Genomic DNA, 57,671 nt, shown 5'->3' with positions numbered 1-57,671 from the left:
GACGCCCCGGAGACGGTGCTGGCCATGGTGCGGTCCAGGCTCGAGGGGCTGGACGACGTGGCGCGCCGGCTGCTGCGCGCCGGGAGCGTGTTCGGGGACGTCTTCTGGCGAGGCGCGCTCGACGCGCTGCTGGGCGGCGCCGGCGGCGCGGGCGGCGCGGAGATCGACGGTCACCTCGCTCGCCTGGAGCGCCTGGAGTGGATCGTCACCCGGTCGGCGTCGAGGTTCCAGGGCGAGCGGGAGATCGCGTTCCGGCACGCGCTCGTGCGCGAGGCGGCCTACGGGATGCTGACCGAGGAGGATCGCGCGCTCGGGCATCGGCTGGCGGGGGCGTGGCTCGAGCGCGCCGCCGAGCCGTCGGCGGCGGTCATCGCCGAGCACCTCGATCGAGGCGGCGAGCGCGCGCGCGCCGCGGAGCTCTACCGGGAAGCGGCGGCGCAGGCGTTCGCCGCGAACGACTTCGGCGCGGTGGTCCGGTGGGCCGAGCGCGCCCTCTCGCTCGGGGCGAGCGGCGAGGCGCAGGGGGAGCTGCTCTTGCTGCGGGCCGAGGCGCGAAGGTGGCGCGGGGACCTCGCCGAGTTCGGTCGCTGTGCGCAGGTCGCGCTGCGGGTGCTGCCGAGGGGCGCCGCGGCCTGGTACGCCGCGCTGTCCGAGGCCGGACGCGCGGCGAGGCACCTCGGGCAGCCCGAGGATCTCCTCCAGCTCGACGCTGCGCTCGCCGACGCGTGGCCCGAGGGGCAGGCGTCCGCTCCGGCGGTGACGGCGGCGGCGTCGATCGCGCTGGACCTCTTGCTCGCGGGTCTCCACGATCGGGCCGAGGCGCTCCATCGGCGCATCGAGGCGGTCGCCGAGCGCTTCCGCGACGACCCGAGCGTGAGCGGGCCGATCTACCGGCAGCGGGGGATGCGCGAGCTCTTCGCCGGGCACCTCGACGAGAGCTGCGCGATGGCCGCGCAGGCCCTCGGTTGCTACGAGCAGGTCGGCGATCTGCGGCGGGCGTGCATCGAGCGCTGCAACCTCGGGTTCCGGGAGTCGCTGCTCGGCGCCTATGCGGAGGCGTTGGCGCGGCTGCGCGCCGCGGTCGCGGAGGCCGAGCGGATGGGGCTCGACTACGTGCTCGGCTTCACGCTGCATGATCTGGGTCGTGTCCTCTGGCGCACCGGCGCCCTCGAGGAGGCGCGCGTGGTGCAGGCGAGGGCCGCGGCCCTGTGCGCGGCGCAGGGCAGCCGGCGGGGGGAGGGCTGGTCTCGAACGTACCTCGCGGGGATCCTGCGAGGCGCGGGCCGGCTCGACGAGGCGGAGGTCGAGGCCCGCCGCGCGGCGGCGCTGCTGGAGACGGCGCAGCAGGCCCAGGTCGCGGCCCGGGCGACGCTGGCGTCCGTGCTGCTCGCGCGCGGCAGGCCGGCCGAGGCGCTCGCGGAGAGCCGCGAGGCCATGGCGCAGCTGGCCGCGGTGGAGAGGGTCGAGGAGGGGGAAGCGCTCACCCGCCTCGTGTACGCCGAGGCGCTCTTCGCGGCGGGGGATCGCGCCGGGGCGCGCGCCGCGATCGCCGAGGCGCGCGAGCGGCTCCTCGAGGTGGCGGTGCGGATCGCGGATCCCGGGATGCGCGAGAGGTTCCTCCGCGACGTCGAGGAGAACGCGCGGACGCTGGAGCTCGCGCGAGCGTGGGCCGACGGCGGTGCGGATGGGGGGGCAGCCGAGTGAAGTTGGCGGACGGCGAAGGCGCGGCGCGCTCGACGTCGCTTGCGTCATCGTCCATCCCTGTGCAGCGTCGGAGGCGCCGCACGGCAGCGCTGTTGGATCCCTGGCGCTCCTGGATGTACGGCCTCCATTGAAGCGCGCCATGGACCGCACCCGAGCAACCCAGCAGTCCGCCGAGCTGCACAGCCTGCTCGACACCGTCGTGCCCGACCTCGCCGAGAGCCGGCGGCGGCAGGTCAGTGCGCGCTGGCGGAGCTTCACGGCCTGGTGCGCGGCGCGCGGCTCGCTGGCCCTGCCCGCGCGCCCACGGGTCGTGCTGCTCCACCTGCTCGCGATGGAGCGCGAGCGCGCGGAGCCTGCGGCGATCGACACGGCGCTCGGCGCGATCCGGACGGCGCACGAGCTCATGCGCCGCGCCTCGCCGACCGACAGCGCGATCGTGCGGCGATGGCGCGACGGCCGCGAACGGACGAGCGCCATGGAAGGGGATCTGCTGGATCCCGCGCAGGTTCGGCGCATCCTTCACGCGATGGGAGGCGCACGCCTCGCGGACCTCCGCGACCGCGCCCTCGTGCTGCTCGGGTACGTGGCGCGGCTCCGGCCGGCCGAGCTCGCCGCCGTGGATGTGGACGACCTCGTCCTCGGGGAGGCCGGGCTGGAGCTGCGCCTGACCGGCGAGCCGGTGCCGATCCCGTTCGGGCCGAGCGAGCGGACGTGCCCCGTCCGGGCGCTGACGGCCTGGACGAGCACGGCGCGCCTCGTCACGGGGCCGCTGTTCGTGGCGATCGACGCGCAGGACGGCACCGGAGAGCGGCTCTCAGGGAAGGCGGTGGCCGCCGTCGTCAGGGACAGGGCCCGGCGGGCGGGGATCACCCTGGCGTGAGGGTGGCGCGCCTGTGGGGGTGATTGTGCCGCGTGGGATCGTGGTCAGTCGTCCCAGCATCCCTTGATGTGGAACGACGCTGACTCGAGACGCACTATGGCACCGTCGAACGGCCGGAAGAGCTCGCACGGACCGGCGGACACGTCGGCCTCGTAGGGATCCTTGCGCTGAACCTCGATGGCGATCGGGCACCCGCCCTGGTAGGCGGTCCCGGCGATCGCCGCCGTCACGTGAGGATGTCCCGGCTCGTCCCCTATATCAAGCGTCTCGAACTTCGCCGTATGGTGCTGTACCCACATGCCCAGGTATCCAGCCCCCAGCGTGCAGATCCCGGAAACGGTATCGTCTGTCCCAATCACCGGCCGCTTGCCGCCGTCACCGGTGTCGATGGTGAGCTCTTCTCCGTCGAGGGCTACCGTGACGATCCCTGCGACGCTCGGCGGGTCTGTGCTGCCGGCGACCAGGGTCGCCGTGCTGATCTGGTCCATCATGGCCACGCTCGCCACGTTCTCACTGGTATGCCATTGCCGTGTAGAGTGGTCCGGGGCGTACACTTCGGTCCGGACCTCCGCCCGCGCTCCCGCCGCCGCAACGTGGAGCCCGATGCCGAGACCGTCGTGCTCACGACCTGCCCGTCCGGGAGCGCGGCGCTTACCTCGTGCTGCCCGGGCGCCACGTAGATCCGCCCCGTCTTGTCCACCCGGCGGCCGCCCACGAGCACGGCCGTCGCCCCCGGCGGCGCGAGCACGGCGACCTCCGCGACGTGCTGCCGTGCCACGGCGAGATCCCCGTGCCTCGTCGCGTACAGGCGCTGCTCCGCGGGCGTCTCGGGAGGTGCCATCCGGGCGACGCAGCGCTCGAGCTCGTCCACGGCGTCCACCCACCGGGCCATGCGGCGATCGAGCTGCCCGAGCTGGCACATCGCCACGTTCGTGCGCTCGTGCGCGTAGATCAGCGCCCAGATCTGGCGAGCGAGCGCGATGTCGAGCCGGTCGAAGGCGGCCTCGGCCTCCTGGACGAGCTTCTGGATGTGCGGCGGCCGCCGTGGAACCTCCTCGGCGCCCGCAGGTGGCAACAAGACAAAGAACGCGACGACGGCGGATGCTGGAACGCGCAGGGCGCGCAGCGCGAAGCGGTTCACGGTTCACCTTGGCCCGAGCGAGGGGACCTGACGCCCTCATGCCCTCACGCGACGGGGCGTCATCTTCCCGGCTGATACGACCCAGCGCGGCGGTCCTGCCCGGGGAACCTAGCACAGGCCTGCGAGCCCGTGGAATCCCTCCAGGGCTCGGTTTCTGCGGGGACCGCATTGTGGATCACGCAGAAAAATTGCCATCGTCGAGAGAGCTTCTCTGCCCCGGCTACGGCGAGCTCGGCGCGGCGTGTCCCTCGAATCGGTCCCACCCCGCGGGCGGCTCGGGAACGCCGAGCGCTGCGAGCACGTCACGCGCATTTCTTTGGATTTCGGGTGGCACGGTGGTCGAGGGTGTCCAGGCCGCAAAGAGGGCGCGGAGCTTGAGGGCGTAGGGTTCCGCGTCGAGCGTGGCTCGATTGCCCTCCCCCTGGGGGGCTCGCTTCGTCTCGGCGACCACCTCGAGATAGGCATCGATACACCGGAGCATCTCCTCGCGGCTCGGGAGGCTCTTGGCCTTGGCGATGACCCGCGGGGCCGCGAAGGCCGCCATCGTGTTGGCGAACCCGGCCGTCGCCATGGCGTGGTTTCTCGTGCGGTCCATCATGGCCTCTGGCTGCGCGGGATCGGCGCGCGCGGGCGCCTCCTCGCCTCCTTCGCCGGCAGCCTTCCCGCCTTGGCGGCCCGTGGCCTCTCCCGCGCCGTTCGCGCCGCGAGATTCGGGCGGCGCCCCCGGGGCCGGCGAGCCGCCCGAAGGGGTTGTGCACCCCCCTGCGAGCGCAGAGAGGGCAGCGGAGAGCGCGGCGGCGCCGGCGATGGGCATGGAATACTTAGTCGGCATGGAGGGCTCCCGGCTCTGGCTCAACGCTTGGACTGCTTGGGCGGCCATTGCCCTTTCAGGATGGCCGGCACGCCCTCGGGCCAGAGAAGCGAGTCCTCGTACTTGATTCCCCGCGCCTCCGGGTCTTCGTACGCGTCCCACCCGCACGCGGGCGCCTTGATGCCTTCATTCTCGATGAGAGCCCTGGAAATATCCACGATCTCCTGGGGCAACTCAGGCTGTGTCCACTGCTCGAGGAGCTCACGCAGGCGCATCGCCAGTGGCAACCGGCGCTCGTAGTGCACGGGCTGAAACTGTGGCGTCGCGACGCGACCGCCCTTTTCCACGTAAGAGATGTAAATGTCCAGCAGACGCAGGACGTGGTCACGAGGCGGCACACGGCTGAACCTGCTGTAGACCCGCGGCGAGGCGAAGGCCCATAGCCAATAGGTAACGTTGATGACGTCGGTCGTGTTTTCGACGACTTCTCTGCCCTCGCCGCTCGTAAACGTCAGGGTGTTTCCGTCCTCGAAGGTGATCTTCATCGCTCTTTGCTCACCAGTAGGTACAATGCTTGTCGCCGGGGCCCCAATGCGAAACGAGGATGTACGCTCCAGCGACGAGGCTGCCGTGCTTGAGACAGCCATAAGCGCACCAGGACTTGAAAAGCATGTTCCCGAGCCCCCATGGGCACCACGGGCACTGAGCGTCACCACAATGTGTCACCATGCAAAACGCCTGCTCGCCGTTGTTCAACGGGCACTCGGTCGTCTGAGGGCACGCGTACGGCTCGTTGAAGCACGCGAAGTCTGGGTAGACCCCGTCATTCGCAGCCAGCGCGATGGCCTCCGGCGTTTCCATCCAGGCGTGCGCCGCATCCCAGCCGGCCGGTTCAACCTGCTCGATCAGCGACTCCACCGCGGCTTCGTCGATGGCCGCTGGATCGAGCACCTGGGCTTCGACGAGGCTCGCGACCATCACCGCCGCGTACGATGTCGCCATGGTCTTGAGGGCGAGCTCCTGGGGATCGATGTTCAGCAGCTCCTCGTACGCCTGCTCCTCCGGGGACAGCGGCTCGTCGCCGACCTCATCGGGCGCCGAGCCGCCTCCGGGCCCACTCTCCTCGTCAGGGCGCTCCGCCGGCTCGTTCTCCGCGGGCTCGTCTTCTATCTCGTCTCGGTCCGCCGGTCGGATGTGGATGGTGCATGCTGGAACCAGCACGGCAAGGATGCCCCCTGTCAACACCAACGCGAGCGCTCGACGCGTCCAAAGCAGCATGCTGCCCCCCTTGACGCGGCGCATTCTACGGACGCTCGTAGGGGGCATCCATGGACGCCCCTCCCGATCGATATATCAGGGATCTCCCGAACCGCGCTTCTTCGTCGCGGATCGGCGTGCGCTGTGCGAACCGCAACGGGCGCGCCCTCGCGCACATCGAGGCGGCCCCGGCGGTGCGCCGATGGCCCCCTTCGCCGTGCTCAGGGCACGTCCGGCGCGGCGGGGCTCGGCTTGACCTTCGCCTTCGTCTTGCGGTGCGCCAGCCCCAGTCGGACCAGGAAGTCGCGCCGCTTGATGAAGGCGCGCGCCGTCTCGGACCATTCGCGGTACCAGGCGTGGAGCGCGCGGAGCGCCTCGAGGTGCTCCTGGCTATCGATGACCGCCCTCTCGGGCTCGGCGCCGCCGTTCTCTTCCCCCTCTCCCTCCTCGGCCGCCGCCCCGCCACCCGACGCGATGTCGACGAGCTGCCGCAGGCGACTGCGCTCTTCCTTGGTGATCCCGCGCTTCGCGAGCGTCTCCAGCGCGGCGTGGTCCTCCTTGCGGGTCGCCTTGCGCTTCGGGCTCTTCTCGAGGGCGTCGAGCCGGTCGAGCAGCGTCTTCACGGAGACGACGGCGGCCGCGCCCACCTGCGCGGTGAGGTTGTTGAACACGAACTTCTCCTGCGCCGGGTGGCGCCGCAGGAGCGCCGCGCGGATGAACCGGAAGTACGGCTCGTCCCACGCGTCCAACTCGGCGACCGCCTTGCCGACCTCGGCGTCCTCGACCTCGTCGGGCTCGCCGGTGCCGAAGCCGGAGGCGCGGTGGAGCAGGTCCCAGCCCTCCCTGTGATCCTCGTCGGTGTAGCCGCGCTCCCGGAGGAGCGCGCGGATTTGCCGGTTCTTGCCCGCCGCCGACAGGAACCTGAGCGCGCGGCCCGGCACCTCGGCGAGGACTTGCCGGCTCGGGCCCTCGCCGTCGATTTCGATCTCTGAGCTCACATCCTCCTCCCGGACGAAAAAGAACCACGGGACGTGCTGGCTCGGCAAGGCGACGGCGCGGCGCGGCACGAATGCGACGCTCGCCGAGAACATGCCCGGCGCTTGACCGAAGGCATGTCGGCCGGCGCGGAGGGCATGCCGGGCGGTCCCGAAGGTCCGGGGGCGCGGTTTTGAAGGCATGTCGGGCGGGCCGGAGGGTCCCGCCGGCCGCTGGGAGGGCTGGACGGCTGAGATCCGAGCCGGATTTGGCGGTCCAGAGGGCATGTCGGCCGGACCGACATGCCTCCGGAGCGGCCGACATGCCCTCCGGGACGCGGGGGGTGGCCTTCCGGCTCGCCCGACAAGGCCTCCGGAACGTCCGACATGCCTTCGAGAACGGCCGACATGGCCTCCGGAACGCGGCGGGTGGCCTTCCGGACCGCGCGACAGGGCTTCTGGAGGGCGACGGCGACCCTGCTCGTCATGACGGGAGCGCCTCATCGGGCGCAGACGCCGGGAACCGCCTGCCGTGGCCGGGCGGGGGTCAATCGCAGGTACGCGTAACCGGATTGCAGTAGCACGTGATGCACTCGCTGTCCCTCGAACACGTCTCGCCGCCCAGAGAAGTGCCCGTGCACGAGGGGTCGGGCGGCGCCTCGGGGCAGAAGGATTCGCCGAGGCCAGCGGCGCCCGAGCAGTCGCCGCACGCCAAGTTGAGGCAGTCCGCCGTCGCGATCGAAGTGAACGAGGCGGCGCCGCAGTGCGCGGGGCTCGTGCAGGTCTCGACCGAGTTCCCCTGGTAGAGGCAGCCGACGAGGCAGGAGCAGTTCGTATCCTCGGAACAGGCTCGGTATTGATCGCAGCAAAAGACCTTGGCGCACCCGATGCAGCTATCGTCCGCCGTAGTCAGCTCGCAGGACGTAACACCCTGGGGTCTGTACCTGGGCGGCTTGAAGACCAAGGGTGCCCTCGTGTCACCGGTATTCTTGCACGTCGTACCGACGATGTTCTGGTCTTGCAGCTTCAATTAAAATATTGCATCCCTGTTCGCTTCAGCAATCGCGGATTGCATATCGGCGGCACACACATGGTTGACATAGGTCATGTGACACGCGGTCGCCCGGATTGTACATTCCCATCTAGTCTGGCCACCGACGCACTGTGGAACCATGTCGCACGCTGGTAGGATTGAGATCAGAGTGAGGCCCAGGCTCAGGGCCGACCTGCGTCCACCAGATCTGACGGTTTTAATCCCAGCCCGTTCTGTTGACACACGCAGACCCCTTCCCGTATTTTTTCGTTCCAGACGCATAAGACTCCATTGGGCGGCGGACAGCTCATCGAGAAACACTCCTCGTGGTAGTAGCACCTGGGATTGTCACGAGTTTTATACCAAAACCATTCCCGCTCCGCGTTGCACCCGACGAAGACCAACGCAAAAACGGCGAGGACGGTGCAGCTCTGACGGCACATTGTTGTCTCTTCTGGCCCTCGGGTCCCAAGTTGCGCACTGGTAGGTTCTAAAGTGTGATGGGAGTCCGGCTCAGGGCGGACCTGCATCCACCAGGTCCGACCGCTGCAAGCCGTATTGCTGACACACACAGACTCCGTTGTACTCCTCTTCGTGCCAGTGGCAGAAGACCCCGCGAGGAGGTGGACAGTTCATGAACAAGCACTGCTCGTGATAGAGGCACCTGGGGTTGTTCCGGTGTTGGTAGAAGAACGCCTCCCGCTCGGCCCGACACCTGATGGAAGGCAGCATGAGGGCCGCGAGGAAGGCGGCGCATGGCGGCGCCTTCAGCGCGGCGCCGAGCCATCCCTTGCGGAGCTGGCCCTCCGCGAGCCAGCCGAACGGACGAGAGAGCGCCCTCCGCAGGCCACGCCACGCGGCGACCCCCCTCCGCGTGCGACGACCGATCACGCGGAGGGAAGCGAGAATGAACGCCGGGAGGAGAACGGCGAGCGCAGCGATCACTCCCATGGCCACCCCTGGCCGCACGCTAGGCACGCGCCGCTTCGCCGGTCAACCGGCTTCTGCCGTGCCCGTACGCCCGGTTCTCGACGGCTTGCTGGCTTGCCGTCGTATAGGTCGTATAGAAGGAGAGGTCCTCGCGCGCCCCTCAGCGCGAAGCGACGTCCCGCCCGCGCTCCTGCGCGGGGAACGGGTTCGGCCACACCGGCAGGAGCGACTGGCGATACACGGTGAGCCGCAGCAGATCGATGCCCGCGATGGCGCCGAACGACATCGCATCGTCGGTCCCGTAGCTCCCCTGGAGCGACAGGCTGATCCCGAGCGGCGCCCCGAGCGTGAGCGCGCCGGCCACGCCGGTGGAGCCCGCCCCCCAGAAGCGCTGGTAGCCGCCCACGTCGAGGGCGAGGCCGAGCTGGCCGGCCTGGAAGCCGCGCGTCGCGACCCGGGCGAGCAGCGCGAGATCGATCCCGCTGTCGAGGAGCGGCGTCGCGCGCACGAGGCCGCCGACGATCACCGGCGCGTCCGGCGTGGTCCCGACGCCGATGTCGAGCGAGAGCGCGCCGTCGAGGACGAGATCGCTGTCCCCCTGCTTCCAGCCGACCGCGCCGGCGCCGACGAAGGTCCAGGCGGAGGCGTCCGCGCGCGAGGGCGAGGACCAGGCGAGCGGGGCGAGCAACGCCCCGAGGGCGAGGAGACAGGCGATCGGCGAACGCACGCGAGCGAGCTACCACGAAGCGCCGAGCGGCGATAGGTCAGGGCGCGCCGCCCCGCCGCTCGACGATCCGCCGCGCCACGAGCGCGGCCACCTCGGGGTCGAAGAGGAGCGTGTTGTGCCCGCGCGCCTCCATCACGCGCACCTCGAAGCCCGGCAGCGCGTGCGCGATGGGCGAGCGGACCAGCGTGTCGGCCCCCGCGACGATCGACAGGTGCGGGACGCTCGACCGCGCCGTCCCGAGGAGGACGCGCCGGAGGACCGGGCTCGAGGCGTCGAGATCGCGCGCGCCCCCGAAGCCGAGCAGCGCGGCGCGCGGGATGCCGCCGAACGGGCTCGCCATCGAGATGGTCTGCACGATCCGCGGGTCGCCGACCTCCTGCGCGAAGAAGCGGCACACGATGCCGCCCATGCTGTGGCCGACGAGGTGCAAGCGCGCCCCGCCCGGCAGCGCCGCGACGAGGGTCGCGAGGCGCGCCGACAGCTCCTCGACGCCAGGCCCCGGGGCGTACGACATCGTCGCGGTGTGCACCGACCCCGCCGGAGGCTCGGCCCGCGCCGGGGCCGGCCGGCCCTTCGCCCGCGACGCGGACGCGTGGCGCTCGATCGCCGTCCGCAACGGCCGGAGGACGCCGGCCGACGCGAAGAGGCCGTGCAGGATGATCACCACGTCGTCGCCGTCGCGCGTCCCGGCAGGGATCACCGGCGCGAGGGTGTCGTACGGCAAGAGGACCGCCTGCCGCGCAAACGAGGCCACCTCCCTGCCAGCGGTCGCCGCGAAGGCCGACGCACGGAACCACCTCACCACACGGTGGCTCTTACCATGGATCCGTCGCGCGACCCCTCCCGCGCCCTCCCGACGCGCTGCGTCCCCGGCCGATCACGGCCGCAGCAGCCAGACATGGAAGCTGCGGAAGGTCCCGAGGAGCGAGCGGATCCGGATCCGATCGCCCGGCGCCACGTCGCGCAGCGGCACGCGGATCTCGGACCAGCGGCCCGCCGGGCGCTCGGGCACCTCGACGCGCGCCTCTCCGCCCGCGTCGCGCAGGGCCGCGACGCCGAGCGCGATCGGACCGCCCCCGTCGGTGCGCAGCGCGAGCACGGCAGGCCCGCGGGCGAACGCGGCCGCGGCGCCGACCGTGAACGACTGCTCGCGCCCCTCGGGGATGAGCCTGCCAGCGTCGAACCGCGGCGCGCCGTCGCCGCCCGCGCCGTCGCCGCCGCCCGGCAGCACCGCGCCGACGACCCAGCCGGCGCGCGGCGACGGGAAGGCGTAGCCGTGGGCCCGCTCGTCCATCAGATCGGCGATGTCCACCTCGTCGATGACCCCGGCGCGGCGCTCCCCCGGCGGGGCGAGCGCCGACCAGTCCGCCTCGTAGATCACCTTCTCGTCCGCGGCGCACATGACGTTGTCCTCGATCTTCACCGCGTCGACGCGCCGGCCGAAGACGTCCGCGAGGCCGCCCCACCAGGAGGGGTACAGGGCGAAGACGTCCGGGCGCTCGGCCGGGTCGAGCCGCTCGATGAGCTCGACCACGGCGGGCACGCCGTGCACCGAGGCCCGCGCGAACGGCATCCCCCGGTACCCGCCGAGGCCGAGGCCGTCGATGGCGGGGATGCCCGACAGGTACGGGATCGCGCCCGCGTCGCCGAGGAGCACCCGCCGCGGTCGCGGCGCGCGCGCGGCGAGCCGTCGCGCGACCTCGACGTGCTGGCCGGCGATGTTCGCCGAGGCGCGGGCGAAGTGATCGATCTGCCGCGCGAACCCCGCGGACGGCGCGGCGAGCGCCGCGACGGCGAGCGCCGCCGCGACGCCCGCGGCGAGCCGGCCCCGCCGCGCGAGCGCGTGGACCCCGAGCGCCGCCGCGACGAGCAGCATCGCGAGCGACGGGGCGGCGTAGCGGAGGTTCTGGTAGCGCGCCGTCGCGTTGAGCGCGACGAGCAGCAGCGCGCCGTAGGCGCCGAGCAAGAGCGGCACGGCGACGCGCCGCGAGCGGCGATCGAGCGCCGCGACGGCGCCGAGCAGCGGCAGGACGAGGGAGAGCCACGGGCCGCCGAGGGCGCTCTCCAGCGCCTGCACCCGCAGCGCGGCGAGGTTCTTGATCACCTCCACCGCCTTCTCGAGCGGCGTGGGGTACGGGTTCGAGAGGAGGAGCTTGCGCACGGCCCCGGCGGCGCTCCACTCGCCCGTGAAGGCGCGGTTCGCGGCGGCGTGCGCGCCGAGGAGCAGCGCGGTGGGCAGCGACGCGCGCGCGAGCGACGCGGCCGCGCCGAGCGAGCCCGCGGCGTGGGCGACGGCGACGGCGAGCGGCGCCGAAAGCGCGATCGCCTCGGGCCGCGTCGCGACGAGCAGCGCGGCGAGGAGCCCCGCCCGGAGCTGCTCGGCCGGGCGCCGCGCCGGCGGGGCGAGCTCCGCGCGCCGCACCGCGACGAGCGCCCGGCCCAGCACGGCGCCGAGCAGCGCGACCTCCATGCCGGAGAACCAGCTCCAGTCGAGCAGCGGCACGGCCACGACGAAGAGCGGCGCGAGCCAGCCGACCCAGCCGACCCAGCGGGACGAGGCGGCGCCGGGCCCGCCGCGCGGCTCGAGGAGCCGCCGGAGCGAGCGGCACAGATCGAGCAGCGCGGCGCAGGCGAGGAGCGCGGCGAAGAGGCCGAGCCAGGCGCCGCGGAAGCCGAGCAGGTACCCGGGCGCGAGGGCGAGGGGGTACGTCAGGCTGGTCCCGCCCGAGGAGTAGCCGTTGCCGGGGATCCACGAGAACGGGTGGCCCAGGGCCGCGGCGCGGGCGAAGCCGAAGTGGATGTAGACGTCGTCGAGCGGCGCCGGCCAGGCGCCGCCCGCCCTCTCGAGCGCGGGCCCGTAGAACGCCGCGGCCGCGCCGAGGACCGGGATCGCGGCGCTCGCGTGCCACAGGAGCAGCCTGATCCGGGGCGCGCGCCTCACGGCCCGGCCGGTACCACGAAGGGGCCGGGACCGGGCGGCAATTCTGGCTAGACTGCGGGCCATGGTGCTCAGGGCTGTGGTGGATGAATCGGTGGACGCCGCCCACTGGGAGGCGGTCGATGAGGCGGCCGAGCTCCTGCAGGAGGAGCAGGTCCAGGAGGCGCTCGTCGCGCTGCGCGACGTGATCAAGGCCTCGCCGTCGAACCCGTACGCGTACAACCTGCTCGGGCACGCGCTCTACGAGCTCGGCCAGCTCGAGCCGGCGCGCGACGCCTACCGCGCCGCGGTGCGGCTCGCGCCGAGCTTCCTCGGGGCGCGGGTGGCCCTGTCGCACGCGCTCCGGCGCCTCGGCGACACCGACGGGGCGATCGCGCAGGCGAAGGAGGCGCTCCGCCGCTTCCCGAAGGACGGCGACGCGATGCACGCGATGGGGCTGGCCTACGCGGCGCGCGGGAACCGTGCGCTCGCTCGCAAGCACCTCCAGGGCTTCCTGGACGCGGGCCCGGAGGTCGAGGCCGCGATGGAGGTGCGCCAGATCCTCGAGATGCTCGGCGTCGGGGACGACGACGAGCCGCTCCAGTTCGAGTAGCCTCTCCCGGGGCGCGCGGCGCGCCTCGGAGGAACGCGATGGCGACCACCCCGCACTTCGATCTCATCATCATCGGAACGGGGCCGGGCGGCGAAGGCGCCGCCATGACGGCCGCGAAGCACGGCAAATCGGTCGCGGCGATCGAGCGCTACACGCGGGTGGGCGGGGGCTGCACCCACTGGGGGACGATCCCGAGCAAGGCGCTGCGCCGCGCGATCTACCACATGAACCTGGTCAACCAGAGCCCCATCTACAAGCGGATGGATGTGGTCCCGGAGTACCCGTTCGCCGAGCTCCTCGCGACCGCGAACCACGTGATCGACGAGCAGGTCGACCTGCGCGAGAGCTTCTACGATCGGAACCGCGTCCAGCTCATCCCGGGGCAAGCCCGCTTCGTCGATCCGCACACGGTCGAGGTCGAGGGCGACGGGGGCCAGCGCCGGCGCTTCACGGCCGACACCTTCGTCGTCGCGACCGGCTCGCGCCCGTACCGGCCGGACGACATCGACTTCAGCCACCCGCGCGTCTTCGACAGCGACACGCTGCTGCGCATGGATCAGACCCCCCGCAGCATCACGATCTTCGGGGCGGGCGTCATCGGCTGCGAGTACGCGTCGATGCTGCGCAACATGCAGATCGCCGTGAACCTCGTGAACACGCGCGCCCATCTCCTGGAGTTCCTCGACGACGAGATCACCGACGCGCTCGGGTACCACTTCTGCGACAAGGGGATCCGCGTCCTCAACGGCGAGGAGCACGAGAAGGTCGAGGCCACCAAGGAGGGCGTCGTGCTCTCCCTGAAGAGCGGGAAGAAGCTCCGGAGCGACGTCTTCCTGTGGGCGAACGGGAGGACGGGCAACACGGCCGATCTCGGCCTGGAGGACCTCGGCATCACGCCGAACAAGCGCGGCCAGCTCGAGGTCAACGAGACCTTCCAGACGAGCCAGCCGCACATCTACGCGGTCGGCGACGTCGTCGGCTTCCCGGCGCTCGCGAGCGCGAGCTACGACCAGGGCCGGTTCGCGGCCAGCCACATCTGCGGCGACGCCGACGAGAAGCTGGTCCGGGACATCCCCACGGGCATCTACACGACGCCGGAGATCTCGTCGCTCGGCAAGAGCGAGCGCGAGCTCACGGCGGCGAAGGTGCCCTACGAGGTGGGAAAATCGACGTTCAAGACGCTCGCCCGCGCGCAGATCACGGGCCAGCAGGTCGGGATGCTGAAGCTGATCTTCCACCGCGAGACGCTCGCGCTGCTCGGGATCCACTGCTTCGGCGAGAACGCCGCGGAGATCATCCACATCGGGCAGGCGATCATGTCGCAGCCGGCGCCGAACAACACGATCCGGTATTTCGTGAACACGACGTTCAACTACCCCACCATGGCCGAGGCCTACCGGGTGGCGGCGCTCGACGGGCTCGGGCGGGTGTTCTGAGGGGGCGCTCGGGGGCGGCGGTTGCAAGCGGGCGGCGCCGCGGGGATACTCCGCGGAGGAGCACGCTGTCATGGCCGCCGCTGCACCCCTCCTCGCCCCGCCTGCAGAACGCGCCGAAGCCGTCGCGGCAAGCGGCTCGGAAGACCAGCTCTTCGTCGTCCATGACGTCTCGTGGGAGGAGTACGAGTCCCTCCTCGCGGCCCTCGGCGACCGCGCGGGCGTGCGGGTGACGTACTGCGAGGGGGTGCTGGAGCTGATGAGCCCGGGAGGACCGCACGAATGGCGGAAGACGATCCTGGCCCGCCTCGTCGAGGCCTACGCGGAGGAGGCGGAGCTGCCCCTCAGCGGGTACGGCAGCATGACCGTCCGCGAGCGGCTCGTGAAGCGGGGGGTGGAGCCGGACGAGTGCTACGTGCTCGGGACGGTGGAGGACGGGGACATCCCGGAGCTCGCGATCGAGGTCATCGAGAAGAGCGGGACGATCGACAAGCTCTCCGTCTATGCGGGGCTCGGCGTGCCCGAGGTCTGGTTCCTGAAGAAGGGGAAGCTCTCGCTCCACCTCCTCGGCCCGGAGGGCTACGCCGAGGCGGAGCGGAGCCGGCTCTTGCCGGGGCTCGATATCACGGCGCTGACGGAGTTCATGGTGCGCCAGGGAGACCAGACGACCGTGGTGCGCGCGTGGCGAGCGATGCTCCGGGAGCGCGGCAGACGGTGAGCGCGGCCCGCTGAAAGGCGGGGCGCCGTTGCGAGAGCGGACTCGCGCTCTCGAGCATCGTCGAGGGGGTCGCACGCCGCAACGACCGCGCGCCGCGCTGAGCTGGCCGGCGGGATACGCCTCCGCTAGGCTTGGTGCATATGTCTGCCGTGGTCGCCAGGGTACAGCACGGTCGCATCCAGCTCGACGAGTCGACGGATCTCCCCGATGGCACGGTGGTCCACCTCTACATCGTCGATCAGGGCGACGAGCTCGACGATGAAGAGCGGCAGGCGCTGGATGACGCGCTTGAGGACGCCGCCCGGAGCGTCGCGCTCGGCGAGACGATCGCGGCGGAGGACGTGCTGCGCATGCTCGACGCCGACGGATGAGGGTGGCGGTCTACTTCTCGCCGCAGGCGCTCGCGCAGCTCCAGGCTGCTCACACGTGGTGGAAGAACCATCGGCCCAGCGCACCGCGGCTGCTCCGTGAGGAGCTCGCCGAGGCGCTCGCGCTGCTTCGGACGGCACCGATGGCCGGCGCGCCGTATCCCCATCGACAGCTGCGGGACGTGCGGCGCATCGTCCTCCAGAGGACCCGCTACTATCTATATTACGTCATCCGCTCCGACGGCGTGGCGATCCTTGCTGTCTCGAGCGCCCTGCGAGGGCGCGACCCCAGGCTCCGCTGAGCCTCGGAATCTAAGTCCGCGGACGCCGTATCTCGCTTCGAGAACGGGAGCGGAGGTCTCGCACGCCGCCGAAGGGGGGTCTCGATTTCGAGATCGGTGGACCCGCGACGTACCTGCCCGCGTCGTGCATCTCGGGCCCCTGCTCAGGCACACGGGCCGAGGAGCTTCGGGACCAGCTCCCTACGCCCCGCCCCGCCCCTCCCCTGCGCCCCTCCCCCGCGCCGCGCACGCCGCGGCGATCGCCTCCGCCCCGGCCTCCCGCGCCGCGATCTCGCACGCGCGCCACGCCGCGAGCCGCTCCGGCGCGGCCGCGCCGCGGGCCGCGGCCGCGACCCGCGCCTCGACCGAGCGCGCGAAGGCGTCCAGCGCCGCCTCGTCCCCGCGCTCCGACAGGAGCACGCCCAGCGTGAGCGCCGCGTGCGCGACCTGCCGCTCCGCGCCCGGGTACATCGCCTCCGCGAGCGCCTCGGCGAGCGCCGGCAGATCGCGGCGCGCCGCGGCCTCGCGCGCCCGCACCTCGGGCGACGCGGCCTCGGCCCCCGCGACGCCGAGGCGCCGCTCCAGGTAGCCCACCACCGAGCGGGCGACGCGCTGGAACGAGGCGAGCCCGTCGGTCGGCACCTCCAGCACGCCGCCCCCGGCGCGCGCGCCCGCCGCGTCGAGATCGAGCACGATCACGAGATCCTCCCGCTCCCCGACGACCAGGAGGTCGCTCGCCCAGTCGAGCGAGCGCTCCTCCGTGAGCCACGCCGTCGCCCGCGCGAGATCGCCGCGCGGCAGGATCCGCGTGCCGTCCGGGAGCGCGAGCCCGTCCGCCGCCGCGTAGAGCGCCGCGACGTCCGGCGGCTCGGCCAGATCGAGCGGCCACGCGCCCGCGGCCGCCTGGAGCCGCGCCTCCACGCCGGGGTGCGCGAGCAGCGCGGCGACGCGCGACGCGAGGGCCGAGGCCGCGCTCACGGCGCCGGCACCCGCCCGCGCGGCGCGTCCGCGAGGCTCTGGAGGAAGCCGTGGGCCTGGGCGGCCGCCGCGGGCACGTCGAAGACCACGAAGTGACCGTCGCTCCCCTCGGCGACCGGCCACTGCGCGAGCACGCCCGAGGCGCGGCCGCCCGCGAGGTTCCCGGCGAGCCCCTCGGGCGGCACCTCGACCGGCGCGGGGCCGCCGACGCCGTACTCGCGGATCGGACGCTGCGCGGGCGACTGCAGCGGCAAGCCCATCGCCAGCGCGTGCATCTCGATGCCGCGCGGCGGCGCGTACGAGTCGCCGCTGCCGTCCGGGTTGATGCCCTCTGTCATGTAGATGCTCTTCGGCGCGAAGCCGTCGCGGGGCGCGACGAACAGCCGCGCAGCGTAGTGGATCGGATCGACCACGTCGACGATCGACTGCGCGAGCGAGATCGCGGGGTGGAATTCGTTCACCTCCCCCTCCTCCTCGCCCATGAGCCCGAGGAACACCGCCTTGACGAGCGCCGCGATGCTCGGCGGGGGGTTCGTCTTCTCGAGCAGGGTGATCGACATGACCGCCGACGCCCCGGAGAGCACCCCGCCCCGCGCCGAGTCGTCGGCCGCGAGGTAGAGCGGGCCGTTCAGCCCGCCCTGGGAGTGCCCGAAGAACAGGATCTTCGACGGGTCGAAGCGGATCTCCTCCCCCGTGCTGGACACGCCGGCGGGCACGGTCATGCGCGACTCGGTGAAGAGGCGCGCCCGCTGCACCTCGTCGAGCGCCGACTGGCGCGCGTTCGTGCGCGCCGCGTGCACGTTCTGCACGTTGTAGAACAGGGGCCCGGCCTGCGCCGCGTCCTGGGGCGCCTCCGGGCGCGCGCCGTGGAAGATCTGGTCGACGCCCATGACCGCGAGGCACCGCTCGGCGAGCGCGGGGCCGGTGAGGCTGCGGACGTAGGAGCGGTAGTCGCCGCCCGTGCCGTGGGCGTAGAGCACGACGGGGTAGCCGGCCTTGGGCATCGGGCAGCGGCTCGCGGCGGGGACCGTGATCGAGAAGCGCAGGTCGAAGTAGCCGGCGATCACCGGCTCGCCGGCCTTGCTCGCGAAGCCGCCGCCGTCGGCGTCGGTCGCGTACGGGGCCCGGCCGATCTGGTAGCTCGGGGACGGCCCGTACACGCCGGCGTACTCGTCCCACGACGGCGCGTGCTTCACGAGCCGAAAGAGCGCGGGCCGCGCCTCCGGCGGCGGGACGCTCGCGCGCAGGTGATCGCGCAGCGCGAAGAGCTCCGCGGTCGGGTCGGAGGTGGTGAAGACCGCGAGGTGGACGATGCGCTCGCGCTCGACGCCGGCCGCCTCGATCTCGTCGACCGCGGGCGCGAGGGCCGCGCGCGCGGCCTCGACGTCGGCGCTGGCCGGGTCGATCCCGAGCGCCTGCCGCAGCTCGGGGCTCGCCTCGACGCGGCCGCCGTCCTCGCCGCGCAGCGCGTCCGTGACGACGAGGGCGTACCGGGTCCGCGGCCGCAGCGGGAAGCCCATCACGGGCATGAAGGCGAGGGTGTTCTCCGGCAAGTAGACGCCGGCGTCGCGCCGGAAATGGACCGAGATCGGGCGCCGCTCTCCGCGCGCCGGCGAGCCCGGATCGACGTCGATGAGCTGCACCGGCCCGGCCGGGCTCATGGCGAGCGCGGGCGTCTCGGGGAGCGAGGAGGCGTCGACCGGCCCGGCGAAGCGCAGGTACCCCGCCGCCGCCGGCGAGAAGCCGTCGAGGACCGAGTCCATCTCGCGGACGTACTCGTCGAGGAGCCTGAGCCGCCGCGGGTTGGGGTAGCCCTCGAGCCGCACCGCGCCGCCCTCGCGGCGCAGATCGCTCGGCCACGGCGCGTCGAAGAACCGCGCTCCGCGGAGCTCGCCGAGGCGCGCCGGCGAGGCCCAGATCGACGAGACGCTCGGGCGCGCGTCGCCGCAGCCGAGCGCCGCGACGAGGGACGATGCCGCGATCGTCGCCGCGGCGCAGGAGGGACGCATGCGGAGATAGTGGCGCACGCGCTCGTCGAGATCGACAGCCGGGCGCGCGAGCGAAGCGGCCGGACAGGCGGAGCGCGGCGCGCTGATCGGCGTCGCTTCGTCGCGGACGCGATCGTAGCAGAGCGCACGGCGCGCCCGCTCTGTTCAGATTTCAGGTCCTCCGCGCAGCCGTCCCGGCCAATGGGCGGTTCCCTGATCTGATGAGGACAGAGGGCTTCTCAACGCAGGACACAGCGGCGACGCGCGCCGTCACGTGTCCGTCCTCGGACGTGGTTCCAGGCCTACGGCGCCTTCGCGCACCGCGCTCCGGCGTGGTCGGCGCTGGGCGCGAGCTCGCCCTTGCGACGGGCGCCGGAGAACCGTTGCGAACCAACGTTGTTCCCGCTGCTGCCGCCCACCCGGAGCGAATCGCTGGAGAGGCTGACACAATTAATGCATCCGCCTGGGTGAGCGCCGAATGCAACCAGCGTCCACCCCTGCCAATTACCTATGAATTCAGTGTGACCGCAGATACTACGCGGTGCTTGCATTCCCACTCGCTGTGCTCTAGCCTCTCATGGCGCCGCGACGATCAGCTCCGGAACGAGGCGCCTGTTCGAAGGTGATCCTACGCAGCCCCCATCTCCCGATGGGTAAGGCCTCTGGATTCCCCCAGCATCGCTGGGGTTTACCTGTTTCTTCACCAGAATGACGAATACCTTGCACGGCTCAACGGACGAATCGGAGTACCTGGCGCGTCAAGTGATGGACCTCGTCTTGCACCGGAAGCGGAATGCGTGGCCGCTCGGTGGGCAAGTCGAGCCGAAGGTGTTGGCGCAGCGAGTGGGAAAGACGATCACGCCGGCGGGCCTCGGGGAAAAGGAGGCGCTGCGGCGCTGGGTCGAAGAGCTGGCGCCGGCGACGGTCGCGGCCGATCACCCCCGCTACTTCGCGTTCATCCCCCATGCGCCGACCGAGGCGTCGGTGCTCTTCGACCTGGTCGTGAGCGGAGCCGGGCTTTGCGCGGCGAGCTGGCTCGAAGCTGCCGGCGCCGTCTACGCGGAAAACGAGGCGTTGCGCTGGATAGCCGACCTCGCCGGCTTCCCCGCGGGCGCCGGGGGCACCTTCGTGCCCGGTGGGACGATGGGCACGCTCTCGGCTCTCCATGCGGCCAGGCACGCGGCGCTCGCGCGGCGCCAGGGCGTACGGCCCGCTCGCTGGAAGCTGGCAGCCTCGACTGACGGCCACTCGTCGATCAAGCAGGCGGCGCGCATCCTGGACGTCGAGCTGATCGACGTCCAGGTCGATGACCATCACCGCATGACCGGCACGGGCCTCCGGGCAGCGCTCGACGCGCAGGGCGACGATGGGCTCTTCGCGGTGGTCGCGTCGGCGGGAGGAACGAACCTGGGATTGATCGATGATCTCTCCGGCATCGCGCAGGTCTGCCGCGAACGGCGCGCGTGGCTGCATGTCGACGGGGCATACGGGCTCGCGGCGCTGGCCGCGCCCAGCAAGCGCGGGGCTTTTGCCGGGGTCGAGATGGCCGACAGCTTCACCGTCAATCCGCACAAATGGCTCTTTGCGCCCTACGACTGCTGCGCGTTGGTCTACCGCGATCCGGCGCAGGCGCGGGCGGCGCACAATCAATCGGCGGCCTATCTGGATCCCATCAACGAGAGCACCGACTGGAATCCCGCGGACTACGCGGTGCAGATGAGCCGACGCGCTCGCGGGCTCCCCCTCTGGTTCTCGCTCGCCGTTCATGGGACGGACGCCTACTCCGCCGCGATCGAGACGACCCTTGCGCTGACGCAGCAGGCGGCAGAGGCGATCCGCGCGAGGGCGTTCTTGGAGCTGCTCATCGAGCCGGAGCTGAGCGTCCTCGTGTTCCGCCGCCGCGGCTGGTCCGCAGCGGACTACAATGCATGGTCGGACCACCTGATCGCCTCGGGCGCGGGCTTCGTCGTACCCACGACCTTCCAGGGCGAACCGGCGGTGCGGCTCGTCATCATCGACCCGAGAAAGACGCACGCAGACATCGAGAGAGTGCTCGACTCGATGAAGGCCGCTCCTCGCTGACCGGGCCGACGGGCGATGACCGGAGCCCGCCGGCGGCCGCCCGACCACGGCCGACGCGAACGCCGCTCCGCCGCACACGCAGCGCGCGAGCCGGTCGTGCTCGGCTCGGCGCGACGGCTCGAGCAGAGCCTCAGCTCAGCTGCGCGAGGGCTTGCGCGAGATCGGCGAGCAGATCGTCCACGTCTTCCAGCCCGACCGACAGGCGGAAGAGATCGCCGGCCGGCTTGCTCCCTAGCGAGGCCTCCTCACCAGCATCTTTAACCATCGAGTGCGACATCGATTGAGCATGCTCGATGACGCTATAGATCCCTCCCAGGCTCACCGACAGCCCGATGACCTGGGGCGCCTCCAGCAGCCGTGCAATGTTGCTCGCAGGCCCCCCCACGGAGAAGGCGACGACGCCTCCGCCGCCGCCGAGGAGCTCGCGCGCTCGGTCATGCTGCGGATGCGACCGCAGGCGCGGATAGCGCACCGACGTGACCCGGGGATGCCCGTCCAAGAACTCGGCGATGCGGGCGGCGCTCGCGTTTTGTTGCGCCACGCGGACATGAATCGTCTTGAGCCCCTCGGAGACGAGCCAGGCGGCGTGCGGATCCATACAAGAGCCATACAGCGTTTGCTTACGCCAAATCTTCTCGGCGAGCGCGTTCGAGCACATCGCAGCGCCACCGTGGACGGAGAAATGGCCGCTCATGTACTTCGTCAGGCTGTGAACGACGACGTCGGCTCCCAGGGTCGAGGTCTCGAGGACCCCGGGAGGGGTGAACGTCGCGTCGCAGATGCTCGTCGCGCCGTACCGAGCGGCCAGCCGGCAAATCTGCTTGCAGTCCGGCAGGACCAGGTCTGGATTGCTCAGCGTCTCGAAGTACACCGAACGGCAGCCGCGTCGGAGCAGCTGCTCGAGCTGCTCAGTGTCCTCGGGCACGAAGAAGCAAACCTTGTAGCCGAAGCGCCGCATGTCCTCGGCGCAGAACCTGAAGCTATCGCCATAGAGCCGGGTCGACACCGCGAGCGTGTCGCCAGGGTCATTGAGAGCGAGCAGCACGGTCGTGATCGCCGACATGCCCGAAGGAAAGGCGACCGCGGTCTCCGTCTCGGCGAGCGCCACCAGCTGCTTCTCCAGAAAGCCGACCGTCGGATTGCCCCAGCGGGTGTAGTAGGAGCTCGGTCGCGTCGCATGCTCCGAGCCGACGGCGACCTCGTAGCTCGGCATGCGGAAGAGCGTCGTCTGATAGATTGGCTGAACGACCGGCACGTTCTCCGCGGCGATCGGTTTTGTAAGGAGAAGCCTAGAGCTGCTTTTCACCAGAACCTCGCAAGAATGTTGCGGCTATCGCCGCGCCGTCACTTCGTAGTGCCACGCCCTGTAGGCGTGGACGATTGCTACCCCGGGACGTCGAGAGAGCGAGCGCGAGCCCCAGTTGTTCGAGCCGACCTGGGTGCTCCCGGGGATCTCAGATCGGCAGGCTTCTGACACGATGGCATGCAATTCAAGAACGCACCACCTGAGCGAGCATTCGCTCGAAGGACTTCACCGCTTGTTCTGCGGCAGCCGGCTCGTCGAAGTCCTTGTTCTTGTAGTTTGGGCCGAGGAGCCTGGGATCGACCGAGACGCCGCGCAGGTGTTCTTCGGGGTGCTCGGCCAGGGACCTGGCCGTGCGGACCAGCATGCGTGTGGCCAGCCGGAGCACTCGCGCGCTGAGCTCCGGCAAGGTCCTGGACTGAAAGGGATCGATCCCGGCGACCCGGATGATGTCTCCGGTGTCGATGCCCGCGTTGACGAAGTGAACGCTGGCGCCCGCGCAGCGCCGGACGTTCTCGGGGACGCCCTCCATGACCACCTGCTCGATCGCCCACATCCCGCGCGCGTACGGCAAGACCGCCGGGTGCGAGTTGATGATCCAGCCGTCGAACGCGTCGATCCAGCGCTGTTTCAGGATCTTGGACAACCAGATGAAGAGCACGGGCCGGGCATCGCCGGCCGTGATGTCGTCGAGCCAGGCGAAGAGCTCGGGTGTGTTGAGATCTTGGCCGATGAAGCGGATAGGCAGCGATTCGCCCGCCGCCGGCTCCGGATACTCCGGAACACCATAGAGCGCGACGAACGCCTCGGCGAAGCCAGGCATCACGCTGTAGCCGCTGCTGTTGGAGTAGAGCCCGAGCAGCTCTTGCACCTCGTCAGGAGAGAGGCGCGTGCGGCCGCTATGTCTCCGGTGAAAGGCGACCTTCTCGGCCCACGTTCGCTGATCGGGGGCGTCCCGCACCAAGATGCCTCGGAACCCCTCGGCGTGGCGGAGCTGGCTCAGCCAGTCGACGATCAGATAACTCGCGTCCAGACAGTTTTCCGTGAGGAGATAGAACGGTCGCTGTCGCACGGGAGATGTTCTTGTCACGTGAAACCTACTTTCTCCTTCGCGGGGGTGCGGCGGCGCTGTCGCACGCGCGTCTCCCCGTGGCACAAAGAGCCTGTTCTCCTTCGCCGTGCGCCAGGTCTCGGGCCACGGCGCGAGCGATCTCCTTCGCAGCACGTGCGCTCGGCGCGGGCGGCCCCGGCGCGCCCGAGCGCACGTGCTGCGAGGGCCAGCATGTCAATCGCAGTACGATTCCAGCTTTCCTCGCCGCCGGACGTCCAGCGTGACGCAGTGAAAGCCTCCGCCGAGCGTGCGGCCATGGCGCAGTCGCAGGGGGATCACCTCCACACGGTGCCGTTCGAGCAGCCGAATCAGGCGGGTCTGATCTGCGTCCACGACGGCCAGATTCGGGCTGAGCATGAGCAGATTGATCCCGAGCCAGATCGACGCGCTCGGCGCAAGGTTCGAGTAGTGCACCACTTCCATCTCGGGAGCCACGATGACCTCCCACCCCCTGAGCGGAGCCGGGAGGTTGTCCTTGTTGACACGCTCCGGGTTGATCAGCACGAGGCCGGGACGGATCGGAGCCAGGGTGGTGTCGATGTGCGAGCCGCAATAGAGGTCACGGCAGGGATGGACGCGGTACTCCGGCCCGAGCGTGCTCTGAAGCCACTGTGCGCCCAGCTCGTTGCCGGTGGATGACACCAGGTAGAGGATGTCGCGCCCGAGGCGAAGCACGTTGGCGGCATCGAAGGCGGGTTCGATTTCTCGCAAGGTGGGCTGTTCAGGGTTGCTGGTCTCGTACAGCTCGTCCCTCAGGGACGGCTTCGGCGCCGAGAGCCAGCGCGAGCCGTGCTTCAAGTACCCGACGATGATATCGCGATAGGCCATGGACTCGAAGTAACGCGACCGAAATGGATTCGGGGACTCGATGACCGTATCGCCGATCGCGAGCAGGACGTCCCGGGGGCAGTACTGGAAATAGTACTCCGACTCCCAGAACGGCGTTCGAACGAACCCAGGGAAGTCGATCGACTTCGGCCTGCGAACGGTGATGCCCAGCCTGTCCAGTATCTCGATGAACCGCGCTAGATCTTCCTCCGTCTCCTCGATCACTTTGGCCGGGTATCTTCGGTCATCGGTCGATTCGATGATGTGCCGCGTGTTCGGCTCGATGGCGTTCATTCCATGATCGAAATAGGGCAGCTGCGCACACTTCGCACTGCCGACGATCACCTCTTCCAGCGGATCCCACTCATTGTAAACTTCAACACTGATATTTCTATTCGCAAGCATTTTCCTACTCTCGATCTCCAAGGACAACAATCATCGTTGCGGGCCCGCCGGCACGCTGCCAGCTCCGCAGGAATGCCCGGTCGCTCACTCGGTTAGGCGCTCGTGGCGGCTCTCTCCACCTCCGGCCCAGGCAGCGACGCGAAGACGGTGGAGAGCGCAGCCAGGCCCCGCGGCCGCTTCAAGTCGGCATAGGCAGGGTCCCTCCTCAAGATCGCGTCTACTTCCTTGAGACGCCAGAGGGGGACTCGGGGGAAGATGTGGTGAACCAGATGGTACCCTTCGCCCTCTTCCTCACCGAGCAGAAACCGCTCGACCGGGTTATAGTGGCGGTTCCATGTCATGTAGATATCGACGCGGGGCGCTGTCTCGATCAGCGGATAGTGCTCCAAGAGCTCTGCGATCGCGCCGATCCAGACCTGCGTGGTGACCAGCGGGACGAACCAGTACGCCACGAGCACGCCGAGCCACCCCGTAGCACCGGCGACGACGAAGATCGTCAGGAGGCCGACGATCCTCGCATAGCGCTCCCAGCTCGCCTCCTCCTTGTGCAAAATCCTATGTCGAACCAAATAGGCAATGTAGGACAACGTCGAGCGTGGGCCAGCCAGCGTCAGCAAATACTTGCGCAGCCTCTCTCGTCGGAGGTTCTGTCCGCACAGTCCGATGCGCTGGTACTGGAGGTAGTCCGGATCTCTCAGGGCATCGCCGAAACGACCGTGATGGTTGACGACGTGGGAAAGCCGGTACCCAGTGAAGCTCTGAAGCATCGGATAGCCGGCGAGCGTCGCGCCGAGAGTGGCACCTATCTTAGTGTTCGACATGAGCGTGCCGTGGCAGGCCTGATGGAGCACGCCTGCCAGCGCGCGCTGCCGCCCGCCTATGAAGAAGATGGCGACGACGTACGAGGCTACCCCCAGCGCCAGAGGGAGGTGCCGCCACGACCAGCACGAAAACCACGTCCACAGAAAAACGAACGACCAGTGCCTGACGATCTCCAAGGGACCGTGCCAATCGTCCGCCGGATAGCAGGCCCTGACGTCTTTAAGGATATCTTTCGAAAACTTGTGCCTCTTGACCGATTTCGCTGTTGTTCCCAAAGCTAACTTCTCCTGGATCCACTCGCTGAGATCGAGCTCTCTGCTAGAGCGCCAAACAGGCTCACTGCCCTCGGAGACCAGGCTCCCAGCCGCAGTGCCGAACAGGCCCCTGCCATCGGCCTCCCCATTTCTCGCGCTCTTACCGCGTGGCTCCCCCGGTGCCCTGGCCGTCGTCGCCAGGGCGATTCACAACGCTCACCGCTTTGTCACACGACCCGCGCCTCCCTCACCCATCCGCATTTCTCGGAGGTCAACCTCCAGCGGGCGCGGTATGTCGTCGACGGCCGACCGCAATGCAATGCATGTGCCCGGGGAAACATCTGGGGGGGATGCCGCCTCAATTGTCGCGTTCTCTTGGGCGGCGACTGGGTCTGACGTGCTGACAGCGTCGGGGCGTATCTTCGCGGGAAAGACCGCGCGCCGAGCAGCACGCAGCGAATGAGGAACAGGCTGCTCCGCTTATGGGGCAACCTCACAGGAGTGGCACGGCTGGCACGTGCCAGCGTGCCACGTGCCAGCGTGCCACGTGCCTGGCGATCCGCGGGCGGCCATCCGGGCAAGGCGGCAACCGGGTGAAGCGGGGAGTCTGGGCAGGACGGCAATCCGGGCAGGATGCGCGAGCAGGGCGAGGGCGGGCGGAGCGACGAGGCGCCCGGACGGGCGGAGCGACGAGGCGCCCGGACGGGCGGAGCGACGAGGCGCCCGGACGGGCGGAGCGACGAGGCGCCCGAAGGCACGGGACGGCCGGACGCGGGCGGCGCCTCGACGAGCGGGCGCTGCTGCGAGCCGCGCCGAGGGTGACTTCGGCCTGTGCTTCATATATATATGATTTAGGTGCTCCACATGTCGCTGGAAGGCAGAATCGCGCTCGTCACGGGTGGGGGTCGCGGCATCGGCCGCGCGATCGCCGAGCGGCTCGCGCAGGGCGGCGCGCGCGTCGCCGTCGCGGGCCGCACGCAGGCCGAGATCGACGAGACGGCCGCGGCCGTCGGCGGCGTCGCCGTCCGGCTCGACGTGGGCGACCGCGAGGCCGCGCTCGCCGCGCTCGCCGCGCTCGAGGCCGAGGTCGGTCGCATCGACGTGCTCGTCAACAACGCGGGCGCGGCCGAGAGCGCGCCGTTCGACAGGACCAGCGACGCGCTCTGGGACCGCATGCTCGCGGTCAACGTGACCGGCGCCTTCGTGCTGTGCCGCGCCCTGATCCCGAAGATGATCGCGCGCGGGTTCGGGCGCGTCGTCAACGTCGCCTCCACCGCGGGGCTCGCCGGCTGCGCCTACTCGACCGCGTACTGCGCGTCGAAGCACGCCATGGTCGGGATGACCCGCGCCATCGCGCTGGAGATCGCCCGGACCCCGGTCACCATCAACTGCGTCTGCCCCGGGTGGGCGAACACGAGGATGGCGGACCAGGCGATCGCCCGCATCGCCGAGAAGACCGGGCGGGGCGAGGACGCGGCGCGACGGGCGCTCGAGGCGATGTCGCCCCAGGGCCGGATGGTCGAGCCCGAGGAGGTCGCGCTCGTCGTGGCGATGCTCTGCGCCGACGAGGCGCGCAGCATCCACGGCCAGGCGATCCCGGTCGACGGCGGGCAGGTGATGCGGTGAAGGGCGGCCTCGAGATCGTGCAGCCGGCCGGGTGGCCCGCGCCGCGCGGGTACGCCAACGGCGTCGTGACGCGCGGCCGGACGCTGCACGTCGCGGGGCAGATCGGGTGGGACGCCGCGTCCGGGCAGATCCCGAGCGACGACCTGGCCGAGCAGTTCGCGCGCGCGCTCGACAACGTGCTCGCGGTCGTCGCGGCCGCCGGCGGCGCGCCGTGCGACGTCGCGCGGATGACCGTCTACGTGACCGACCTCGAGGCGTACCGGCGCTCGCGCGCCGCGATCGGCGCCGCGTGGCGAGCGCGGTTCGGCAAGCACTTCCCGGCGATGGCCCTCGTCGGCGTCGCGGGGCTCGTCGAGCCGCGCGCGCTCGTCGAGATCGAGGCCGTCGCGGGGCTCGTCGAGCCGGGCGCGCGCGGCGAGGCCGCGGCGGCCCCCGCGCCCGGCGGGGACGAGGGCGGCCCGTGAGGCGCGGGGCGCCGGCGAGGCGCCCGCTCGCCGCGGCGCCCCCGCCCGAGAGCGCGCGCGGCGATCAGGCCGCCGTGCGCGCCTGGGTGCGCATCCTCGCGGTCCACAAGCGCGCGCTCGCCGCGATCCGCGAGGACCTGGAGCACGAGATGACCCTCCCGCGCTTCGACCTCCTCGCGAACCTCGTGCGCAGCGACGGGCAGACGCTCGCGTCGCTCTCCCGCAGCATGCTGGTCACGGCGGGCAACCTCACCGGGCTCGTCGACCGCGCGGCGCGCGACGGCATGGTCGAGCGCCGGGCCGACCCGAGCGACCGCCGCGCCTGGCGGGTGCACCTCACGCCCAAGGGGCAGCGCGCGTTCCGCGACGCCGAGCGGCGCCACGCCGCGCGCGTCGCGAAGGTGTTCTCCGGGCTGAGCCAGGCCGAGCTCTCGACCCTGACGCGGCTGCTCGACAAGCTGCGCACCACGCTCCGCGAGCCGGACCTGCCCGTCCCGTCGCGCCCCGGCAGCGCCCGCGCGCACCCCGAGCGCAGCGCCCGCAGCCCGCCGCGGCGCACGCGGACCAAGCCCTGACCGCGAGACCCGTCCCAGAGCAACGCACCCGAACCCGAGAGGCCCCGATGACCCTCACCCCCCGCTCCTTCCAGCTCGAGATCGCCCGCGGCGTCGCGGAGGTCACGCTGCGCCGCCCCGACCGGCTGAACGCCCTCACCTTCGAGATCTACGGCGAGCTCACGGCCACGTTCCGCTCGCTCGAGCGCTCGGCCGCGCGCGCGGTCGTGCTCACCGGCGAGGGGCGCGGCTTCTGCTCGGGCGGCGACGTCGAGGGGATCATCGCCGAGCTGTTCGCGCGCGACGCGCGGGGGCTGCTCGAGTTCACCCGCGTCACCGGCGCGCTGATCCAGAGCATCTGCGAGCTCCGGCGCCCGGTCATCGCGGCGGTGAACGGGGTCGCCGTCGGCGCGGGCGCGGTGATCGCCGCCGCCTGCGACCTGCGCATCGCCGCGGCGAGCGCCCGCTTCGGGTTCGTCTTCCCCAAGGTCGGCCTGTCCGGCGCCGACATGGGCGCCTCCTACCTCCTGCCGCGCATCGTCGGCCACGGGCGCGCCGCCGAGCTGCTCTTCTTCGGCGATCTCATCGGCGCCGACGAGGCGCTCCGCATCGGCCTCGTGAACCGCGTCGTCCCCGACGGCGACGCGCTCCCGCTCGCGCGCGAGTGGGCCGAGCGCCTCGCGCGCGGGCCGGCGTTCGCGCACGCGATCACCAAGCAGATGCTGGAGAGCGAGCGCACGATGCCCCTCGCCGCCGCGATCGAGGCCGAGGCGCAGGCGCAGGCGCTCTGCATGGCGCACCCCGATTTCCGCGAGGCGTACGAGGCGAACAAGGCGAAGCGCCCGCCGCGCTTCGAGGGCGCCGCCCTGGGCGACGCCGCGGCGGCGTCCGCCGAGGAGGACGCGGCCCCCACCCCCCGGGCCACCGGCCCGTCGGCGCCCCGCACATGACGAGGCTCGCGCTCTCCTCGGCCGATCTCCCGGTCTTCTTCGAGGAGCGCCACGCGGCCCTCGCCGCGCGGCTCACCCCCGAGGCGCTCGCGCCGCTCGCGGGCGCGCAGGGCCCCGCCGCCGTGGCGCGCTGCATGGGCGAGCCGCTCGGGCTCTACGCGCACCTCGTCCCGGAGGCGCTCGGCGGCGCGCCCGCGGGCGGCGGCCCCGCCGCGGACCCCGCGGCCGTCGACGTGCGCTCGCTCGTGCTCATCCGCGAGGCGCTCGGCCAGGTCTCTCCGCTCGCCGACGCGATCTTCGCCGTGCAGGGGCTCGGCTCGTACCCGATCGTGCTGGCCGGCAGCGACGCGCAGCGCCGCGCGATCCTGCCCGACGTGCTCTCGGGGCGCCGCATCGGCGCCTTCGCCCTGACCGAGCCCGAGGCGGGCAGCGACGTCGCCTCGCTCCGGACCGAGGCCCGGCGCGAGGGCGACGGGTGGGTCCTCGACGGCGAGAAGGTGCTGATCTCGAACGTCCCGCTCGCGCACCACCTGGTCGTCTTCGCGCGCACGGGCGAGGGCGGCGGGCGCGCCGGGATCACGGCGTTCCTCGTCGACAGCGGCGCCCCCGGCGTCGCCGCGGAATCGCTCCCGATGTCGGTCCCGCACCCGATCGGCCGGCTCCGCTTCGACGGCTGCCGCGTGCCGGACCGCGCGCGCCTCGGCGAGGTGGGCGGCGGCTACAAGCTCGCGATGCAGACGCTCGACGCCTTCCGGATCTCGGTCGGCGCGGCGGCGAACGGCATGGCGGCGCGCGCGCTCCGCGAGGCGATCGCGCACGTCACGCGCCGCAGGCAGTTCGGCGCGCCGCTGTCCGAGCAGCAGATGGTGCGCGCCTACCTCGCCGAGATGGCGACCGAGCTCGACGCGGCGCGCCTCCTCGTGGCCCGCGCCGCCCACAAGCGCGACACCGGCGGCGCGGCGGCGCGCGTCTCGACCGAGGCGGCCATGGCGAAGATGTTCGCCACCGAGGCGGCGCAGCGGATCATCGATCGCGCGGTCCAGCTCCACGGGGGCCTCGGCGTCATCGAGGGGACCGAGGTGGAGCGGCTGTACCGCGAGATCCGGCCGCTGCGCATCTACGAGGGGACGACCGAGATCCAGAAGCTCATCATCGCGAAGGGGATCCTCGATCGCGCCGCCGCGGAGCTCGCGGCGGGCGAGCCTGCCCGCGGCGAGGCGCGGTAGCGATGTGGAAGCCGCCGGAGCGGATCCGCCACGCCCTGCCCCGCGAGGAGCCCCCGACCGCGGCCGAGGCGGCGCGCGCGCGCCTCTTCTCGCCGCTCCGGCTCGCCTCGGGCCTCGAGCTCGCGGAGCGCTCGTGGGTGCCGGCGATGGTCCCCTGGCGGGCGACGGAGGACGGGCTCGTCACGCAGGACGTGCTCGACTGGTACGGCCGCTTCGCCGACGGCCAGCCCGGCGCCCTCGTGGTCGAGGCGACCGGCATCCGCGACGTGCCGAGCGGGCCCTTGCTCCGCGCCGGCCACGATCGGTTCATCCCGGGGCTGGCGGAGCTCGTCCGGACGGTGCGCGCGAGGAGCGCGGGCCGGACGCGCGTGTTCCTCCAGCTCATCGATTTTCTCCGCATCCGGAGGCGCCCGACCCAGGAGAGGTTCCTGCGGCAGTTCCTGGAGATCACCGGCGCGCACCGGCGCGCCCTCGCCGAGGCGCTCGGGGAGCCGCGGCTCGAGGGCGCCCCGGAGCCCGAGGTGCGCGAGCGGCTGCTCGCGCTCGACGACGAGCGGATCGAGGCCGTGCTCGCGCCGCGCGAGCTCGAGGCGCTGCGCTTCGGCGAGCGGGAGCGCGTGACCGACGTCGCGCTCCCCCACATCCGCGACCTGCCGCGCGCGCTGCCGGGCCTCTTCGCCGCGGCCGCGGCGCGGGCGCGCGAGGCGGGCTTCGACGGGGTGGAGCTCCACTACGCCCACGCCTACACGATGGCCTCGTTCCTCTCCGCGCTGAACACCCGGACGGACGGCTACGGCGGCGACCGCGAGCGCCGCGCGCGCCTCCCGCTCGAGGTCTACGCGGCCGTGCGCGCCGCCGTGTCCTCCCGCTTCACGGTGGGCTGCCGCTTCCTCTGCGACGACGTCATCGCCGGCGGCAACCGGGTCGACGACGCGGCGTTCTTCGCGATCGCCTTCGCGCGCGCCGGCATGGACTTCCTCTCGCTGTCGACCGGCGGCAAGTTCGAGGACGCGAAGCAGCCCAAGGTCGGCGAGGCCGCGTATCCGTACACCGGCCCGAGCGGGTACGAGTGCATGCCGACGGCGCTCTCGGACGCGGCCGGGCCGTTCGGGCGGCAGGTGCCGAAGCAGGCGCGGGTCCGGCGGGCCGTGCGCGAGGCCGGCTTCGATACGCCGGTCGTCGTCGCCGGCGGGATCTGCACGTTCGCGCAGGCCGAGGCGATCCTCGCGGCCGGCGACGCCGACCTCATCGGCGCCGCCCGGCAGACGCTGGCCGATCCCGACTGGTTCCTGAAGCTGCGCCTCGGCCGCGGCGGCGAGGTGCGCCGCTGCATCTACTCCAACTACTGCGAGGCGCTCGATCAGCGGCACCGGCCCGTCACGTGCCAGCTCTGGGATCGCGAGGGGCTCGACGAGCCCGGCGTCGCGACGACGGACGGGGGGAAGCGGCGGCTCACGGCGCCGCGGTGGAGGCGAGAGGAGGCGTGACCATGAGCGCACCGACATTTCCCGAAGAGTTCAACCTCGCCGACTACTACCTGTTCGACCGGCTGCGCGAGGGGCTCGGCGACAAGGTCGCCCTGCTCTTCGGCGATCAGCGGCACACCTACGCCGACGTCGCCGAGCAGGTCCGCAGGCTCCGCGCGCACCTCGCGGTCGAGGACGTCGCGCCCGAGCAGCGGGTGCTCATCGTCCTGCACGACTCGCCCGCGTTCGTCTGGGCCTTCTTCGCGGCGCTTCATCACGGCGCCGTCGTGGCGATGGGCAACCCCGAGGCGCCGGCCGCCGACCTCGCGTACCTCGTCGAGTACACGCGGGCCGCGGCGGTCGTCACGATCCCGCGCGTCGCCGACGCGATCCAGGGCGCGCTGGCGGCGGCGGACCTCCGGACGCTCGTCCTCGCGCCGGAGGTCCCGACCGGCGGCGACCTCGAGGCCGACCTCGCCCTCTCGCCGGCCCTCGATCGGCTGCGGGGCATCTCGCTCCGCGACGCGCTCGCGCAGGGGCGGGCCGCGCTCGTGCCGCGGAGCGCCCCGGTCGTCCCCCGCCTCACGCGGCGCGACGACGTCGCCATCTGGCTGTTCACGTCCGGCTCGACCGGCAGGAGCAAGGCGGCGATCCACACGCACCGCGATTTCGCCTTCAACACAGAGCGCTACGCCAAGGCGACCGTGGGCTACCGCAGGGACGACGTCACCGTCTCGGTGCCGCGCCTCTTCTTCGGCTACGCCACGGGCACCAACCTGATGTTCCCGTTCGCGGTCGGCGCGACCGCCGGCCTGTTCGTCGAGCGCCCGACGCCCGAGTCGCTCACCCGGTACATCGAGCGCTACCGCCCCACCGTGGTCACGAACGTCCCGACGATGATGGGCAAGCTGCTCGACCACGACGACGCCCGCGCCGCGCGCGGCGAGCCGCGCCTCGACCTCTCCAGCGTCCGCTTCCACCTCTCCGCGGGCGAGGCGCTGCCGCCCGCGCTCCTCGAGCGCTTCCGCGCGCGGTTCCAGGCCGACGTCTACGACGGCATCGGCTCGGCGGAGATGTTCCACATCTACTGCACGAACCGCCCCGGCGACGTGCGCCCCGGGTCGCTCGGCCGCGTCGTGGACGGGTACACGATCAAGATCCTCCCCTCGGACGCGGTCGGCCCGGGCGCGCCGGAGCTCCCGCCGGGCGAGACCGGCGTGATGTGGGTGAAGGGCGACTCGGTCGCGCTCGGCTACTTCCAGGATCGCGACAAGAGCTGGAGCACCTTCCACGGCCACTGGTGCCGCACCGGGGATCTCTTCCGCATGGACGCCGAGGGCTACCTCTGGTTCAGCGGCCGCGCCGACGAGCTGCTCAAGGTGGGCGGCGTCTGGGTCGCGCCGGTCGAGGTGGAGGAGTGCCTGACCGAGCACCCCGCCGTCAGCCTCGCCGCGGTGATCGGCGCCGAGGAGGCGGGCCTCGTGAAGCCGAAGGCGTTCATCGTGGTCCGCGACGACGCGCGCGGCCGCGTCGCCACCGAGGAGGGGCGGGCCGAGCTCGCCGCGGAGCTCAAGGCGTTCGTGAAGGACCGGCTGAGCAAGCACAAGTACCCGCGGTGGGTCGTCTTCGTCGACGACGTCCCCAGGAACGACCGCGGCAAGGTCGATCGCAAGGCGCTCCGGCAGCGCGAGGCCGCCGGCGCGAACCCGGCGGGCCTGTAGGCGTGCAGGCCGCGCCGCGCCTCGCCGAGCTCACGACGGCCGAGCTCGCCGCGCTCCTGTCGGGCGGCGCGCCGTGCGTCGCGCTCGTGCCCGTCGGGTCGGTGGAGCCGCACGGCCCGCACCTGCCGCTCGGGACGGACACGCTCATCGGCGAGGCCGCGGCCGAGCGGGCCGGCCGGCGGCTCTGGGAGCGGGGCGTCGCCGCGCTCCTCGCGCCGCCCGTCGGTTACGGCGTGACCGACTTCGCGGCGGGCTTCGCGGGCGCGATCTCGATCCCGGCGCCCGCGCTCACCGCCTTCCTGCGCGCGGTCGCGGAGGCGTACCTCTCGGCCGGCCTGACGCACGTCTGTTTCATCAACAACCACCTCGAGCCGGAGCACGACCGCGCCGTGCGCGCCGCCGTGAGCGACCTGCCCCCGGGCCGCGGCTCGGTGGCCTGCCCGCTCGCGCGCCGCTGGGCGCGGACGCTCTCCGCCGAGTTCCGGAGCGGCGCCTGCCACGCCGGCCGTTACGAGACCTCGCTCGTCCTCGCCGCGGCCCCCGCCCTCGTCCGGAGCGACATCGCCCGGGCCCTGCCCGATCTCGAGGTGAGCCTGTCGGAAGGCATCAAGGCAGGGGTGAAGCGGTTCATCGACCTGGGTATGGACGCCGCCTACACCGGCGCTCCGCGCGAGGCCTCGGAGGACGAGGGCCGCGCGCTGCTCGATCTCCTCGCGGCGATGATCGTCACCGAGGTCGAAGAGGGTCTCTCCAGGGCCGCCGGCCCCGACTCCGCGCCTGGACAGGGCAGCAGCGCGTGATTTAGCGGCCTGAGCAGGTAAGTGGCCAGACAGGCACGCGGGTAGGCGGAGGCAATCCGGCTGCCCCCCTCACCCCCGCTCACACGCGCCTTGCCGGTAAAATTCCACCAACGCCGCGCGCCCCGGCAAGTCCTGGCAAGCCCGGGGAGACCGAGGACGCGCCCGTGAGCGGCACCACCAAAATGAGCAGGCGGGGGCTCGACAAGCGCTGGCGATCGGCGCAATAATGTCTCTTTTTGTCTCAACACGACTCGTGTTCTCACAAGGTTTCTCATCACAAATCTCGATTCGCGATTGACGTATTCCTTTTGAAGTCGTAAAACGGTATCGTTTTCCTCGCGCGCTGATCGAACCCAGAACGATCCGACCGTTGGCCTGACATAGGTGATCATTCACGGCGCGCGGGCAGAGGATGATTTTGGCGGGGGGCGCTCTCTGGCGCTCCAGCGCGACGGCGTCACAGTTGGCCTCGCTGGCGGGCTCGCCCGGCGATGCGGATCGGAGAGCATCATGAGGAATCGCACGTTCGTGAGAGGGAATCGGCATCTTCTCCTGGCCTACCTCGCCGCGGCATCCGGCGCGGCGGCCGCCGGGTGCGTCGGCGCGCCGGGCGCGGGCGACGAGCTCGTCGACGAAGCGCAGCAGGCGGTGATGACCTGCGTGACGCTCCAGCGCGCCGGGACGACGGGCACGGTCAAGGACGTGACGATCCATGAGTCGTCTCGCGGCTATTCGGACAATGGGCCCAACATGAATGTTGGCGTGACCTCCGGGACGACCCCGACGCGTATGTTCGGGCTGATGGCGTTCGACCTCTCGTCCATTCCCTCTGACGCCAGCATCATCTCGGCGAACCTCGCCGTGAACCTCGGCGGTGCGACGGCCGAGGTGGTCCGAGTACACCAGGTCACGCTGCCCTGGGAGGAGACCACCGCGAAGTGGAGCACGCACGGGGAGGCATGGGATCCTGGGGTCCTCGGGACCATCACGACGAGCGGGGGATTCGCCTACGGCTACAAGACGGTCAACATCACGGCGCTCGTGCAGAACTGGGTGAACGGCACCGCTGCGAACAACGGCGTTCTCTTCGAGCAGACCGCGAATAGCACCGACATCCGGACCAGCGAGAACACGAACACCATCTGGGAGGAGCGACGTCCGAAGCTCACGGTCTGTTATGACAGCGCGACGGGCTCCGGATCGAGCTCCACGGCCTCCAGCACGTCCAGCACCTCCGCTTCCAGCACCTCCGCTTCCAGCACGTCGGCCTCGAGCACCTCCGCTTCCAGCACGTCGGCCTCGAGCACCTCCGCTTCCAGCACGTCGGCCTCCAGCACCTCCGCTTCCAGCTCGGGCTCCGGCGGCGCGGGCGGCGCCGGGGGTGCCGGCGGCGCGGGCGGCGCGGGCGGTGCAGGTGGCGGAGGCGGGGGCGGCGTGCCCGGCCTGCCGATCAGCTGCAGCACCGATACGCCGGGCGCCGGCGAGAACTGCGGCCTCGAGGGCAGCGACAACTGCTGCTCGACCCTCCCGGTCCCGGGTGGGACGTTCAACCGGCTCAACCATCCGAGCCTCCCCGCGACGGTCAGCGACTTCTACCTCGACAAGTACATGGTCACGGTGGGGCGCTTCCGGCAGTACATCGAGCGGACCGGCGGCCCGACGCAGGCCAACCCGCCGCCCGCCGGCGCGGGCGCGCACCCGAAGATCCCGAACAGCGGCTGGGATCCGACGTGGAACTCGAAGCTCACGGCCAGCACGGACGCGCTCCGGACGGCGCTCATCTGCGAGCAGTGGGACTGGCCGTCGTGGAGCAACACCCCAGGAGCCGAGGAGAAGAAGCCGATCGTCTGCGCGACGTGGTACGAGCTGTTCGCGTTCTGCGCGTGGGACGGCGGCCGGCTGCCGACCCAGGCGGAGATCAACTACGTGTCTGCCGGCGGCGACGAGCAGCGCATCTATCCCTGGGGCGGCACGAGCGTCGAGGACATCGAGATCGACGACGCCTCGTGGTGCTGCCAGGGCGACGGGTCGGTCGCGGGCGCCTGCAAGACGTCGTATCCCTCGCTCTACCCGTGCAGCCCGTCGGACCTCACCGAGGTCGGCAAATTCCCGAACGGCGCCGGGCGCTGGGGCCACATGGACCTGGCCGGCAACGCGTACAAGGCCACCCGCGACGGCTCGGACATCTATCAGCTGCTGACGCCCTGCAACGACTGCTCGCGGCTCGACAACAACTCCGCCACGCGCTTCATGCACGGCGGCAGCTTCCTGGCCGCCGGGTTCAAGCAGACGACGGACTATCAGGTCTCCTACCGGAACGACGATCGCCGCTACTACGTCACCGCCATGTGCGCGCGCGACCTGTGAGCTGAAGCCCGGCGGGCGCGGGCCCGCCGCGCCGGTCCCACCGCCTCCGCCGGCGTCCCCCCGCCTCCGCCGGTGTCCCGGCCGCCGGCCGTCCCCGAGCTCCAGGCGAGCGCCTCGGCCGGCGAGGCGCCCGCTCCCGAGCCCGCGCATTCGCGAGAATCCCTCGAACTTGGCCCTCCCCCGCGCCTCTTGATACGCGCGCTCCATGCGCGTGCGAGGCTTTCTCCTGCTGCCGGCGATGGCGCTCTCGACGCTGAGCGTCAGCTGCCCGCGCCCTGCCTCCGAGCCGACGGCGTCCCCGGCGCCTGCGCCCGCGTCCGCGGTCACCGCGCCGCTCGCCGGGGCGGCGCCCTCGGTCGCTGCCCCGGCGCCCCCGGCCGCCGCGGAGGACGCGGCGCCGGCCGGCGCGGGCGTCACGGCGGTGCCGGGCGCTGAGGCCGCGGCGCCGAGCGGCGACCCGCTCGCCTTGCCGGCGCTGCCGCCGGAGCTCGTCGATGACGGATCCGACAGGCTCCCCGAGCTGGATCCGCCCCCGGTCACCTCGCCGACGGCGGCCGAGGAGGTCCACGAGCTCGCGAGCATCGCCCGGGAGACGTGGATCTTCGCCGAGCCGCGCTGGACCAGCCGGCGCATCGGATACCTGCGCGCCGGCGCCATCGTCGCGCGCCGGCCGGAGCCGTCCGGCAGGGAGTCGTGCGGCGGGGGCTGGTACCGCATCGAGCCGAACGGCTATGTCTGCATCGGCGCCAGCGCGACGCTGAACATCCACGACCTCGCGGTCGAGGCCTCGTCGCGCCGCCCGGTTCGCCGGTTCGCGCTGCCCGCTTCGCCGGCCGCCCGCGGCGAGGCCGCGCCGGCCGCGCCGAGCGCCAATGAGGGCGCGCCGGCCGCGCCGAGCGCCGGCGAGAGCGCGCCGGCCACCGTGCAGCCGGGCGACGCCGCTCCGAATGCCATGCAGGCGGGCGACGCCGCTCTGAATGCCATGCAGGCGGGCGACGCCGCTCCGAATGCCATGCAGGCGGGCAACGTCGCTCCGAATGCCGCGCAGGCAGGCGACGCCGCTCCGAATGCCATGCAACCGGGCGACGCCGCCCCGAATGCCGTGCAGCCGGGCGAAACCGCGCCCGCCGCGCCGGAGGCGCGCGACGCGGCGGCCCTGCTCGGCGGGCTGCCCTACACGTACGTGATGTCGCGCTCCCCCACCCCGCCGCTCTACGCGCGCCTGCCGAGCGAGGACGAGCAGCGCAGCGCCGAGCCCGACCTCGGCGCGCACCTGCGCCGCGCCGCGACCGCCGCGCGCGCGCCGGACTTCGTCGCCCCGCCGCCCCCCGACGCGACCCCTTCGGTCCTGCTCTACGGCCGTCCCGCGCCCGGCCTCGCCGGCGACCGCCGTTCGCCCGACGCGCTCGTCCTCGGCCGCGCCCGTACGCGCTCCGGCTTCGCGCTGCTCTCGACCTTCGACCACGACGGGCGCCGCTTCGGCCTGACCACCGACCTCGCCGTCCTGCCGCTCGACCGCACCCGCGTCATCCGGCCGAGCGCCTTCTCCGGGCTCCTGCTCCCCGAGGGCGTCGCCCTGCCCGTCGCCTTCGCCCGGCGCCGCCACGCCGCGCGCCTCGTCCCGGGCGAGCGCGGCGGCCTCGCCCGCGCCCCGCTCCGCTTCCGCGAGGCGATCCCGCTGTCCGGCGCCTCCCGGCGCGTCGCCGGCGTCGACTACCTCGAGGCGCGGGATGGCTCGCTCGTCCGCGCCGACGACATCGTACGCGTCGATCCGCTCCCGAGGACCCCTGCGTGGGCGGTGCGCGGGCGCAAGTGGATCGACGTCTCGATCAACCAGCAGAGCCTGGTCGCCTACGAGGGCGCTCGCCCGGTCTACGTGACCCTGGTCTCGACCGGCGCGGACGGCCTCGGCGACCCCGAGACGACGCGCTCGACCATCCAGGGGCTGTTCCGCATCCACACGAAGCACGTCACGGTCACGATGGATGGCGACGAGGAGGAAGAGGATCCTTTCGATTTCCGCGACGTGCCGTTCGTCCAGTACTTCACCGGGGGCTTCGCGTTCCACGCCGCCTACTGGCACGACGATTTCGGCACCGCGCGCAGCCACGGCTGCGTGAACCTCTCCCCGCTCGACGCCGCCTGGCTCTTCGAGTGGACGACCCCCGAGGTGCCGGCCGACTGGCACGGCGCGCTCTCGCTGCGGAAGGGCACGCTCGTCTCCATCCGCCCCTGAACCGGCGGCGCGCGCCGGCGCTCTGCCCTTCCGTCTTCCGCGCCGTCCGAAGGCACGCTACACGCTGGCCTCATGGCCACGCAGGAGCCCGTCTCGCTCGATCAGCTCATGGCGATCGATCCGCTGCTCTCCGACGAGGAGCGCATGATCCGCGACTCCGTCCGGCGCTTCGTGCGCGAGCGGTACCTTCCGCGCGCCGCGGACCTGTTCGCGCGGGAGGAGTTCGCGACCGACCTGATCCCCGAGATCGCCGCGCTCGGCCTGCTCGGCGGCTCGCTGACCGGCTACGGCTGCGCCGGCATGAGCTCGGTCGCTTACGGGCTCGCGCTGCAGGAGCTGGAGTACGGCGACAGCGGCCTGCGCAGCTTCGTCAGCGTGCAGGGCTCGCTGGCGATGTATCCGATCTGGAAATACGGCTCCGAGGAGCAGAAGCAGCGCTGGCTACCGAGGATGGCTGCGGCCGAGCTGATCGGCTGCTTCGGCCTGACGGAGCCCGACAGCGGCTCGGATCCGAGCTCGATGAAGACGCGCGCCCGGAAGGACGGGGGCTCGTATGTGCTCACCGGCACGAAGATGTGGATCACGAGCGCGCCGATCGCGGACCTCTGCGTGGTGTGGGCCAAGGTGGATGACGGAGGCCCCGAGTCGATCCGCGGCTTCGTGGTGGAGCGGGGGATGAAGGGGCTGGAGACGCCGCTCATCCACGGCAAGATGAGCCTGCGCGCGAGCCCGACCGGGGAGATCGTGCTGAACGAGGTGCGCGTCCCGGAGGAGAACGTGCTGCCCGGGGTGGTCGGCCTGAGGGGCCCGCTCGGCTGCCTGACGCAGGCGCGCTTCGGGATCGCGTGGGGCGCGCTCGGCGCCGCGCGGGCCTGCTACGAGACGGCCGTGTCGTACGCGCGCGAGCGCGTCCAGTTCGGCCAGCCGATCGCGTCGCGGCAGCTCATCCAGGCGGAGCTCGTGGAGATGGCGACGGAGATCGCGAAGGGGCAGATCATGGCGCTGCACTTCGCGCGGCAGAAGGACGCGGGCGGGATCAGCCCGGTGCAGGTGTCGCTGTGCAAGCGGAACAACGTGGGCTGGGCGCTCAAGATCGCGCGGACCGCGCGAGGCGTGCTCGGCGCGAACGGGATCCTGCTCGATTATCCGGTGGTCCGGCACATGCTCAACCTGGAGAGCGTGTACACGTACGAGGGCACCGACGAGGTGCACTGCCTGATCCTCGGGAACGCGATCACGGGGCACAACGCGTTCTGAGGGGCCCCGGCGCCCTCCTGCGCGCCCCCGGCGCCCTCCTGCGCGTCCCCGGCGCCCTCCTGCGCCGCCTTCGCTCTGCTCCTGCGCAGCCCCGGCCCCCTCCTACGTCGCCTCCGCGCTGCTCCTGCGCAGCCCCGGCCTCCTCCTGCGCCGCCTCCGCGCTGCTCCTGCGCAGCCCCGGCCTCCTCCTGCGCCGCCTCCGCGCTGCTCCTGCGCAGCCCCGGCCTCCTCCTGCGCCGCCTCCGCGCTGCTCCTGTGCAGCCCCGGTGCCCTCCTACGCCGCCTCCGCGCTGCTCCTGCGCGGCCCCGGTGCCCGCCTACGCCGCCTCCGCGCTGCTCCTGCGCAGCCCCGGCGCCCTCCTACGCCGCCTCCGCGCTGCTCCTGCGCAGCCCCGGCGCCCTCCTGCGCCGCGTCCGCGCTGCTCCTGCGCAGGCCCGGCGCCCTCCTGTGCCGTCTCCGGCGGACTCCTGCGCCGCCGCCGACGGGCTCCTGCGCGGCCCTGGCGGGCCTCCTGCGCCGCCCCGGCGCCCTCCTGCGTTCCTTCGCCTCCGCGCTGCACGGACGCGATGCTGCTCTGAGCAGGCCAGAGGGCGCTGCTCCCACGCGAGCGTGCCTCCTGCGCGCGAGGTTGTCGAGGCGCCCGTGACGGGAGAGCCGGCCGGCTGCGGCGCGCGCAGTCGGCCCGGCGCTCGCCCCCGCAGGACCGGTGGTGCGGGCCGAGCAGTAGACGAGCGGTCCTGTGGTACCGTCGTGCGCTGGAGGTGACCCCAGCGTGGTCAAGCAGAAGCCCATCACCCTGCTTCACCTGTCCGACATGCAGTTCGGACCGCATCATCGGTTCGAAGGGCCGAGCTCCCCCGGCAGCCTCCTCCACCGTCTCCGGGATGACCTCGATCGGCTGCGCGAGGAGGAGGGCATCCGTCCGGACCTCGTCGTGCTGACCGGCGATCTCACCGAATACGGGATGAAGTCGCAGTTCGATCAGCTCCTCTCCTTCGCGCACGGCCTCACCGAGGTGACGGAGCTCCCGCCGCGCCGGGTGGTGGTCGTCCCCGGAAACCACGACGTCAACTGGAAGCTCTGCCAGGCGTACTTCGCTGAGCGAGAGGGTAACGAGGAGCGTCCGTCGCTCCCCTACTGGCCGAAGCTGCGGCCCTACGCGGAGTTCTTCGCCCGCTTCTACGAGGGGCAGACGGGAATCCAGTTCACCGAGGCGGAGCCGTGGAGCCTGTTCGAGTACCCTGACCTCCGGGTCGTGGTCGCCGGGCTGAACTCGGTGATCGCCGAGAGCCATCGGCCCGAGGACCACTATGGGTTCGTCGGCGAGCAGCAGCTCCGGTTCTTCGCGGGGAAGCTGCGGCCCTACAAGGAGCAGGGGTTCCTCAGGATCGCCGCGATCCATCACGATCCGCTCCACCCGGGGGAGAGCGACGCGGCCAGGCAGGATGCAAAGGACCTGAGGGGGATGCTCCAGCCGTACCTGAGCCTCGTGGTGCACGGGCACCTTCACGAGGAGCAGCTCGGGTGGCTCGACAACAACGTGCCGGTCCTGGGCATCGGGAGCGCGGGCGTGAAGGTGCCGGAGCGGCCGCCGGAGGTGCCGAACCAGTACCAGCTCGTGCAGGTGTACCCTGATCGGCTGGCGTATGGCACGCGGGCCTACGTGCCCGACCAGAAGCGGTGGCTCGGGTGCCTGAGAGCCGACCCCGAGGGGCGCGCGTGGCGGCTCGAGAAGCGAGTTGGGTTTGAGCGGGTCGAGGGGACGTTCTCGGGTAGTGCTGAAGCCGTTGCGCCGCCGCTCGCCGATCTCGCCCAGGTGGTCGATGCGTACCGCCGCCACTGGGCGAATGCATACCGGCGGGAGGCGCTGTTCGACCTGGCGACCATGGGCGAGGACGCGGATATCCCGGCGGGGCTCGATCTGCTCCACGTGTTTCTGCCCCAGACCGCGCGCCGTGAGCCGCCTCAGCTGGACCTGCCGCGCGATCTCGGCGGTGACTTGGGGGAAGAAGAGCGCCTCGCCGGTATCCCGCGGCGGGCTCGCGAACAGAATGCGATATCTCGCATCGCCCTCACCGGTCCACCGCGGCCAATCGATCAGATCGTGACCTCGCCGGGGGAGCCCTGGGTCCTGATCCTGGGCGCGCCAGGGGCAGGCAAGAGCGCGCTCACCCGATGGCTCGTCCTCAAGCTCTCTGCGCCAGGCGAGTCGCTCGGCGACCTGCCCGCCGACCTCGTGCCCGTGCGCATCGAGCTCCGCCGCTTCGATCTTCATTATCGCTCGTGCCGGCAGGCGGGCCGCTCGTGCGACTTTTTCGATTATCTTGACGAGGTCCACCGGGAGCGCAACCTCTCGCTCCGCGGAGAGCCGTTGCGCCGCCTCGCCGAGGCGGGACGGCTCCTCTGGCTGTTCGACGGGCTCGACGAGGTGGCGGACCCGCACGCCCGGCGGGACTACGCCGCCATGATCGTGGGCGCGCACGACCGCTACGCGGGGCGTGGGGTCGTGACGAGCCGGATCGTCGGCGCTCGCCCGGTACAGCCGCTCTTCCAGCAAGCCGGGCTCACGACCTACACGCTGCAGGAATTCGATGACCGGCAGATCAACGCCTTCCTGGAGCGCTGGCACTGCCTCGCCTTCCCCGGCGCACCAGAGGCCGCGGCACGGCGGCTGGAGCGCCTTCGCCAGACGCTCAAGGAGAGCAGACCCGTGCGCGAGCTGTGCAGTAACCCTCTGCTGCTCACGCTCATCGCGCTGCTCAACCGCGGCGCGGAGCTGCCCCGGCAGCGGCACCGGCTCTACGAGCGCGCCGTGGACCTCATGGCAGAGCAGTGGGAAGCGAACAAGCACCTGGCCACGGCCGGCGCGGTCCAGTTCGACCTGCCCAGCAAGAAGCGGTTCCTGCGGAAGCTCGCCTTCCTCATGATGACCGAGCTCACGGGCGGCAGCGGCAACGCCGTCCGACAACAGGACCTGAGCGCCTTCGCGGCGTCCTTCTGCGCCGAGGAGTACGGGCTCAGGGCCGAGGAGGCGCAGACGACGGCCGAGCAGCTCATCCAGCAATTGCGGGAGAGGAACTACATCCTCGCCTTGATCGGCGGGCAGACCTTCGGGTTCGTGCACAAGACGTTCCTGGAGTATCTCGCCGCGGCGGAGATCCATGCGCGGTTCCGTACCCACGACTGGGGCCTAGACGAGATCAAGGCGGTCTTCAAGAAGAGCTGGCAGGACCAGGCGTGGGAGGAGACGCTGACCCTCATCTGCGGGATGGTCGAGGAGGAGCGCCCGCAGCAGGTGGTCGAGCTGCTTCAGTCCGTGCTCGAGGATGTGGATCCCTTCGAAGACTATCAAATGTTCGACTTCGTGTCGTTCGCGATCCGATGCGTGGCCGAGATCCGGGTGCTCGATCAGGAGCCTGTGCGCTCCTTCGCGCGCAAGCTCACGGACTGCATTATTGGATATCACTCTGAAAACTGGTTCCTCATGGACATGCTATCTTCGGCGCTCCGGCTGCGCGGACAGGAATGGCCGGACGCCGCGCGCATCGTCGCCGCTGCCGTCGATGCAACATCGCGAGAACACGACAACGACAAAATCCTTATACTAAACAAATGCGCCTTTGCGGTTAGTATGAAGCAAGAACGCGTCACCCGGTTAGCAGAGCTCGTCTTCAGTCAGCCTGACGAGCTTCGCCTCACCGATGAAATCATGGAGGCAGGGCGCCTGGGAGAGTGGACAGCGGCCGAGGCCGTATCGCTGCACGACGCCGTAGAAAGGCTCAGCGAGCCGGCAAGGAGCGAGGCGTGGATCGCGCTCCTCAAAAGCGGCATGGCCTCGGCGTCGAGGCCCGTCGCTGCGGCCATGCGTGACCACGAGGATCCGCGCTGGCGCTGCTCTGCGGCGATCGCACTGCTACGTGTCCCCGAGTGGCAAGGCGACGCGGTGAGCACCCTGGTCGACGTCCTCCGCTCCGGGTATGAGCAAACCTTCAGCCGCGAGGTTTTCCTGCGCTTGCTGGAGGCTGCGCAAGAGCCGGCCCTCCGCGAGCAAGTGCGTTCTCTACTGTACGTGGATAGCGTTTACGTGAGGGAAAGGGTCGCCAAGGAAATCGCTTTGCATTGGCATGATGAGGAGGCCCTCTCGATCTGGATGAAAGCTCTATTCAACGAGGGAGACGGATCACTGTTCAGCGACGTTGACGTTGCCACGCTAGAGACGCTGGACCGCGAGCACGTTGCGGCCCAGCGGGCCTTATCGCGTGCGCTGGACAACATCACCAAGGTCAAGAGGCTCGACGCGAGGGTGCTCATCGCGCACTGGATGGCCGTCCGAAACGACCCTCGTGGCGTGGACGCGCTGCGCGAAATCGCGTGCTCGAGCTCGTTCTTCGCCCCGATCCGCCGGTTCGCAGCGGAAGTCTTGCTCGACGTCCCGCAGGGACGCCGATTCGGTGTCGACGCGCTGGTTCTGCTCGTGCACGAGGGGACAGACCACTATGCACGGCTAGCGCTCCTTACTCTGCTCGAGCACGCGAGGAGCCGTCTGCCGGAGGCACGTGCTGGGCTCTGGCGTCTCATCGAGGGCGGAATCCTCGAGGATCTCCAGCTGACGGTGTGTCGAGGGCTGGCCTCTCTCGACGACGGAGATCGAACCGAGGCCCTTCGTCAACTTCGCCAGCTCGCTGACGCTGCGAACGACGAGGCTGTCCGTGTTCGCGCCGCCGGGTATCTTCGTGACAAGGGCCTCCCGGAGCCGGCGTGGCGCCCTGTCCTCGCTCATCTGTCCCGATCCGCCAGGCGCGGCTCCATCCGCCTCCTCGCCGCGAAGGCGCTCCGCGATGAGGCGCACATCGCCCGCCTCGCCGCGCGCTCCAGGAGCGCCAAGGTCCGCAATGCGGCCTCCGCCGCCCTGGAGGATCTGCGCCTCTACCGCGCCGTCCTCGAGGTCGGCCGCCCCCGCCGCGGCGTCGTCTCGCTCGACGGCACCCGCACCGGCATCATTGAGGAGACTCCCGGCGGCAGCCGCTTCACCTACGACCGCGCCTATCTCGCCCGTCCCGACGCCATCCCCCTCTCCTCGACACTCCCTCTCCGCCCCGAGCCCTACGAGAGCCGCGGCCTTCACCCGTTCTTCGAGAACCTCCTCCCCGAAGGCTGGCTCCTCGATCAGACCTGCCGCAAGCTCGGCCTCGATCGCACCGACGCCTTCGGCCTGATGCTCGCCACCTGCGCCGACTGTGCCGGCGCGGTGGAGATCGTTCCCGAGAAGCTCTCGGTGGCGGCGTAGCCGCATGGGCGCGTGCCTGATCTGCCTGGGCGAGAGCCCGCCCGACGACTCCGGAGGAGTCTACCACCGCGCCTGCCTGCGCCAGCTCTTCGGCGTCGAGGACGCCCCTCGCATCGATCTGGATCTCCTCCACCTGCCAGCCCGGATCGAGCCCGAGATCGGCAAGATGTCGATCTCCGGCATGCAGCGCAAGGCGCTGATGCGGCTCTCGAAGGACAAGACCTGCCTCGAGGTCGCCACGAAGAGCAGCCGCTACATCCTCAAGCCGCAGCTCGAGAGGTACTCCCACGTGCCCGAGAACGAGCACGCCAGCATGCGCATCGCCGCCCTCGCCGGCATGCAGGTGCCGCGGCTCGGCCTCTTCTACCTCGCGGACGGGAGCCTCGCCTACGTCATCCAGCGCTACGATCGCACCGCGCGCAAGAGGCGATCAAAGCTCCACCAGGAAGACTTCTGCCAGCTCGCTGGCCGGCCGGCTCACGAGCGCGGCCAGGGAACCGCGGCCGAGTGCGCGACGCTCGTCGCGCGGTACTGCGGCGAGCCGGAGCTCGAGCTGCGCCGCCTCTTCCACCACCTGCTCGTCGCCTACTGGATCGGCAACGGCGACCTGCACCTGAAGAACCTCTCGCTCCTGCGCGGCGAGGACGGCATCTACCGCCTGGCCCCCGCCTACGACATGATCTGCACCTGGGTCTACGGCGACACGACCCTCGCGCTGCCCCTCGGCATCCGCAACCGAGATCTGCGCCGTCACCACTGGCTCGACTTCGCCGAGCAGCACGCACGCCTGCCGCGCACCGAAGCGGCAACGATCCTCGACGCGATGCTCGACCGCACGAGCGAAGCGCTGGCCGTGCTGCGACGCTCGCCCATGCCCGAGGAGCTGCGGAAGAGCTACGCCCGCTTGCTCAAGAAGCGGAGCCGCGCGCTCGAGTAACGCCGCCGCCCGTCGATCCGACCAGCGCGGCAGCTCCCGCTCGCGCCCGCTCTTCGCCCCTACCCCGCCTTCCCCGCCGCCTTCCTTCGCAGCCCCACCAGGAAGATCTCCACGCTGTTCGCCCGCGTCCCCTCGGGCCGGATGCTCCGGACCTCCTCGCACAGGTTCCGCAGCGCGTCGCGGGCCTTCACGAAATCCTCGCTCATGAAGATCTTCCCGACGAACGCGCCGCCCGGCGCGAGCAGCGCCTCGGCCACGGCCACGGCGCGCATGAACAGCTCGTAGCTCCGCGCCTGGTCGGCGATCTTGCTGCCGCTCGTCGCGGGCGCCATGTCCGACAGCACCACGTCGTACGGCGCGAACTGCGCGAGCGCCTCGTTCGTCAGCGACAGCGCGTCCCCCTGCACCACCGTCGCCTGCGGGCCGAACGCCGCCGAGATCGGCGACAGATCCACCGCGAGCAGCTTCCCCGCCGCGCCGATCCGCTGCGCCGCGTACATCGACCACGAGCCGGGCGCCGCGCCCAGGTCGAGCACGCGCTGGCCAGGGCGGAGCAGCCGCACCCGGCGATCGATCTCCTCGAGCTTGAAGACGCTGCGCGCAGGGTAGCCCTGCGCCTTCGCCGCCTTCGTGAAGGCGTCCGGGCGCTTGTACGGGTTCTTGGGCTTCTGCGGCACGGTGCGACCGGAGGGCGCCGCCGGCGGGGCGCGCGCGCCCCCTCAGCGGCGCGCGCGCTCTCACCAGCGGGCGGGGATCAGCCGCCCTTCTTCTTGGTCGGCTGCTGCGCCGGCACGGGGAGCCCCTTGCCGCCGCGCTTCTTCACGGCGCCACGGATCGTGACCACCTGGTTCTTCGGGCCGGGGACCGGGCCCTCGATGAGGATGAGGTTGTCCTCGGGGAGGAGCTTCGCGATCTTCAGGTTGAGCGCGCTCACCGTCTCGTCGCCGTAGTGGCCGGGCATCTTCAGGCCGGGCAGCGTGCGGCCGGGGGTCATGTTCGTACCGATCGAGCCGCCGTGGCGGAAGTACTCGTGGGTGCCGTGCGAGTTCACCGCGCCGGCGAAGCTCCACCGCCGGATGACGCCGCTGAAGCCGCGGCCGCGCGAGCGACCCTGCGCGTCCACGCGCTGGCCGACCTCGAAGATCTCGTCGACCTTGAGCGTCTGCCCGACCTCGAACTTCGCCGCGTGCTCGGGGGAGCAGCGCAGCTCGCGCACGACGCGCTTCGGCGTCTGCCCCGCCTTCTTGAACGCGCCCGCGAGCGGCTTCGTCGTGTGCCGCTCCGCCCGCTCGCCGAGGCCGAGGACGAGCGCGCTGTAGCCGTCCTTCTCGAGCGTGCGCTTGCCGACGACGACGCAGCCCGCCTGCACGACCGTGCAGCGCAGGACCTCGCCCGTCTCGCTGAAGATCTGCGTCATGCCGATCTTCTTGCCGATGATGCCGGGATGCTGATTCATGATGCGGTTGCCTTCTCGCTCCGTCTGGGGTGGCTCGGACTGCCTCCGCGCGCGCGGCACGCCGCGAGCGCGATCCCCTCGGCACGCCTCGGTCGCGAGCCGGTTCGGAGCGAAGAACCGGGGCGGTCGCCCGCCGGGTGCGTTGGGGGGCGCAGAGCTTACTCACGGCAAACCCAAAGGGAAGCGAAAGTTTCCGCTTCAAACGTGAGAAACTTCACTTTTTGAGCCGCCCGAGGGCGTGGCGGCCGCGCACGAGCGCGGCGCGCCGTCCGCGAAGGTGCCGCCGCAGGGCGCCGCCGCAGGGCGCCGCGCGGTCAGCGCGACGAGCAGCGCGACGAGCAGCGCGGCGCGCGGCCGCAGCCGAGGCCGCCCGGACATTGTCCGTCTCCCCGGACATTTCCTGTCCATCCTCGGCGTCGCCGCTCCGGGGCGCAGGCCTCAAATTCTGCGTTCGGAGGTCATGGATGACAGACATCATCGCTCACGGTGAGCCGCGCGGCGTCGAGCGCCTCATGGATCGTTACTGGTTCCTGCTGAGGGGCGGGGCTCCCGGCGCCGGCGAGGGCGGCGCGGGGGTGGCCGGCACGCAGGTGGTCCGTGACGGCGAGTTCGTCGTGGTGAGCATCGAGGCGACGGCGCTCGGGTGGCCCGAGGGGACGCTGCTCTTCAGGTTCAGGTCGGAGTCGGCGCCCTGCGCCGCGTGCGTCGAGCGCGCGGCCGCGTTCGCGCGCTACCGGACGAGCGGCATGCTCGCCGCGAGCGACGTGCGCGAGATGCTCCGCTTCGCCGTGGCCCGGTGCGCCGCCGCGGGCGTCGACCTGGCCCACGCCGCCGCGCCGGCGGCGCGCGAGGCCGGCTCCCCCGCCGAGCCGGGCCGCGCCGAGGCGCCCGCCTCGGGGACGCGCCGCGCGGCGCGGGACGCCGGCGGCGCGAGGCGCTACGACGCCGAGCTCTGGCTCATCCTCTGACGGGTCCGCACGGCGCCGCGCCCCGGACGAGGGCGCGGCCGCGTCACGAGCCGACCACGTTGATGGTCGCCTTGACCATCGCCATCCAGCACTGAAGCACCATCTTCCCTTCCTTCTCCGGGGTGATGGCCACCTCGACCGGCGTGTTCAGCGGCAGGTCCTTCTCGACCTTGAGATCGGGAATCGCGATCGCCTTCAGACACTCGCTCTTCGTCGTCCGCGTGAAGCGCAGCACCACCGGCTCTCCCTTCTTGAGCTCGATCGTCGACGGGGAGAAGCCGCTGTCGGTGACGGCGATGTCGATGCGCTTCACGCCCGCCGGCGCGGCGAGCTCGGCGGCCGCCACCGCCTTCGTCTCCTCGGCGGGCTTGCTGCAAGCGACGCCGGCGAGCGGCGACGACAGGAGGAGGGCGAGCGCGGCGGCGAAGAGCGGGCGACCCATGGTCCGCGCGTTCTTACCCGGCGCCCAGGGAACGTCAAGCCGCGCTCCCACGGGCGTCCGCCCCGGGCGCGCACGCGGTCACGGGACGGCGGAACGCAGGACGGCGGAGCGTAGGATCGCGCGCGGGCGCGCGCGCCGCGAGGGCGGCCGTCAGACGTGGCGGCCCGAGAGGATCTGCAGAATGGACGAGAAGAGGTTGATGAAGTTGAGGTAGAGGTCGAGCGCGCCGCCCACGGGATCCTGCTCGTCCGAGTGGAGAAGGCGCGACGTGTTGTAGAGGACGTATCCCCCGAACACGAGCACCGACACGCTCGCGATCGCGAGCCCGAGGAGCGTGCTCCCGAGCAGGGCGTTGAGCAGCATGGCGCCGAGGACGACCATGGCGCCCATCACGAGCGAGCTGGCCAGGAACGACAGGTCCTCCTTCGAGAGGAGGACACCGAGCGTGAGGCTGCCGAACGTGAGGACCGTCAGGATGAACGTGTCCCGCACCGGGGCCGACGACAGGGTGCCGCCGAGGCCCGCCGCCACCTGGGCCATGTAGAGCGCGGGCGCCGTGGTGACGCCGAGGATCGCCGCCATCCCGAAGAGCGCGAGGACGTTGACGCCGGGGATGCGGCGCACCGCGCGGGCGCCGAACATCACGCCGAACACGATGAGCATCGAGACGATCGGGTGGCTCGCGAAGAGCTCCACCAGCGGCGGCATCGCGCCCCCCGCGGCCGCCTCCTCCGCGTCCGGCGCCCCGATGTACAGCGCGCACATGGCGCCCAGGGAGGACACGACCAGGCTCGCCGTGAAGAGCCCATAGACCTTCTTCAGAAAGTCGATCCGCAGCCCCGCCTTCGCGTTGGCCGGTGCCCCCGCCACGTACGAACCCGCCTGGCGTGAACTCATCTGCTGCGCTCCTCCTTCAAGCCGATCGCCGCGGCTGCGCGAGCGTCTAGTCGTGCACCATTCGCCACGGACGTGCAACACCGCTGCGGCGAGGCCCGCCGATGTCCGGCATCCGCGCTCGATCTACACCCAAATTACGCCCACAAGCATCCGTCATCCACGAAAAATCACATGCTCACGGCATCGCCCGCGCGCCGCGGCCACCCGGCGGGTCGTCGCGGCCACGCGCCACGCGCCACGCTCCACGCTCCACGCGGCGGTCGTCGGCGGCGCGCCGCCGGCCCGGGGCGGCCCACGTCCGCGGCGCGCCCCGGCCGGTGCGCTCGTCCTGACCGCGGAGGCGAGCCGCCGTCGCGCCGCGAGCCTCCGTGATCGCTCCGTTTCATCCCGCGATGGCGGCGGTTTCATGCCGCGAGGCCGGCGTGGTGCGCACTCGCCGGCAGGTTGTCGCGCGCGGCACGCTCGTGTACGGAAGGAAGAGCGCCAGATCACGACGGCGTCGCGCCGGCCAGGAGGACGAGGGGTCATGAACGTTACGACGATCGCCGTCGCGGAGGTCGAGCCAGCGACGGCGCCCTTGCCGGGGTTCGACAGCGAGGCCGCCGTGCAAAGCCTGCTGGTCGCGCCGATCGAGGCGTCGTACAGGCACCGGCTGCCGCTCGTGGGGCGCACCGACCTGCACCCGCTCGTCCAGGCGGCCTATACCGCCTTCACCCAGCGATATCCCCTCGTGATCTCGCCCGACGTGGTCTGGTTCTGCCTGGCGCGCGGCTTCACGCTCCACCTCGCCACGAGCGACGAGCAGCGGCGCCGCTTCCTCGCCGAAGACCGCGATTTCGAGCTCGTCGTCGAGCGGGCGGACTTCGCCCTCGGCCAGGTGAACCCGTGGCCCGCATCGTTTCCGGATTTCTCCAGGCAGGTTTCAGAGCGGGTCGGGACGCTGCGGGATCTCGTGACAGCCAACTTCTCCACCACGGGTCCTGTCGAGCGGGTGTCGTCGGAGCTCACGGTGGCGACCCCGCTCGCGCCGCATTTCGACTGGGAGCCGCCGTTCCCGGGCGATCTCGTGTACCCGCAGCGCGGCATCCCGCGCGTGTACCTGCTCGGCACCTCCGACGACTGGCGCTGGGTGCGCCAGCGCGTGGCGATGCTCGGCGCCGTCGGACAGGAGCGCTGGACGCGCGCCCTCCTGCCCGTGCTCGACCAGATCGCCGCCTCGTCGGAGGGGCGCGCCGACAGGTCGTTCTGGCGCGCTTTCTTCCGCTACGAGAACCCGGCGGACGAGCTCACGGGGTGGATCCACGTGCTGTTTCCTTACCTGCGCGCCTGGCCCAACGACTACTTCGCCCCGAACCCTTATATCGAGAGCTGGCACGAGCGATGGCTGACGGCGGAGTCCCGCAGCGACGCGCTCGGGGGGCTCGGCAACCCGCAAGGGCCCGGGCTCGCCGAGATACCGCCCGGCCTGACGAGCGCCCAGCTGCGCTTCGTCGACCGGAGCCGCCGGCCGCACCCCATGGAGTTCGTCAGCGGCCTGATCGGCGTCACGCAGGACCCGCACTCGTTGGCGCTCATCCCCGAGTTCGTGTGGGCCGTGGTGCACCAAGCAGCCGAGTCGACCGCAGCGCGCCCCGCCGAGGCCTCCTGAGCCGCGCGCCCGCGCACGGCAGCGCACCGCGAGGGGCCCGAGGCGGGGACGCGGCGGGCGGTTCTGCATGGACGGCCGGCTCACCGTGACCTAGGATAGGGAGCCCGCCACGGGGCGACGCCATGCGTCGTTCCTCACGCTCGACACGGAGGCTCCAGTGCCCGGAGGCAAGTTCGCTCTTCTCGAAGTCCCCGATCTGAACGGCGGGCAACCGTCGTACCTGCGCCTCGGGGCCGCCGCGCCGCTCGGCGAGAGCGCGGGCGACGACCTCGCGGAGCGGATTCAGACCTTCACCGACGACACGCGCAAGCGCGACGGCTCGCCCGGCTTCGTGCCCGAGGGCGAGCGCCAGGCCGAGACGGCGAAGCTGCACACGAAGGGCGGCTGGCGCGATCACTCGGACGGCAACCGGATCTCGACGACCGGTGGCGACAAGGTCGAGGTGATCGGGGGCAATTACCGCCTGCTCATCCTCGGCCGCGGCGAGCACCAGGCCGGCTGGGACATCTCGGGCGGACACCTCACCGAGGTCAGCGAGACCTTCGGCGGCGGCACCACCATCGAGTGGGTGCAGAACTACGGCGGCACGTGGAAGGTCGTCGAGACGACCGTCAAGGGCGAGGTGCGCACCACCTACCACGGAGACGTCTACGACTATTATTACGGCAAGATCAAGCAGAGCCAGACGGGCACCGACACGTTCCCCACGCTGCAGGTCACCGACGACTACATCGACGACACGAACCCGCCCGACCCCCAGTCGATCCCCACGGAGAACCCGACGATCATCGATGAGACGTGGGCGAAGAGCATCTCGTCCTACACCGGCTCGGAGAAGCTGCCGGTCCCCACGATCACGAACGAGACCTGGGCGGAGGTGATGGTCTCGAAGACGAACGCCAAGTCCATGACCGACGAGACGACCGTCAAGGAAGCGTCGGTGTCCACGATGAAGGCCGAGTCGATCACGTCCTCCACCACGGTCGACGGGACCATGGAGGACACGACCACGGCGAAGACGATCCGGAACAAGACCACCGCGGACAAGATCATCTCGGAGACGCGCGCCGACACGAAGGACGAGATGTACGGAGACGCGGACTCGTACACGCAGGGCAACAGCAAGACCGTGGTCGACGGGATCGAGACGACGATCAACCTCGGCGTCGTGAACGAGGTCGTCCTCGGGGCGATGGTCGAGACGACGCTCGGCGGCGAGGTGACGTTCACGGCCGGGGGCTCCCTCGACGTGACCGTCGGCGCCAAGGTGGAGCTCAGCATGACCGCGAGCGTCGACTTCTCCGTCGGCCCCAAGCTCGAGCTGGGGACGGCCGGCGTGGAGCTCCACACCAGCAAGACCGAGGTCGCGCTCAAGCACACGGTCCTCTCGGCGTTCAACCTCTTCTTCTGAGGGCGCGGGCGGCGAGCGCCACGCTCGACGCGCCCACCGGATACGGAGCTCCCATGGCCGGCGATGGCAAATACGCGATCCTCCACGTCCCCGACTTCAGCGAGGGGATGTCGTCGTACCTGCGCATCGGCGCGACGCCCGAAGACGATTACACGTGGCGGGACGAGACCGACGGCAACCGGATCACGACCACCCGGGGCGACAAGATCGAGATCATCGGGGGCACCTACTCGATGACGGTCCTCGGTCGAAGGGAGTTCAAGGCCAGCTCGGAGGTAGAGGACGGGCGCATCAAGCAGGGCGGCATCACCTTCCAGGGGCGGAGCGATATCGAGTTCGTGAAGGGCCCCCGCGGCCAGCGGCGGATCCGCGAGACGACCGTCAAGGGCGAGGTGCACTCGACCTACCACGGCGACTCGTACGAGTACCATTACGGCGGCAAGCTGGTGAGCCGCACCGGCGACCCGAACACGCCGACGCCGATCGAGGACTACCCGTCGGAGATGACCGAGAACCCCACGATCGTCTCCAGGACGTGGGCGAAGAGCATCTCGTCCTATACCGGCTCGGCGAAGCTGCCGGTGCCCTCGATCCACGAGGAGACCTGGGCGGAGGCGATGGCGTCGAAGACCCACGTCACGACGATGACCGACGAGACGACCGTCGAGGGGCCGTCGAAAGAGACCATGAAGGCCGGGTCGATCTCGTCCACCACCACCGTCGAAGAGACCATCTCGGACACCACCGAGGCCGGGACCATCAAGAACAAGACCACCGCCGACAAGATCATCTCGGAGACCCGCGCCGACACCGAGGACAAGATGTATGGAGACTCCGACTCCTACACGCAGGGCAACAGCAAGACCGTCGTCGACGGGATCGAGACGACGATCAACCTCGGCGTGGTGAACGAGGTCGTCCTCGGGGCGATGGTCGAGGCGACGCTCGGCGGGGAGGCGACCCTCTCGGTCGGGGCGACGGTCGACGCGACGGTCGGCCTGGAGGCGTCCGTCAGCGTGACCGCGACCCTCGAGGCCAGCGTCGGCCCCTCGCTCTCGATGGGGCCCTCGCGCGAGAAGATCTCCCTGGACCGGAGCAAGGCCGCGCCCGTCCGCACGAACATCGCGGCGGTCCACCTCCTAGTGTGACGCAGAAGCGCGGCGAAACCACGGATGGCGAACAAGAACCTCACCCCGTTCCTCTTCGGCAGCAAGGTCACCTCGCGCCGGCCGCCCCAGCCGGAGATGACCCTGATCGTCCGAGCGAAGTTCACGCTGCGGCCCGGAGCGCCGCTCTCCCTGCCCGAAGGCCACCCGGCGCTCGCGCAGGAGACGCTGCGCGGCGACGTGTTCCGCGACGACGACCACGACATGGCCGGCGAGTGCCTGTATCCGAGCGATCTCGCCGACTTCAAGCCGCACGCGGACGTCCTCTTGCTCGGCACCTGCCACACGCCGGGCAAGGCGCGCATGACCGAGTGTCCGGTGCGGTTCGGCGTCGGATCGTGGTCCAAGATCCTGCGCGTGGTCGGCGATCGGGTGTGGATGGATGGCCTGCTCGGGCCGGCCATGAGCGATCCGGTCCCCTTCGACCGGATGCCCCTCGGCGATCGGTACAGCTTCGGCGGGCCCGGACACCCGCTGAACCCGGTGGGCAAGGGCCACGGGACACGCGAGCTCCCCAACGTCGAGAACGCGGACGATCTCCTGCTGTCGCGCTCGGATCGGCCGGCGCCCGCGGGCTTCGGGCCCCTCTCGCCCAACCGGCCCGACCGGCGCGCCAGGGTCGGCAAGCAGTACGGCAAATCGTACCGCGAGAAGCGGGCGCCGTACTACGCCGAGGACTTCGACTGGACGTACTTCAATGCCGCCCCGCCCGACCAGTGGCTCCCCTACCTGCGCGGGGACGAGGAGCTCCTGTTCCAGAACCTCCACCCGGACGCGGAGGTGTTCCGGTCGCAGCTCCCGGGGCTCCGGATCCGCGTCTTCGTGAAGGACGCGGAGCGCGGGTTCCGCGAGGTGCCGATGCACCTCGACACGCTGCTCGCCGATCTGGACAAGGAGGCCCTGTACCTCACCTGGCGGGGCCTCACCGAGGTGACCGACGACGATCTCTCGCTCACCACCACGCTCGTCGCCTCCGAGCCGCTCGACGGGCCGTCGCCGCCGCAGGAGCACTACCGGGAGATCCTCGAGCGGTTCGAGGCCGATCCGCTCGAGATCGAGCAGCAGATCGCGCCGGAGCTCAAGGAGGAGTGGAAGGCCCTGCAGGCGCTGGCGCGGAAGGGCGACGACGCGGCGCCGGCGGACGCGTCCGGGCTCGACCCGCTGTCGGCGCTGCTCAAGGCGCGGCTCGGCGACGCCGCCAAGCCGCAGCAGGACAAGATCCGCCGGGCGATGGCGGGGCTCGCGGGCATCGCCGTGCCGGGGGGGAAGGCCCTCGGCGGCCTGATCGCCGAGGCGCTGCGCAACCTGCCGCGGTCGTCGCAGGCCCTCCCGCCGCCGAGCGCGGACGCGCGGCCCGCGGTGACCGACGCGCAGCTCCGGACCGCCTTCCGGCGGGTCGCGCGGGCGGTGGAGGAGGCGAGGTCGCTGGCGGCCGCGCGCGGGGCGCAGGTCCCGGCGCTCGCGGCGTGGGACAAGCTCGCGAGCGACCCGAAGCTCGCGTCGATGGGCCTGTCCACGGCCCCGCCGCGGCCGCCGGGGCAGCCCGGGCCGGGGAGCGACCTCTCCGAACAGGACCTGAGCGAGCAGGACCTGAGCGGCGTCGACCTGACCGGCGCGAACCTCACCGGCGCCATCCTCACGGGCGCGAACCTCCGGGGCGCGAAGCTCGCCCACGCGACGCTGAAACAGGCGGTGCTGTTCGACGCCGACGTGCGGGACGCGGACTTCACGGGCGCGGACCTGAGCCTCGCGACGCTGCAGAGCGCGTGGGGCGAGCGCGCCGTCTTCCGCGGCGCCACGCTGGAGGGCGCCTCGTTCGACGGCGCGCGGCTCATGGGCGCCGATCTCTCGGAGAGCCAGGGGGCGCAGATCGTCTTCTCGCGGGCGGACATGACCGGGGCCACCGCGAGGGGGGCGAAGTGGACGATGGCGTTCCTGGAGGGCACCGCGCTCGAGCGCGCGGACTTCTCTCAGGCCTCGCTCATGCGGTGCTTCGTGTCGAAGGTGAGCGCGGCCTCCGCCACGTTCGCGGGCACGACCCTCATCGGCACGAGCTTCTCCGGCTCCGATCTGCGAGAGGCCGTGTTCGCGGGCGCGCGCGGCGAGGGCAGCGTGTGGCTGGGCGCGACCGTCACCGGCGCGGACTTCAGCCTCGCCGTGCTGACGAGCGCCCACTTCACCGAGGCCGTGGCCGACGGGGCGAGCTTCTTCGGCGCCAACGCGCGCGGAGCCCGGTTCGACCGGGCGAACCTCACGCGGGCCGATTTCACGCGCGCCAACCTGTTCGACGCGGACCTGCACAAGTCGCTCGTCCCGGAGGCGAAGTTCGTCGATGCGAACCTCTATGATGCAAAATTCTACCAGACCTCCGGCTCCGGCTGTGATTTCCGGGGGGCGAACCTGAAGCGCTCGACGCTGGAGCGGGATCGATGACGCCGGACGAGCTGAAGGCGCGGGTCCAGGCGGGCGAGGCGCTCGAGGGCCGGGCGCTCGGGGACATGGATCTGCGGGGCGCCGATCTCCGCAAGGCGCGGCTGCGCGGCGCGAAGCTCGGCCGGCTGCAGCTGGACGGCGCGGACCTGTCGGGCGCCGACCTCCGCGGGGCGCAGATCGCCTGGTGCGGGCTCCGCGGCGCGGACCTGTCGGGCGCCGATCTCGAGGGCGCCGCCGTGGCCCAGAGCGATCTGTCGGGCGCGAACCTCGCGGGCGCGAACCTCACGGGCGCCCACCTGGTCCGCGGCCAGCTGGCCGGCGCCAACCTGAGCGGCGCGCGGATCCAGGGGGCCAACCTGGCCGAGTCGCGGCTCGCGGGGGCGGAGCTCTCGGGGGCGACCCTGTCGAACGCGCGGCTCGATCTCGCCGACCTGTCGGACGCCTCGCTCGACGGCGCGACGCTCGCGCACGCCTCGTTCGCGCGGGCGGACCTCTCGGGCGCCTCGCTGGTGCAGGCGCGGATCGAGGGCTCGTCGTTCGCCGAGGCGAGCCTCCGGCGGGCGGATCTCTCGGGCGCCGAGCTCGACACGGTGGTGTTCCTGAAGGCCGATCTCCGGGAGGCCGTGCTCCCGAAGAAGCTCACGAAGGCCGTGTTCGACGGCGCGCGCCTCGGCCGGATCGATCTCTCCGGCGCGGACCTCGCGGGCGCGGCGCTGGAGGAGATGGACTTCGCCGGGGTGAGCTTCGAGAACGCGAACCTCACGCTGTCGTCGCTCCAGGGCACGAACCTCCGGGGCGCG

The 57,671-nt window shown here is 71.3% G+C and carries 47 protein-coding genes (2 of these 47 cut by a window edge); 28 read left to right on the top strand and 19 right to left on the bottom strand.

The window, feature by feature from the left end; translation table 11 throughout:
* Both NQZ70_RS12390 and NQZ70_RS12385 read left to right on the top strand, forming a co-directional pair.
* On the top strand, positions 1-1,704 hold the end of the coding sequence (locus NQZ70_RS12390; RefSeq protein WP_129574407.1) for a serine/threonine-protein kinase PknK. The gene continues 2,226 nt to the left of window position 1, outside the view; 1,704 of the gene's 3,930 nt are visible here — the last part of the coding sequence; its start codon lies off the left edge, out of view; the stop codon is at positions 1,702-1,704.
* A gap of 139 nt (positions 1,705-1,843) precedes the next feature.
* Positions 1,844-2,584 (top strand): integrase, encoded by a 741-nt coding sequence (locus NQZ70_RS12385; protein WP_129574406.1) that lies wholly within the window; start codon positions 1,844-1,846, stop codon positions 2,582-2,584.
* A 44-nt stretch (positions 2,585-2,628) separates the two neighbouring features.
* Here NQZ70_RS12385 and NQZ70_RS12380 read toward each other — a convergent pair whose 3' ends face one another.
* The 6 genes from NQZ70_RS12380 to NQZ70_RS12355 form a co-directional block, all read right to left on the bottom strand.
* Positions 2,629-3,075, bottom strand: coding sequence for a hypothetical protein (locus NQZ70_RS12380; protein WP_129574405.1), 447 nt, complete (start codon positions 3,073-3,075; stop codon positions 2,629-2,631).
* On the bottom strand, positions 3,072-3,725 hold the full coding sequence (locus NQZ70_RS12375; RefSeq protein WP_129574404.1) for a hypothetical protein: 654 nt from the start codon (positions 3,723-3,725) through the stop codon (positions 3,072-3,074). The genes NQZ70_RS12380 and NQZ70_RS12375 overlap by 4 nt, the downstream gene beginning before the upstream one ends.
* Positions 3,726-3,945: 220 nt before the next feature.
* Positions 3,946-4,296, bottom strand: coding sequence for a hypothetical protein (locus NQZ70_RS12370; protein WP_272828265.1), 351 nt, complete (start codon positions 4,294-4,296; stop codon positions 3,946-3,948).
* A gap of 281 nt (positions 4,297-4,577) precedes the next feature.
* A complete protein-coding gene (locus NQZ70_RS12365) occupies positions 4,578-5,081 on the bottom strand; it encodes a hypothetical protein (protein ID WP_129574402.1) in 504 nt (167 codons plus the stop codon).
* Between the two features lie 10 nt (positions 5,082-5,091).
* On the bottom strand, positions 5,092-5,838 hold the full coding sequence (locus NQZ70_RS12360) for a hypothetical protein (protein ID WP_129574401.1): 747 nt from the start codon (positions 5,836-5,838) through the stop codon (positions 5,092-5,094).
* Positions 5,839-6,014: 176 nt separating this feature from the next.
* Positions 6,015-6,791 carry a hypothetical protein gene (locus NQZ70_RS12355; protein ID WP_129574400.1) on the bottom strand — a complete coding sequence of 259 codons (777 nt, stop codon included), beginning with the start codon at positions 6,789-6,791 and terminating at the stop codon, positions 6,015-6,017.
* A 563-nt stretch (positions 6,792-7,354) separates the two neighbouring features.
* On the opposite strand from NQZ70_RS12355, the gene NQZ70_RS12350 reads away from it, so the two are divergent.
* Positions 7,355-7,573, top strand: coding sequence for a hypothetical protein (locus tag NQZ70_RS12350; RefSeq protein ID WP_129574399.1), 219 nt, complete (start codon positions 7,355-7,357; stop codon positions 7,571-7,573).
* Between the two features lie 1,317 nt (positions 7,574-8,890).
* On the opposite strand, the gene NQZ70_RS12345 is transcribed toward NQZ70_RS12350, so the two are convergent.
* The 3 genes from NQZ70_RS12345 to NQZ70_RS12335 form a co-directional block, all read right to left on the bottom strand.
* Positions 8,891-9,457 (bottom strand): hypothetical protein, encoded by a 567-nt coding sequence (locus NQZ70_RS12345; RefSeq protein WP_129574397.1) that lies wholly within the window; start codon positions 9,455-9,457, stop codon positions 8,891-8,893.
* 37 nt (positions 9,458-9,494) lie between these two features.
* Positions 9,495-10,259 (bottom strand): hypothetical protein, encoded by a 765-nt coding sequence (locus NQZ70_RS12340; RefSeq protein ID WP_237245257.1) that lies wholly within the window; start codon positions 10,257-10,259, stop codon positions 9,495-9,497.
* A 75-nt stretch (positions 10,260-10,334) separates the two neighbouring features.
* On the bottom strand, positions 10,335-12,398 hold the full coding sequence (locus tag NQZ70_RS12335) for a hypothetical protein (protein WP_129574395.1): 2,064 nt from the start codon (positions 12,396-12,398) through the stop codon (positions 10,335-10,337).
* A 61-nt stretch (positions 12,399-12,459) separates the two neighbouring features.
* Between NQZ70_RS12335 and NQZ70_RS12330 the strand changes: the two genes are divergently transcribed.
* The 5 genes from NQZ70_RS12330 (at position 12,460) to NQZ70_RS12310 (ending at position 15,808) form a co-directional block, all read left to right on the top strand.
* Complete coding sequence (locus NQZ70_RS12330; RefSeq protein ID WP_129574394.1) at positions 12,460-12,987, top strand: tetratricopeptide repeat protein; 528 nt, start codon at positions 12,460-12,462, stop codon at positions 12,985-12,987.
* Between the two features lie 38 nt (positions 12,988-13,025).
* Positions 13,026-14,423 carry a Si-specific NAD(P)(+) transhydrogenase gene (gene sthA, locus NQZ70_RS12325; RefSeq protein WP_129574393.1) on the top strand — a complete coding sequence of 466 codons (1,398 nt, stop codon included), beginning with the start codon at positions 13,026-13,028 and terminating at the stop codon, positions 14,421-14,423.
* A 70-nt stretch (positions 14,424-14,493) separates the two neighbouring features.
* A complete protein-coding gene (locus tag NQZ70_RS12320) occupies positions 14,494-15,138 on the top strand; it encodes a Uma2 family endonuclease (protein ID WP_129574392.1) in 645 nt (214 codons plus the stop codon).
* Between the two features lie 140 nt (positions 15,139-15,278).
* Positions 15,279-15,509 (top strand): hypothetical protein, encoded by a 231-nt coding sequence (locus tag NQZ70_RS12315; protein WP_129574391.1) that lies wholly within the window; start codon positions 15,279-15,281, stop codon positions 15,507-15,509.
* Positions 15,506-15,808, top strand: a complete 303-nt coding sequence (locus NQZ70_RS12310; protein ID WP_129574390.1) for a type II toxin-antitoxin system RelE/ParE family toxin — start codon at positions 15,506-15,508, stop codon at positions 15,806-15,808. Before NQZ70_RS12315 ends, NQZ70_RS12310 begins: the two co-directional genes overlap by 4 nt.
* A gap of 180 nt (positions 15,809-15,988) precedes the next feature.
* Here the strand turns inward: NQZ70_RS12310 and NQZ70_RS12305 are convergent, their stop codons facing one another.
* Together NQZ70_RS12305 and NQZ70_RS12300 are read right to left on the bottom strand one after the other, a co-directional pair.
* Entirely contained in the window at positions 15,989-16,765 is a 777-nt protein-coding gene (locus NQZ70_RS12305; RefSeq protein WP_129574389.1) for a hypothetical protein, read from the bottom strand.
* The gene (locus NQZ70_RS12300; protein ID WP_207217813.1) at positions 16,762-18,774 is read right to left on the bottom strand and encodes a hypothetical protein; all 2,013 of its coding nucleotides are present in this window, start codon (positions 18,772-18,774) and stop codon (positions 16,762-16,764) included. Before NQZ70_RS12300 ends, NQZ70_RS12305 begins: the two co-directional genes overlap by 4 nt.
* 744 nt (positions 18,775-19,518) lie before the next feature.
* On the opposite strand from NQZ70_RS12300, the gene NQZ70_RS12295 reads away from it, so the two are divergent.
* Positions 19,519-20,835 (top strand): pyridoxal-dependent decarboxylase, encoded by a 1,317-nt coding sequence (locus NQZ70_RS12295; RefSeq protein WP_129581312.1) that lies wholly within the window; start codon positions 19,519-19,521, stop codon positions 20,833-20,835.
* 130 nt (positions 20,836-20,965) lie between these two features.
* Here the strand turns inward: NQZ70_RS12295 and NQZ70_RS12290 are convergent, their stop codons facing one another.
* The 4 genes from NQZ70_RS12290 to NQZ70_RS12275 form a co-directional block, all read right to left on the bottom strand.
* Positions 20,966-22,141 carry an aminotransferase class I/II-fold pyridoxal phosphate-dependent enzyme gene (locus NQZ70_RS12290; RefSeq protein ID WP_237245255.1) on the bottom strand — a complete coding sequence of 392 codons (1,176 nt, stop codon included), beginning with the start codon at positions 22,139-22,141 and terminating at the stop codon, positions 20,966-20,968.
* Positions 22,142-22,325: 184 nt separating this feature from the next.
* Positions 22,326-23,210, bottom strand: coding sequence for a formyltransferase family protein (locus tag NQZ70_RS12285; RefSeq protein ID WP_207217812.1), 885 nt, complete (start codon positions 23,208-23,210; stop codon positions 22,326-22,328).
* A 213-nt stretch (positions 23,211-23,423) separates the two neighbouring features.
* Positions 23,424-24,482 (bottom strand): inosamine-phosphate amidinotransferase 1, encoded by a 1,059-nt coding sequence (locus tag NQZ70_RS12280; protein ID WP_129581310.1) that lies wholly within the window; start codon positions 24,480-24,482, stop codon positions 23,424-23,426.
* A gap of 92 nt (positions 24,483-24,574) precedes the next feature.
* The gene (locus tag NQZ70_RS12275; RefSeq protein ID WP_129574387.1) at positions 24,575-25,480 is read right to left on the bottom strand and encodes a fatty acid desaturase; all 906 of its coding nucleotides are present in this window, start codon (positions 25,478-25,480) and stop codon (positions 24,575-24,577) included.
* A 942-nt stretch (positions 25,481-26,422) separates the two neighbouring features.
* On the opposite strand from NQZ70_RS12275, the gene NQZ70_RS12270 reads away from it, so the two are divergent.
* The 13 genes from NQZ70_RS12270 to NQZ70_RS12210 all read left to right on the top strand — a co-directional run bounded on the left by NQZ70_RS12270 (position 26,423) and on the right by NQZ70_RS12210 (position 46,450).
* On the top strand, positions 26,423-27,184 hold the full coding sequence (locus NQZ70_RS12270; RefSeq protein ID WP_129581309.1) for an SDR family NAD(P)-dependent oxidoreductase: 762 nt from the start codon (positions 26,423-26,425) through the stop codon (positions 27,182-27,184).
* Positions 27,181-27,648: a RidA family protein gene (locus tag NQZ70_RS12265; protein WP_129574386.1), complete on the top strand. Its 468-nt coding sequence runs from the start codon at positions 27,181-27,183 to the stop codon at positions 27,646-27,648. The genes NQZ70_RS12270 and NQZ70_RS12265 overlap by 4 nt, the downstream gene beginning before the upstream one ends.
* Complete coding sequence (locus NQZ70_RS12260; RefSeq protein ID WP_129574385.1) at positions 27,645-28,223, top strand: MarR family winged helix-turn-helix transcriptional regulator; 579 nt, start codon at positions 27,645-27,647, stop codon at positions 28,221-28,223. The genes NQZ70_RS12265 and NQZ70_RS12260 overlap by 4 nt, the downstream gene beginning before the upstream one ends.
* A 47-nt stretch (positions 28,224-28,270) precedes the next feature.
* Positions 28,271-29,152 (top strand): enoyl-CoA hydratase family protein, encoded by an 882-nt coding sequence (locus NQZ70_RS12255; protein WP_129574384.1) that lies wholly within the window; start codon positions 28,271-28,273, stop codon positions 29,150-29,152.
* A complete protein-coding gene (locus tag NQZ70_RS12250; protein WP_129574383.1) occupies positions 29,149-30,378 on the top strand; it encodes an acyl-CoA dehydrogenase family protein in 1,230 nt (409 codons plus the stop codon). The genes NQZ70_RS12255 and NQZ70_RS12250 overlap by 4 nt, the downstream gene beginning before the upstream one ends.
* Positions 30,379-30,380: 2 nt before the next feature.
* Positions 30,381-31,865 carry an NADH:flavin oxidoreductase gene (locus NQZ70_RS12245; protein ID WP_129574382.1) on the top strand — a complete coding sequence of 495 codons (1,485 nt, stop codon included), beginning with the start codon at positions 30,381-30,383 and terminating at the stop codon, positions 31,863-31,865.
* 2 nt (positions 31,866-31,867) lie between these two features.
* Complete coding sequence (locus NQZ70_RS12240; RefSeq protein WP_129574381.1) at positions 31,868-33,565, top strand: benzoate-CoA ligase family protein; 1,698 nt, start codon at positions 31,868-31,870, stop codon at positions 33,563-33,565.
* Positions 33,566-33,567: 2 nt separating this feature from the next.
* Complete coding sequence (locus tag NQZ70_RS12235) at positions 33,568-34,365, top strand: creatininase family protein (RefSeq protein ID WP_129574380.1); 798 nt, start codon at positions 33,568-33,570, stop codon at positions 34,363-34,365.
* A gap of 510 nt (positions 34,366-34,875) precedes the next feature.
* The gene (locus NQZ70_RS12230; RefSeq protein WP_207217810.1) at positions 34,876-36,732 is read left to right on the top strand and encodes an SUMF1/EgtB/PvdO family nonheme iron enzyme; all 1,857 of its coding nucleotides are present in this window, start codon (positions 34,876-34,878) and stop codon (positions 36,730-36,732) included.
* Between the two features lie 205 nt (positions 36,733-36,937).
* Entirely contained in the window at positions 36,938-38,968 is a 2,031-nt protein-coding gene (locus NQZ70_RS12225) for a L,D-transpeptidase family protein (protein ID WP_129574379.1), read from the top strand.
* A 72-nt stretch (positions 38,969-39,040) separates the two neighbouring features.
* Positions 39,041-40,225 (top strand): acyl-CoA dehydrogenase family protein, encoded by a 1,185-nt coding sequence (locus tag NQZ70_RS12220; protein WP_129574378.1) that lies wholly within the window; start codon positions 39,041-39,043, stop codon positions 40,223-40,225.
* Positions 40,226-40,998: 773 nt separating this feature from the next.
* A complete protein-coding gene (locus NQZ70_RS12215) occupies positions 40,999-45,513 on the top strand; it encodes a HipA N-terminal domain-containing protein (protein WP_129574377.1) in 4,515 nt (1,504 codons plus the stop codon).
* 4 nt (positions 45,514-45,517) lie between these two features.
* Positions 45,518-46,450 carry a type II toxin-antitoxin system HipA family toxin gene (locus NQZ70_RS12210; protein ID WP_129574376.1) on the top strand — a complete coding sequence of 311 codons (933 nt, stop codon included), beginning with the start codon at positions 45,518-45,520 and terminating at the stop codon, positions 46,448-46,450.
* 59 nt (positions 46,451-46,509) lie between these two features.
* On the opposite strand, the gene NQZ70_RS12205 is transcribed toward NQZ70_RS12210, so the two are convergent.
* On the bottom strand, positions 46,510-47,127 hold the full coding sequence (locus NQZ70_RS12205) for an RlmE family RNA methyltransferase (protein WP_129574375.1): 618 nt from the start codon (positions 47,125-47,127) through the stop codon (positions 46,510-46,512).
* Between the two features lie 77 nt (positions 47,128-47,204).
* Positions 47,205-47,906, bottom strand: a complete 702-nt coding sequence (rplC, locus tag NQZ70_RS12200) for a 50S ribosomal protein L3 (protein WP_129574374.1) — start codon at positions 47,904-47,906, stop codon at positions 47,205-47,207.
* Positions 47,907-48,370: 464 nt separating this feature from the next.
* On the opposite strand from rplC, the gene NQZ70_RS12195 reads away from it, so the two are divergent.
* Positions 48,371-48,874 (top strand): hypothetical protein, encoded by a 504-nt coding sequence (locus NQZ70_RS12195; RefSeq protein ID WP_129574373.1) that lies wholly within the window; start codon positions 48,371-48,373, stop codon positions 48,872-48,874.
* A gap of 43 nt (positions 48,875-48,917) precedes the next feature.
* Here NQZ70_RS12195 and NQZ70_RS12190 read toward each other — a convergent pair whose 3' ends face one another.
* The gene (locus NQZ70_RS12190; protein ID WP_129574372.1) at positions 48,918-49,316 is read right to left on the bottom strand and encodes a cupredoxin domain-containing protein; all 399 of its coding nucleotides are present in this window, start codon (positions 49,314-49,316) and stop codon (positions 48,918-48,920) included.
* A gap of 150 nt (positions 49,317-49,466) precedes the next feature.
* Positions 49,467-50,213 (bottom strand): Bax inhibitor-1/YccA family protein, encoded by a 747-nt coding sequence (locus tag NQZ70_RS12185; protein ID WP_129574371.1) that lies wholly within the window; start codon positions 50,211-50,213, stop codon positions 49,467-49,469.
* Between the two features lie 526 nt (positions 50,214-50,739).
* Between NQZ70_RS12185 and NQZ70_RS12180 the strand changes: the two genes are divergently transcribed.
* The 5 genes from NQZ70_RS12180 to NQZ70_RS12160 all read left to right on the top strand — a co-directional run.
* A complete protein-coding gene (locus NQZ70_RS12180) occupies positions 50,740-51,861 on the top strand; it encodes a DUF4419 domain-containing protein (RefSeq protein WP_129574370.1) in 1,122 nt (373 codons plus the stop codon).
* Between the two features lie 157 nt (positions 51,862-52,018).
* Positions 52,019-53,272: a hypothetical protein gene (locus NQZ70_RS12175; protein WP_129574369.1), complete on the top strand. Its 1,254-nt coding sequence runs from the start codon at positions 52,019-52,021 to the stop codon at positions 53,270-53,272.
* A 53-nt stretch (positions 53,273-53,325) separates the two neighbouring features.
* Entirely contained in the window at positions 53,326-54,420 is a 1,095-nt protein-coding gene (locus tag NQZ70_RS12170; protein WP_129574368.1) for a hypothetical protein, read from the top strand.
* A gap of 24 nt (positions 54,421-54,444) precedes the next feature.
* Positions 54,445-56,871 carry a DUF2169 domain-containing protein gene (locus NQZ70_RS12165; protein ID WP_129574367.1) on the top strand — a complete coding sequence of 809 codons (2,427 nt, stop codon included), beginning with the start codon at positions 54,445-54,447 and terminating at the stop codon, positions 56,869-56,871.
* Positions 56,868-57,671: the start of a pentapeptide repeat-containing protein gene (locus NQZ70_RS12160; RefSeq protein ID WP_129574366.1), read on the top strand. Its footprint extends 933 nt past the window's final position; the window shows 804 of its 1,737 coding nt (coding positions 1-804); it begins with the start codon at positions 56,868-56,870; its stop codon lies off the right edge, out of view. The genes NQZ70_RS12165 and NQZ70_RS12160 overlap by 4 nt, the downstream gene beginning before the upstream one ends.

The organism is Sorangium sp. So ce836, assembly GCF_028553905.1.
Lineage (GTDB): Bacteria > Myxococcota_A > Polyangia > Polyangiales > Polyangiaceae > Sorangium > Sorangium cellulosum_D.
Note: the sequence above shows the minus strand (reverse complement) of the source record. Positions and strands in the feature narration are given on the sequence as shown.

Excerpts from the sequence above, each read along its gene's own strand:
- NQZ70_RS12365 (WP_129574402.1), bottom strand. The coding sequence starts at position 5,081 with ATGAAGATCACCTTCGAGGACGGAAACACCCTGACGTTTACGAGCGGC.
- NQZ70_RS12310 (WP_129574390.1), top strand. The coding sequence starts at position 15,506 with ATGAGGGTGGCGGTCTACTTCTCGCCGCAGGCGCTCGCGCAGCTCCAG.
- NQZ70_RS12165 (WP_129574367.1), top strand. The coding sequence starts at position 54,445 with ATGGCGAACAAGAACCTCACCCCGTTCCTCTTCGGCAGCAAGGTCACC.
- NQZ70_RS12270 (WP_129581309.1), top strand. The coding sequence starts at position 26,423 with ATGTCGCTGGAAGGCAGAATCGCGCTCGTCACGGGTGGGGGTCGCGGC.
- NQZ70_RS12245 (WP_129574382.1), top strand. The coding sequence starts at position 30,381 with ATGTGGAAGCCGCCGGAGCGGATCCGCCACGCCCTGCCCCGCGAGGAG.
- NQZ70_RS12255 (WP_129574384.1), top strand. The coding sequence starts at position 28,271 with ATGACCCTCACCCCCCGCTCCTTCCAGCTCGAGATCGCCCGCGGCGTC.
- NQZ70_RS12225 (WP_129574379.1), top strand. The coding sequence starts at position 36,938 with ATGCGCGTGCGAGGCTTTCTCCTGCTGCCGGCGATGGCGCTCTCGACG.
- rplC (WP_129574374.1), bottom strand. The coding sequence starts at position 47,906 with ATGAATCAGCATCCCGGCATCATCGGCAAGAAGATCGGCATGACGCAG.
- NQZ70_RS12170 (WP_129574368.1), top strand. The coding sequence starts at position 53,326 with ATGGCCGGCGATGGCAAATACGCGATCCTCCACGTCCCCGACTTCAGC.
- NQZ70_RS12280 (WP_129581310.1), bottom strand. The coding sequence starts at position 24,482 with ATGCTTGCGAATAGAAATATCAGTGTTGAAGTTTACAATGAGTGGGAT.
- NQZ70_RS12360 (WP_129574401.1), bottom strand. The coding sequence starts at position 5,838 with ATGCGCCGCGTCAAGGGGGGCAGCATGCTGCTTTGGACGCGTCGAGCG.
- NQZ70_RS12295 (WP_129581312.1), top strand. The coding sequence starts at position 19,519 with ATGGACCTCGTCTTGCACCGGAAGCGGAATGCGTGGCCGCTCGGTGGG.
- NQZ70_RS12385 (WP_129574406.1), top strand. The coding sequence starts at position 1,844 with ATGGACCGCACCCGAGCAACCCAGCAGTCCGCCGAGCTGCACAGCCTG.
- NQZ70_RS12195 (WP_129574373.1), top strand. The coding sequence starts at position 48,371 with ATGACAGACATCATCGCTCACGGTGAGCCGCGCGGCGTCGAGCGCCTC.
- NQZ70_RS12230 (WP_207217810.1), top strand. The coding sequence starts at position 34,876 with ATGAGGAATCGCACGTTCGTGAGAGGGAATCGGCATCTTCTCCTGGCC.
- NQZ70_RS12315 (WP_129574391.1), top strand. The coding sequence starts at position 15,279 with ATGTCTGCCGTGGTCGCCAGGGTACAGCACGGTCGCATCCAGCTCGAC.
- NQZ70_RS12350 (WP_129574399.1), top strand. The coding sequence starts at position 7,355 with ATGCACTCGCTGTCCCTCGAACACGTCTCGCCGCCCAGAGAAGTGCCC.
- NQZ70_RS12180 (WP_129574370.1), top strand. The coding sequence starts at position 50,740 with ATGAACGTTACGACGATCGCCGTCGCGGAGGTCGAGCCAGCGACGGCG.
- NQZ70_RS12185 (WP_129574371.1), bottom strand. The coding sequence starts at position 50,213 with ATGAGTTCACGCCAGGCGGGTTCGTACGTGGCGGGGGCACCGGCCAAC.
- NQZ70_RS12190 (WP_129574372.1), bottom strand. The coding sequence starts at position 49,316 with ATGGGTCGCCCGCTCTTCGCCGCCGCGCTCGCCCTCCTCCTGTCGTCG.
- NQZ70_RS12370 (WP_272828265.1), bottom strand. The coding sequence starts at position 4,296 with ATGGCGACGGCCGGGTTCGCCAACACGATGGCGGCCTTCGCGGCCCCG.
- NQZ70_RS12300 (WP_207217813.1), bottom strand. The coding sequence starts at position 18,774 with ATGCGTCCCTCCTGCGCCGCGGCGACGATCGCGGCATCGTCCCTCGTC.
- NQZ70_RS12250 (WP_129574383.1), top strand. The coding sequence starts at position 29,149 with ATGACGAGGCTCGCGCTCTCCTCGGCCGATCTCCCGGTCTTCTTCGAG.
- NQZ70_RS12220 (WP_129574378.1), top strand. The coding sequence starts at position 39,041 with ATGGCCACGCAGGAGCCCGTCTCGCTCGATCAGCTCATGGCGATCGAT.
- NQZ70_RS12330 (WP_129574394.1), top strand. The coding sequence starts at position 12,460 with ATGGTGCTCAGGGCTGTGGTGGATGAATCGGTGGACGCCGCCCACTGG.
- sthA (WP_129574393.1), top strand. The coding sequence starts at position 13,026 with ATGGCGACCACCCCGCACTTCGATCTCATCATCATCGGAACGGGGCCG.
- NQZ70_RS12380 (WP_129574405.1), bottom strand. The coding sequence starts at position 3,075 with ATGATGGACCAGATCAGCACGGCGACCCTGGTCGCCGGCAGCACAGAC.
- NQZ70_RS12320 (WP_129574392.1), top strand. The coding sequence starts at position 14,494 with ATGGCCGCCGCTGCACCCCTCCTCGCCCCGCCTGCAGAACGCGCCGAA.
- NQZ70_RS12240 (WP_129574381.1), top strand. The coding sequence starts at position 31,868 with ATGAGCGCACCGACATTTCCCGAAGAGTTCAACCTCGCCGACTACTAC.
- NQZ70_RS12210 (WP_129574376.1), top strand. The coding sequence starts at position 45,518 with ATGGGCGCGTGCCTGATCTGCCTGGGCGAGAGCCCGCCCGACGACTCC.